Source organism: Curtobacterium sp. MCBD17_021 (genome assembly GCF_003234525.1).
In the GTDB taxonomy this organism is placed as follows: domain Bacteria; phylum Actinomycetota; class Actinomycetes; order Actinomycetales; family Microbacteriaceae; genus Curtobacterium.
This window is the reverse complement of record NZ_QKTS01000007.1, coordinates 112,651-170,321: the sequence shown is the minus strand read 5'-3', so window position 1 is coordinate 170,321 and position 57,671 is coordinate 112,651. Positions and strand designations below refer to the sequence as shown.

Below are 57,671 nucleotides of genomic sequence, written 5' to 3'. Positions count from 1 at the left end.
GACCGGATCGCGGAGGTCGAAGCCGTGTACCCCCGCGGCATGCTGCACATCGAGGCGGCGCACCTCGGTCCGATCGGCATGCTCACCGCGCCCTACACCGGCGCCGAGGACGTCTACGCCGGGTACCCGCTGCTCCGCGACCTCGGCGTCCGCGTGCACAGCCCGCACCAGTACTACGTCGACCACGGGGTGGAGGAGCTGCTCGCCCTCAAGCAGCGCACCGACCCGGACGGGCTGCTCAACCCCGGGCACGTCATCGACCCGTCGCTCGTGCACTCCGGTGGGTCGACAGCGTCCGCGCAGCCCGCCGTCCCCGGGTTCGGCAAGTGAGCGGCACGGTCGGCACGTCCACCGGCACCCGCAAGCTCGCCGAACTCTCCGGACCGGCCGTCGCCGCCGGTTTCACCGCCGACACGATCGTCGTCCAGCCGACCGGGGCCGTCGAGCACCACGGCCCACACCTGCCGCTGCTCACCGACTTCCTGCTCGCCGACCACATCGGCGGTGCCGCGGTCGAACGAGCGGCAGCGGAGGGACTCGACGTCTGGCAGCTCCCGACGCTCGCGTTCACGAAGTCCGACGAGCACAGCTGGGCACCGGGCACCGTCTGGCTCGACGCCGACACGATGTTCGACACCGTCGTGCAGATCGGTCGCGCAGTCGCCCTCACCGGGGCCGGCACGCTCGTGTTCGCGAACGGGCACGGCGGGAACGTGGCCCTGCTGCAGGTCGCCCTCCGCGAGATCCGGAAGCGCTCCGGGTTGAAGACGTTCCTCATGCCGACCCTGGCCCGCGTGCCGGGGCCGGACGGCGAGGACGCCGACGAACGCGGCCTCGGCATCCACGGCGGAGCGGCCGAGACGTCGATGATCCTGCACCTGCGCCCGGACCTGGTCGACATGCCGCTCGCCGACCGGTGGGTGCCGGACCACCTGGCGGACTTCGAGAAGATCGCGTTCAACGGCGGCCCGGTGTCGTTCGGCTGGTTGTCGGACGACTTCGGGCCGGCCGGGGTCGTCGGGGACGCGACCCGCGCCTCCCGGTCCTACGGCGCCGCGCTGTGGGAGCACTCCCTCGCCGAGGCGGTGGCCTCGCTGCACGAGATCGCCCGCTTCGACCCCGCCGGGCCGCGGTGACCACCCTGCCGGGACAGGCCGCGGCGACCGTCGACGGACCGCCGCCCGCGGATCCGCTCGTCCTCGCCGCGGCCTGGCTGCCGGCCGACGGATCGGCACCGGGGCCGACGATGACCCTGTCGACGATCGGGCTGGACGGCTACCCGTCCGCCCGCACCGTCCTGCTGTCCCGGTTCGACGGACAGCGCCTGCACTTCCACACCGACACCCGGAGCCGGAAGGCGGCTGAACTGGCGGCCGCTCCCCGGGCCTGCGTGACGATCGCCTGGCCGGACGCGGCGCGCCAGCTCGTCGTCACCGGCGACGTCGCGCCGGTCACCGACCGGGAGGCCCGGCTCGCCTACTCCGCGCGCTCCCGGTACCTGCAGGTGCTCGCCTGGGTGAACGACACCGACCTCGCGGCCGAGACCGCCGCGGCTCGCCGGCAGCGATGGGCGGCGTTCGACGCCGAGCGCGGCGAGCGCCCGCTCGAGCCGCCGACGACGTGGGGCGGGTACGCGGTGACCCCGCGGCGGATGCTGTTCTGGCGGGGCGCGACGGACGGGCCGAGCAACCGCCTCGCCTACGAGCGGCGGTCGGACGGGTCGTGGCGGCTCGAGGCGTGGCCGGGGTGAAGACCAGGCCGGGTGCGGTGCCGGGGGATCCCCCGGGCCTCCCGGCCGCTACCGGACGTCGCGCATCACGCGGATCGTGCCGAGGCTGCCGTCGGTCGGGTCCGGCAGGACCATGCCGGCCTCGAGCCCGCTCCGCAGGTAGTCGACCACCTCGGCGGTCAGCCGCTCCCCCGGCACGTACGCGGGGATGCCGGGCGGGTAGGGCGTCGCCTGTTCCGCCGCGATGCGTCCCACCGCCTCCGCTGCCGGGACGGACTCGGCGGGGGCGAAGAACGCCTCGCGCGGCGTGACCACCGACTCGAGCAGGATGCCCGAGCGGTCCGGCAGCCGTACCGGAGGGTCCTGGTCGAGTCCGGGTGCCGCGGCGGCGAGGGCCTCGAGCGCGTCGACGAGCCGGTCGGTGGTGAAGTCGTCGTCGGCGACCGAGATGTCGATCCCGAGGTGCCGGTGGTCGGACAGCCCCAGATCGATCTGGTGGTGCTGCCGGATCCAGTCGAGGGCGTGGTACCCGGTGATCCCGAGCGGCTGGATGTCGAGCAGCATGCGCATCGGGTCGAGCTCGTGTGACGCCTCGGCGTGCAGCAGCTCGTCGTGCAGCACGCTGATCCCGTCGATGCCGTCGATGCGGTCCCGGGTGCGGTCCGCGAGTTCGATCGCACGCGCGATCCGCTCGGCACCGTCCTGCACCATGTGTCGCCGCCACCCGTCCATCGCGGCGTAGACGAGCACGTCCGGGCTGGTCGTCATGAGCATGTCCGCGCAGGCCCACAGGTGGTCGTGGTCGACCAGGTCACCACGCACGTGCAACACCGAGCCCTGCTCGAACCCGAGCCCCATCTTGTGCACACTCGTGACGCAGACGTCCGCGCCCGCGCTCATCGCCCAGGTGGGCAGCTGGTCGGAGAACGGCAGGTGCGCACCCCACGCCTCGTCGACGATGAGGGGCTTGCCGCGCTCGTGGCAGACCGCGGCGATGCCCTCGATGTCGGCGCACGTCCCGTACGGCGTCGGGCTGACGACGACCGCGGCAGCCGCGTCGGGGTGGGCGTCCCACACCGCGGCGTAGTCCTCGGCCGACGGCGGGTGCGAGATGCCCTGGTCGGCGTCGACCCGCGGTTCCACCCAGTACGGCTGGAGCCCGGAGAACACCAGTCCCGCCGTGACCGACTTGTGGGCGTCGCGACCCATCAGGATGCCCCCCTCGATGCCCGCGACCGAGAGCATCGCCGCCTTCACGGACAGGGAGCTCCCGCACGTCGAGAAGAAGACGCGGTCCGCTCTCACGGCGTCGGCCATCAGGGCCTCGGCGCGCGCGAGGTACCCGTTCGACGACGTCCGGTCGTCGAGGCCGCCGCTCGCGAGCACATCGTTCCGGAACGGGTCCGCGCCGAGCACCGACAGGGTCTCGGTGTCCACGCCACGACCCTGGCGGTGCCCGGGCGGCGAGAAGCTGTACCGGTTCACCGCGTGGTGGTCCCGCAGGGCGTCGAGGAACGGGGCGACGGTCTGGTCGAGGTCTTCGGGCATGCTCCCCGTCTAGCCCGGTCGCCGTGGGGGTCGATCCAGTGTCACTCGGGGAGGACGACGAAGGCCCCGGAGATGATCTCCGGGGCCTTCGTCGTGGTGCAGTACTGTGCGCTCGAAGGGACTCGAACCCCCAACCTTCTGATCCGTAGTCAGATGCTCTATCCATTGAGCTACGAGCGCGTGGCCCTTGCGAGCCGTGGAAGACTCTACAACAGCTCCGGTCGCAGCGCCAATCGAGCAGCCCCCACCCTCGTGCTCGGCGTGTCGTCGCGATCAGGAGACCGTGAGCTCCTCGTCGAACACCTCGGCCAGGAACACCTGCAGCGCCCGCCACGACCGGCGGTCCGCACGCTCCTGGTACTGCGCGCCGTGGTCGGGGGCATCGGTGCCGGGCACCGCGAAGGCGTGCATCGCGTCGGCGTAGGTGACGACCTGCCAGTCGACCTCGGGCGCACCGCGCATCTCGTCCTGCCAGGCGTGCACGGCCTCGTCCGGGACGACGGGGTCGGACCCGCCGGTGAGCACGAGGAGCTTCGCGCGGACCTCGTGCGCGTCCGAGGGGTCGTGCGTGATGAGCCCGCCGTGGAACGACACCGCCCCGGCCAGCGCGGCACCGGTGCGGGCGAGTTCCAGGGCGCCGGTACCGCCGAAGCAGTAGCCCATCACGACGACCCGCGAGGCGTCGACGTCGGGGTCCTCGAGCAGTCGGTCCAGGCCCGCGAGCAGGCGCGCACGGAAGAGCGCGTTGTCGCCGTAGAACCGGCCGGCCACCTCGGCCGCGGTGTCGTCGGCGGGGCGGACGCCAGCGCCGTAGACGTCCGCGCCGAAGGCGACGTAGCCGAGTCGGGCGAGCATCGTCACCCGCGCCTCGACGTGTTCGTTCACCCCGTGCCAGTCATGCACGACGAGCACGGCGGGGCGCGGTCCGGCGACGGCGGCGTCCTTCGCGAGCACGCCCTGCAGGGGCGCGTCCTCGTGGACGTAGTCGACGCGCTCGACGCGGATGTCGGCGCCGGCGGGTTCGGGGACGGTGGAGAGGACGTCATCGATGGTGGTCACGTCTCCCGACGCTACGCCGAGCCCGGCACCGGACCTCAGCTGTCGACGTTGTCCCAGTCGTCCGGTCCGCCCGAGCCCGCGGCGTACTCGTCGAGCGGCACGTCCCCGGCCCGCCAGGCGGCGAGGAACGGCTCCACGACCTTCCACCCCTGCACGGCGCTGTCCCCGCGGACCGACAGCGTCGCGTCCCCTTCCAGGACACCGGCGAGCACCTCGCCGTAGGCACTGAGGCGGCCGGGGTTGAACGTCGTCGTCAGCGCGGTGTGGTCCACCGTGTACGGGTCGCCCGGGCCGTTCACGTTGAGCTCGAGCTGCATCTCGTCGGGAGCGATCCAGATGCAGAGCCGGTCCGGCAGCACCGCTCCGGTCAGCCCGTTCGGCACGTGCGGCGAGTCCTTGAACGTGATGAGGATCTCGCGGCGCTGCTTGCCGAGCGCCTTCCCCGACCGCAGGGTGAACGGCACCCCGGCCCAGCGCCAGTTTGCGATCTCGAGCGTCAGCTGTGCCAGGGTCTCGGTGCCGAGCGACGGGTCCACGCCCTCCTCGTCGGCGTAGGACGGCATCGACCGGTCCCCCACCGCCCCGGCCGTGTACCGCGCGCGCCTGCCCGCGGTGAGCGGGTCACCGCCCCACGGACGGACGGCACGGAGCACGAGTTCCTTCTGCGTGCGCAGGTCCTCGGCGTCGATGGACGCGGGGGCCTCCATCGCGACGACCGCCATGACCTGGAGCAGGTGGCTCTGGATCATGTCGACCAGGGCGCCGGCCTTGTCGTAGTAGCGGGCACGGCCCTCCAGTCCGAGGGTCTCGTCGTAGACGATGTCGACGCGCGCGACGTGCTGGGACGACAGCAGCGGCTCGATGATCCGGTTGGCGAACCGCAGGCCGAGCAGGTTGAGCACCGTGGACCGGCCGAGGAAGTGGTCGACCCGGTGGATCCGTGACTCCGGCAGGAACGAGTGCAGCAGGTCGTTGAGGTGTTCGGCGCTCTCGGCGTCGGTGCCGAACGGCTTCTCGAGGGCGAGACGGGTGTGCGCCGGCAGCTCGAGGTGCGCCAGCTGCTCGCAGCTCTTCTCGGTGACGGCGGGCGGCAGCGCGAAGTAGATCGCGGGGTCGTGCCGGCAGTCGCGGAGCAGCGTCCGCAGGTCGTCGGCGTCCGTCACGTCGGCCTTGCGGTAGGACGACGCGTCGACGACGGCCTGGAGGCGCGGGGACAGCCTGCTCTCACCGGTCGCGCCCTCGTCCTCCTCGTTCTTCGACGCCTGCGCGTCCTCGAAGGCCTCGTGCACGAGGTGCTTCCAGTCCGCGTCGGACAGGTCCTCGACCCCGGCGCCGACGAGCTGGATCTCCCAGTCCTCCTTCACCTCGAGGAGGGTCGCGAGGCCGGGCAGCAGCAGGCGCTTGGACAGGTCGCCGCTGGCTCCGAGGATGAGCAGTGTGGTCTGGAGGCTCGCCATGCCCCAGACCGTACTCACCGGTTCCCGAGCACGGCCGGGTCCCGCCGGTACGGTGGTGACGGTGCCGACGCGCGGGAGCGTCGGGACGGCGCGAGGGAGCACCATGTCGACAGAGGGCAACGTCCACGCACCCGGGACGGACCAGCAGTTCGCCGGTCCACCGCGGGTCGAGCCGCGGAGCGCACGACTGCGGGTCGCCGTGATCGGGACCGGGATGATCGCCGCCGTGCACGTGCGGGCGGCGCGGGCGGCCGGTGCCGACGTCGTAGGAGTGCTCGGCCGCACACACCGCCGGTCGGTCCAGGTCGCCGAGCAGCTCGGGGTCGAACGCGGGTACGAGGACCTCGACGCCGTGATCGCCGACCGGCCGGACGTCGTGCACGTCTGCACGCCCAACGACCAGCACCACCCCCAGGCCCTCGCCGTCATCCGCGCCGGGATCAACGTCGTGTGCGAGAAGCCCCTCGCGGTCTCCGCCGAGCAGGCCGACGAACTCGAGCGTGCGGCGATCGAGGCCGGGGTCGTCGCGACCGTGCCGTTCGTCTACCGCTACCACCCGATCGTCCGCGAGATCCGCTCGCGCATCGCCGACGGCGCCCTCGGCCGGGTCCTCGCCGTGCACGGGCACTACCTGCAGGACTGGATGCTCGACTCGGACGCGTCCTCGTGGCGGGTCGACTCCGGTGCGGGCGGTTCCTCGCGTGCCTTCGCGGACATCGGGTCGCACTGGTGCGACCTGGTCGAGTTCGTGACGGGTGAGCCGTTCGCCTCGGTCAGCGCGGTGACGGACATCGTCTACCCGACGCGGCCCGCAGCCTCCGGTCCGTCGTTCTCGGGCACGCCGGACCCCGACCCGATCGCCGACGCCGCCGAACGCGCCGAGGTCACGACCGAGGACACCGCGGTCGCGACCTTCCGGACCGGCAGCGGACGCATCGGCAACGTCGTCATCTCGCAGGTCTCGGCCGGCCGGAAGAACCGGCTGTGGTTCGAGGTGGACGGCACCCTCGGGTCGGCCGCGTTCGACCAGGAGCAGCCCGAGTCCGCCTGGTTCGGCAACGAGACCGGGGCGCAGATCGTCGTCCGCGACCCGTCGCAGGGGTCCCCCGACCAGCGCCGCCTGGCGGTCGTGCCGTCCGGACACCCGCAGGGTTACGTCGACGCCTTCGCCGCGTTCGTCGCGGACACGTACACCGCCGTCACTTCGGGGACCGCTCCGGAGGGTCTGCCGACCTTCGCGGACGGTGCCCGGTCGGCGCGCGTCATCGACACCGTGGTCGCCAGCGCCGGCGACCACGCCTGGAGGGAGATCCGATGAAGCTGGGGATGCTGACGGCCTGCCTGCCGGGGTGGGAGCTCGGCCGGATCGCGGAGTTCGCGAGCGCGGAGGGCTACGAGCGGCTCGAGGTCGCCGTCTGGCCCGGCACCGGCGGCCGCGACTTCGAGGCCGCGCACCTGCCCGTCGCGACCTTCACGGACGACGACGCCGCGGCCACCCGGGAGCTGCTCGACCGCACCGGCCTCGAGATCAGCGCCCTGGCCTACTACGAGAACAACCTGCACCAGGACCCGGACCGCCGTGCCGCCGTCAGGGAACACCTGTTCCATGCGGTCGACGCCGCCCAGCTGCTCGGCGTGCCGTACGTCGGCACGTTCATCGGCCGCGACACGACGAAGTCGGTGCGCGAGAACATGCGCCTCGGTGACCAGGTGCTGCCGGAACTGGTCGACTACGCCGGCGAACGCGGCGTCCGGCTCATCATCGAGAACTGCGTGATGGAGGGCTGGCACCCGGACGGCTACCCCGGCAACATCGCGTACTCCCCCGAGCTCTGGGACTGGGTCACCGGACTCGGCTTCGGGCTGAACTGGGACCCCTCGCACCTGACCTGGATCGGCATCGACCCGGTCGAGACGATCCTGCCGTTCGCCGAGCACATCGTGCACGCGCAGGCGAAGGACGTCGAGCTCTTCCCCGAGCAGCGCAACCGGTACGGCTTCTTCGGCAAGGTCGACAAGGGCGAGGACCCGTGGGAGATGGGCTGGTGGCGCTTCCGGGTACCCGGCCGCGGGATCGTCGACTGGCCGCACGTGGTCGACCGGCTGTACGAGGCCGGCTTCACGGGCACGCTGTCCGTCGAGCACGAGGACCCGCTGTGGGGTGGCACGGACGTGAAGGTCCTCGAAGGCCTCCGGATCGCCCACCGGACACTCCGGCCGCTCATCGCCGCCGAGTAGCGGCCGACGCCGCCGGTCGGGAGGCCCGGCGCTGAGAACGCGTGGACCCGCCGCGAGCACCCTGGGGGCATGAGCCAGAACGTCAGTGAATTCGTCCTCGACCGCATCCAGGCGTGGGGCGTCACACGTGTGTACGGGTACCCCGGGGACGGCATCGGCGAGTTCGACGGCGCACTCGGCAAGGCCGACGGCAAGGGCGAGGGCGTCGAGTACATCCGCCCCACGCACGAGGAGATCGCCGCGCTCATGGCGACCGCACACGCCAAGTTCACCGGCGAGGTCGGCGTCTGCATCGCGACCTCGAGCCCCGGGGCGTTCCACATGCTCAACGGGCTGTACGACGCCCAGATGGACAACCAGCCGGTCGTCGCGATCGTCGGGCAGCAGGGCCTCGCCGCGGTCGGCACCTTCACCCAGCAGGAGTCGAACCTCGAGCGGTGTTCGCGGACGTCGCCTGCTACGTGGAGACCATCGCCACCCCGGACTCGGCGGGCGTCATCGTGGACACCGCCTTCCGCACCGCGATGCTCCGGAAGCAGCCCGCCGTCATCGTGCTCCCGCACGACGTGCAGGCGATGAAGTGGTCGGAGCCCGGCGCCGAGCACTGGGTCTCCCGGTCGAGCGACGTCCCCGCGTCGACCCGCATCACCCCACCGGCCGAGGACGTCCGGAAGATGGCGGAGATCATCAACGCCGGGAAGAAGGTGACCTTCCTGGTCGGCGCCGGAGCCCGGGGCGCGACGGACCAGGTGCTCGCCGCCGCCGAGAAGGCGGGAGCCGGCATCATCACCGCGCTGCGCGGCAAGGACGTCGTCCCCTCCGACGTGCCGTTCCACACGCAGCAGGTCGGGCTGCTCGGCTCCCGTCCGAGCCTGACCCAGATCAAGGAGTGCGACACGATCGTGCTCCTGGGCACGAACTACCCCTACGGCGAGTACCTGCCGGAGGTCGGGCAGGCGCGCGGCATCCAGGTCGACATCAAGCCGGAGCAGCTCGGCCTGCGCTACCCGAACGAACTCAACATGTGGGGTGACGTCGGGGCCACGCTCGACGCCGTGCTCCCGCTGCTCGAGCAGAAGACGGACCTGGGCTGGCAGGAGCAGCTCGCCGGCGAGATGCGCGAGTGGGAAGCCGAGATGGGCCGCCAGGCCGAGGTGTCCTACAGCGACGGGGTCAACCCGCGCCGGGTCATCCACGCGGTGAACGAGCGGCTGCCCGAGGGCGTCACGGTGACCTGCGACGCGGGCACCACCGCCGACTGGTACGGCCACCACATCCGCCTGCGGCGCGGGATGCGCGGGGACATGTCCGGACGCCTCGCCACGATGCTCGCCGCCATGCCCTACGCCGTCGCGGCGAAGTTCGCGTTCCCGGACCGCGCCGCGGTGTGCACGATCGGCGACGGCGCGTTCCAGATGCTCGGCATGAACGAGCTCATCACCGTGAAGAAGTACCTGCACCGCTGGCAGGACAAGCAGCTGGTCATCGTGGTCATGCACAACGACGACCTCGGGCAGGTCTCGTGGGAGATGCGGACCGAGGACGGCAACCCGATGTGGCGCGGCTCGCAGGACGTCGAGACGATGGACTACGCCGGGTACGCCGAGCTCCTGGGCTTCCAGGGGATCGCCGTGCACAGCGACGACGAGGTCGACGCGGCCGTCGAGCGGGCCTTCGCGCACCAGGGCGTGACCCTCATCGACGCCTACGTCAGCCGGAGTGTGCCACCGCTGCCGCCGCACATCACGGCCGAGTACGCCATGAACACGGCGAAGAGCCTGCTCAAGGGCGACCCGGTCGAGCTCGACGTCGTGAAGGACTCCGCGAAGGCGATGGCCGCCGAGGTCGTCGAGCGGGCGAAGGGCGCGCTCGGACGGGACTGACGGCTCGCCACGGGGGCGAGCGTTTCACGGAGTTGAACACCGTGTGACGCGCTCGCCCCGGGTCTGGCGTGTCGCCTGTGCGTGCTCGTAGGTTCTGGAGGTCGTGTCCCCCGCCCGGGGGCAGAACCACCACACCAGGAGTCCTCACACCGATGAGCCCGTCCCACACCCCCGCGCCCACCACCAGGCGGAGGCACGGCATCGTCGCCGGCACCGCCCTCGCCACAGCCGGCGTCCTCGTCGCGCTCGGCGCCCCGGCCACCGCGGCCGGAGCACCCGTCACCGGCACCGCCGTCGGCGACACGACGATCGACATCCTCGACGTCAACGACTTCCACGGCCGCATCGAGTCGGAGGGCACGACGGCCGACAAGGCCGCCGGCGCCGCGAAGCTCGCCGCGGTCGTGCAGGCGCAGCGCGAAGCCAACCCGAACACGATCTTCGCGAGCGTCGGCGACAACGTCGGCGCCTCGACGTTCACCTCCTTCGTGCAGCAGGACGACCCGACCATCGACGTGCTCGACCAGATGCGTCTCGACGTCAGCGCGATCGGGAACCACGAGCTCGACAAGGGCCAGGACGACCTGACCGGACGGATCGAGGACCGTGCGGACTGGCCGTACATCTCCGCGAACATCGTGAAGCAGGGCACCACCGAGCCCGCCTTCACCCCGTGGTCCATCGTCGAGAAGGGCGGTGTCAAGGTCGGCTTCATCGGCGCGACCACCGAGGCGCTCATCCCCGGCCTCGTCAGCCCTGGCGGTGTCGAGGGTCTCGCGATGGCACCGATCGTCAGCTCGGTCAACCGGTACGCCGACGCACTCACCGACGGCGACGAGGCGAACGGCGAGGCCGACGTCCTCGTCCTGCTCGTGCACGAGGGTGCCACGACCGGAGCCCTCACCGACGCGACCGGCAGCGGTGCGTTCGGGCAGATCACCGGTGGAGTGTCCTCGAAGGTCTCCGCGATCGTCTCCGCACACACCCACGCGACGTACAACCACTCGATCCCGGGCCCCGACGGCACCCCTCGTCCGGTGATCCAGGCGGGCTCCTACGGCGTCTCCTACGGCCACCTCCGCATGACGGTCGCCGCCGACGGCACGCTCACCGGCATCACCTCCTCGGTCAAGCCGGTCAACACCGACCCGGCCGCGCCGGCGGACACGACCTCGGTCACCGCGGTCGCGAAGACCGTCGCGGACGCCAAGGCGATCGCCGACGTCAAGGGCAAGGAGCAGCTCGGCACCATCACCGGCGACCTGCGGCGCGCGCTGCAGTCCGACGGCAAGACCGAGAACCGCGGCGGCGAGTCCACGCTCGGCAACAACATCGCAGAGGTCCAGCGCTGGGCGACCGAGCGCCAGGGCTCCCAGGTCGCGTTCATGAACCCGGGCGGCCTCCGCACCGACCTCGTGTACGCGTCGAGCGGTGCCGGGGACCCCGACGGCAGCGTCTCTTACAAGGAAGCCGCCCTCGTGCAGCCGTTCGCGAACACCCTCGTCACCGAGGACATGACCGGGCAGCAGATCAAGGACGCGCTCGAACAGCAGTGGCAACCGGACGGTCTCGAGCGTCCGTTCCTCAAGCTCGGTGTCTCGGCGGGCTTCGCCTACACGTACGACCCCGCGAAGGGCCGCGGGGAGCGCATCACCGGCATGACCCTCGACGGCGAGCCGATCGCCCTCGACGACACCCTCAAGGTCACGGTCAACTCGTTCCTGTCGACGGGCGGCGACAACTTCGCCGCCTTCGCAGCCGGCACGGACAAGGCCGACTCCGGCCAGGTCGACCTGCAGGCCCAGGCGGACTACTTCGCGGCGCACGACGCCGTCGAGCCGCCGATGGACCAGCGTGCGGTCGGTGTCACCACGACGCCGGAGCCCGAGGGCGGCTTCCAGCCCGGCGACGAGGTGACCGTCGACCTGTCGTCGCTGGTCTTCAGCAACGCCGGGGACCAGAGCGGCACGGTCTCCGTGTCGGCCGGCGGGACGGAGCTCGCGTCCGCCCCGATCGACACCACGGTGGTCGACAAGACCGACGAGCAGGGCCGCGCCTCGCTCACCTTCACCGTCCCGGAGCCCGGCGCGGCGACCCCGGGTGAGCCCGCCGAGCGGGCCGCGGATGCCCGCCTGGCGGCCGCCGCGGTCGAGACCTCGGACGAGCCGCTCGTGGTCGAGCTGCCGAACGGGCAGCAGATCACGCTCGCCGTCACCGTTCCGGTGCTCGTCGCGCCGGCGCCCGGCGAGGAGCCGGTGCCGGCTCCGGGCACCGACCCGACGGACCCGGCCGACCCGGCCGACCCGACGGACCCGACCGTGCCCGGTGCGACCGACCCGGACGGCGGGCTCGTCGCGGTCCCGATCGCCGGTGGCGGCTTCGACGACGCCGATGGTGGGCCCCTGGCCTACACGGGTGCCGAGATCGCCGGACCGGCCCTCGCCGCGGCACTCCTGCTCCTCGCAGGGGTCACCGCGCTGGTGCTGGTCCGTCGGAAGCGGGCCGCGCGCGAGGCGACGGTCCGCGCGGACGGCTGACGGGCCTCCCGGCCACGCCGCTCGACACGGACGGGCCCTCCCACCGCACCGGTGGGAGGGCCCGTCCGTGTCCGCGGCCGGGAGGCGCGCCCCACGGCCGTCCCCGGACCGGACGGGTCGACCGGGGTCGGTTTCCGCAGCGCGCCGCGGTACGCTGCTCCCGTCGCGACTCGCGATGCATCGCGCCGGGTCACCGGACGGTGGTTCCGCCCGTCGAGACCCCGCGGTGCGGGTGTCCTCCGCCTCCAGGGAAACGGCGGAGGACACCCCCTCCCACATCCGGTGCCCTCGAGGTGCGGTTGGATGGTCCCCATGAACCTGCTGACCGTCGACGGGCTGGCGGCCGTGACGAACGTGCTCGACCTCGCCGGGGTCTTCGCGTCCGCCCTGCTCGGCGGGTCGATCGCGCGGACCATGGACTTCGACCTGTTCGGGTTCCTCGTCGTCGGGTTCGTGTCGGGACTCGGGGGCGGTCTGCTCCGCGACGTGCTGCTGCAGAACGGACCGCCCGTCGCCCTGACCGACCCGCTGTACCTGCCGGTCGCCGTCGCCGGCGCGCTCGTGGCGTTCTTCGTGTCGTTCTCCGAACGCACCTGGGACCGCCTGTTCACCGTGCTCGACGCCGCCGTCATCGGGTTCTGGGCGGTCGTCGGCGTGCAGCGCACCTTCGACGCCGGGCTCGAGTGGCCCGCCGCGATCATCATGGGCACCGTGACCGCGGTCGGCGGCGGGGCCATGCGCGACATGCTGCTCCGCCGGGTGCCGGCCGTGTTCGGCGGGAACGCGCTCTACGCCACCGTCGCGGTCGCCGCCTCGGCCGTGATGGTGATCGCGTCGTACCTCGGCTCGCCCTCGATCGGGATCCTCGTCGCGATCCTGCTCTCGCTCGTGCTGCGCTGGGGAGCGGTCCGACGCGGCTGGGGTCTGCCGAACGGCCGCAACTGGCAGCCGCAGTCACAGCTCGCGTCCCTGCTGCGCCGCGGGCGCGGTCGGGGCCGCAGACTCGTCCGCCCCGAGGCCGTCCGGCTGCTCCGCCGCCCGGGTCGCCGTGCCGGAGCGGGCAGCGTGCACACCGACCCGGAGACGCCACATCCCGCGGACCCCGACCAGGGCTGACACCGCGACTGGGATCGGCGACCGACCCGTCGTACACTCGAGACCGCCGGGTATCGACCCGGCCGCACCCTCACGGACGTCGGACCGACGTGACCCGAAGACGGCGGTCTCGCCCGTGACGTGCGGGCACGAGGGGCCACCGCACCGCGCGAGGTCAGGCGCACGGCGCGGCTCCCCCGGCCCGCAGGCGCACCGCCACCACCACCGGCAGCGCCGACCGCCCCGCACCAGCAGAGTCCCGGAACAGGATCCGATGGCCGACGCAACCGCTCCGGGAACACCCGGACCACGCTCCGACCGAGCGACCTCGGTCCCGCGCACACCCCGCTCCGAGGTCCGCGAGCGCCTGCTCACCGCCGGCGCCCGCGTGTTCGCCGAGCAGGGCGTGCACGAGGCCCGGCTCGACGACGTCGCCGCCGCCGCCGGCTTCAGCAAGGGCGCCGTCTACTCCAACTTCTCATCGAAGGAGGACCTCGTCGCCCACGTCATGCAGCGGGCCACGAACCTCGTGCTCCGGTCGCTGCAGGAACTCGTCCGGGTCGACATCGAGGCCGTGGACGTCGGCGACGCCGTCCGTGCGGCGTTCGGTCGGCACGACCAGAGCGCCCAGTTCGCCCTGCTGTCCGAGCTGCGGGGCTACGCGATCCGGCACCCCGAGTTCATGCCCGAGTTCGTCCGGCAGCGCCGGCACCTGCACGACGGCGTCCGCGAGCTCGTGCGTCGGTGGTTCGCCGCGCACCCGGACGTCGAGCCCGGCATGCCGCTCGACACCTTCGCGGCGCTGCTCGTCGCGGCGAACTCCGGGATCGTGTTCGACGCGCCCGCGCTCGACGGCGTGGACCCGGGCGACGCCGTCGCCGCCATGGTCGAGGCGGTCATCCGGCCGAGGTGACCGGCCGTCCGTGCGACCACGCCGACGACGGCAGCAGGCTCGGCGGGAGCAGTCGTGCACGCACCAGCCGCCGGCGGGAGACCGACGCGTCGGACGCGGAACGGGCCTCCCGGAGCGCCGTCAGGAGCGTCTGCGGGTCGACCGCGCCGCCCGCCGCGTAGCGCTCGCGGTCGACCGCGTCGACGACGGTCTGCAGGTGCGGCAGCACCGACGGCGGCACCGTCGTGCGGAGCCGTCCGAGCACCGCGCGCGCCGTCCGGGCGGCGGCCGCGGCGTCACCGGGTGGTGCCGCGGCCGGGGCGAACCCGTGGTCGGCGAGGTCGTCCAGGAGTTCCCGCCAGGCCGTCACCGCCGGGTCGCGACCGGCCGCCACCGCGGCGGTGCGTCGGTGCCGACGGAACGCCCGCAGCACGCCGGGGGTGACGAGGAGCACCAGCGCGAGGAGCACCCCGACGAGCCCGCCCCAGGCCGTGGAGGCGCCCCCACCGCCCGTCCCGCCGGCCGCGTCCGCACCCGCGGACGCGCTCGGCTCGGCGCTCGGCGACGCCGTGGGAGCGGTCGTCTCACCCGGAGCGGGCAGGGGCGTCTCGGAGGGCACCGCCGAGGGGGTCGAGGTCGGGGTCGAGTCCGCCTGTGCTGCGCCGTCGGACTCCGGTGTCGGCTCGAACGACACCCAACCCGCGCCGCGGATGTACAGCTCCGGCCACGAGTGCAGCTGCCGGTTCGACACCGTGTACTGGCCGTCCTCCCGTGCCGCACCGGCGCGGTAACCCACGGCGACGCGGGACGGGATGCCGAGGGTACGGGCCATCACGGCCATGGCCGAGGCGAAGTGCACGCAGTAGCCCGAGCGCTCGCGCAGGAAGGTCGCGACGACGTCCATGCTGTCACCGTCGTAGCCCCGCTCGACGGGTGCCGTCTCGGAGTAGGTGAACAGGCCGCTGCGGAACCAGGACTCGAGGGCGCGCGCCCGCTCGTAGTCGGACGCCGTGCCGCCCTCGACGCGGGCGGCGGTGTCGCCGATGACGGCGGGCAGGTCGTCCGGCAACGCGGTGTCGATCCGGAGCTGCTCCGCCGACGGGGTCCGGAAACCGCGCCCGTCCGCCTGGGCGAGCCGGCCGGAGGCGGCCACCGCGTCGAGGTAGGCGTTCGCCGAGACCGAGGCGCCGTACGCCTCGTACGTCGCACCCCGAGCGGTCGCCGGGCCCGTGGACCGCACGGTGTTCGTGTCCCCGGACCAGCGCCACTGCCCGAGGTCGAGGTTCGTCGACTTCGACTCGATCGACATCGCGCCGGCCGGCAGCGGCAGGTAGTTGCTCGACAGACCGGTGATCTGCACCGTCACGTCGGCGCGACCCGCCAGGCGCGGGTTCACGCCGACCACCCACCGCGACTGGTCGGCGGTGTCGGCGGTGCTCGCGTCGGTCACCGTCGGGACCCAGTCCCCCGAGCCGAACTCGTCCAGGTCCGCGAGCTTGAGGTACTGCGGCCGCCCGTCGGCCGAGCGGTACCGGAACACCTCGAGCTCGCTCGGCCGGCGGAGGTCCTGCCCGAGTTCGAGCAGCGTGCCCGGACGGCCCGGCTGGATCGGGGACCGCACCGACCCCGTGACGCCGGAGAGCCACCCGGAGTCGAGGGGGACGAGTGCCGGCAACCCGACCGCGACGACGAGTCCCATCACGCCCACCACGGCGGCAGGCAGCACCCGCTGCACCGGGCGGACCGAGGTCCAGAGCAGCGCGAGGAAGGCCACCGCGGTGAGGACCACGAGCCACGCCGCCGGTGCCTCACCGGTGATGACGCCCGGCACGAGCAGGATCACGAGCGCGGGCACGGCCGCGAGCGCCGCCGTCGGGGCGATCGCAGCGAGGAACAGCGACGCCCCCGCGACCCAGGCGATCGCCACGGTCACGACCAGGCGGATCGCGTCGGTCTGCGGCAACGGCGCGGGGTTGAGCCGGATCGCCGCCAGCGTCTGCCCGAGCGCACCGTCCCGGTCGAGCCACCCGAGCGGTGCCGAGTCGTTGAGGAGCGCGACCGCGCACGAGCCGAGGACGAGCGCGCCGACGAGGGCGGCGAACCGGACACCGCGGGGGCGGGAGCGGACGGCGAGCACGACGGCGACGAGCACCGCCACGACGACGACGCCGGACACCCACCACGAGATGCCCTGCAGCAGCGGTCGCATCGCGAGGGCCGCGATGAGCACGGGCACGGGGGCCAGGGCGACGACCCGGGCGTCCGGGCCGTCGTGCCGGCGGTCGTCCCGGTCGAGGACCTGTCGGACGTCGACCCGCGGTCGTGGTCGACTCGGGGTGGTGGCGGTCATCGGCGGCGTCCGTCCGCGGTCGTGACGGCGGTCACCGGGCGTGCCCCACCGTCGAGCTGCCCGGCACGGGGACGACGAGGACGCGCCACCCGGCTCGGTCGAGGATGCCGCGCACGGCCGGGTCCGGCGGGACGACCGTGACGAGCACGCCTCGGCTGGACCCGTTCGTGGCGGAGACGAGTTCCGCGGCCTGCTCGGGGGTGCAGCGACCGGTGACGACGGCCGTCATGCCGTGCACGTCCCGCCCGCGCACGCCGTGCAGCACGTCGGTCACGGCGCGGGCTCCGCTGCGCACGTGCACGTCCGCGAGCCCGACGAGGACCTCGGACAGGCCGCCGGCGTCGCCGCTGTGACGCACGTCGCCGCCCGGCTCGTCCGTCACGAGGGCGACACGTGAGGTCCGCGCGGACAGCGCCCTGGCGACGCTGGCGGCCACCACGACGGCGTGCTCGAAGGCCTGGTCGCCGCCGAGGTCGGACAGCTCCGCCAGGTCGTCGCGGCCGAGCTGCTGGTACGCCTCGCGCCGGACGTCGAGCGCGACGACGGCCTCCGGCGGCTGCGCCTGGGTGGTCTGGCGGACGTGCAGACCGCCACGCTTCGCGCTCTGCCCCCAGTGCACGCGGCGGATCGGGTCGCCGGGTCGGTACGGACGCAGTTCGCTGTCGTCGGCGGAGCCGCCCTGCCCGACCCGGCCCTCGTCGGCGGACACGGCCCCGGCGAGCGCACCGGTGTCGAGCGCGGCGAGCGGGACGGACCCGGGGACGACGACGACCTCCTCGGCGGACACGACCGGCCGGTCGACGCGGAGCAGCCCGAACGGGTCCTCGACCCGGACCGTCACGGGGCCGACGAGGCCGCGCCCGCGGGAGATCGCGAGCGCCTCGACGTCGAGCACGGCCGGCGGCGACGCCGGTCCGACCGCCAGCAGCGACGTCGGCTCGGCGGTGCTGACGAACAGGTCGTCGAGCTGCTCCCGGACGAGCAGCGTCGACCGCGGCGCGAACCGCATGGCGGAGCCGCGCAGGGTCACCCGTTCGCGGTAGACCTCGCCGACCTGCACGACGGCGCGCGGCGCGGACCGGGAGGCCCGGAGCGGCGCCGCCACGGCCAGTGCGGTGACGACGCCGAGCACGACGAGGACGACGAGCAGCAGACCGGCGGTCACGGCGACGCTCATCGACGTGACGAGGCCGGCAGCGACGAGGCCGATCCCGGCCACGAGGACCGTCCAGCCGCGGGGCGTCGGGCGTGGGAAGGGCGTCCGTCGCAGCATCCCGAGACCCCGCCGGCCGTAGCGGGACACCACGGACCGTGCGGCGCCGGTGCGTCGCGCGAGCCGCCCGGCGTCGGGCCGCTGGTCCGCCATCAGGACCGGACGGGCGTGGCGGTGAAGGGCACCGCGGTGTCGGCGACGATCCGGACCACGATCTCACGGGCGGTGTCCTCCGCCGAGCCGCCGAGGCCGCGGGCGACCGGGACGAGCCGGTGCGCGAGGACGATCGGCGCGAGGGCGGCGACGTCGTCGGGCGTGACGAACGGGCGACCGGCGAGGGCCGCGTACGCGCGTGCGGCCTGCGCCAGGTGCAGGGTGGCACGGGGGCTGGCGCCGAGGAGCAGGTCGGGGTGCGTCCGGGTGACGCGGACGATCTCGACGATGTACGCCTCGACGTCGGCGGCGATGTGCACCGTGCGGACGGCGGCGATCATCGAGCGCAGGGTGTCCACGTCGACGACCGGGCGGAGGTCGCTCAGCGGGTCGTGTCGACCGCGGGCGGACAGCATCCGCCGTTCCGCCTCGGGGCTCGGGTAGCCCATCGCGATGCGCGCCATGAACCGGTCGCGCTGGGCCTCCGGCAGCGGGTACGTGCCCTCCATGTCCACCGGGTTCTGCGTCGCGACGATCATGAACGGGGACTCGAGCGGTCGGGTGACGCCGTCGACGGTGACCTGCGACTCGGCCATCGCCTCGAGGAGCGCCGACTGGGTCTTCGGGCTGGTGCGGTTGATCTCGTCGCCGATCACGACGTTCGCGAAGACCGGACCGGGTGAGAACCGGAAGGTGCCGGACGACTGGTCGTAGATGTTCACCCCGGTCACGTCCGACGGGAGCATGTCGGAGGTGAACTGGATGCGGTTCACCGAGCCCCCGACCGAGGCGCCGAGCGCCTTCGCGAGGACCGTCTTGCCGACGCCGGGGACGTCCTCGACGAGCAGGTGGCCCTCGGCGAGCATGACGGTCAGCGCCGTGCGGATCGCCTCGGGCTTGCCGTCCACCACGGTCGCGACCGACGAGACGATGGCCGCCCCGGCGTCCTGGATCCGGTCGATCGGGACGGTCTGGTGGGTCAGCTCCGGCACGCAGGTCTCCTCGCCGCTGGGTCGATGTCCGGCGATGCTACATCGACGCGGTGACAGCGACCGGAGGATGCGTCACCGAACGCGCGGTGCGGACGGGAGACCCGATCGGTCGGGCGACGCGGTACCGGTGCGCATCCACGCTCCGCGGCCGGGGTCAGTCAGCGGGCAGGGGCGACAGGTTGAGCGACCAGAGGGCGACGCCGTGGACGCCGAGTTCCCGTGCGAGGTCCCGCCGGACCTCGTAGGAGCGGGCGTCGGACCAGTGCAGTGCGCGGCCGTCGTCGAGCGTCGCCGACCACTCCCCCGTCCGGTCCGACCACTCCGCGCCGTCACCGGCCAGACGTGCAGCCGCCGCCGCGGGGATCGGTGCGGCGTCCGAACCGGCACCCCATGCGTACCCGTACCCCGCGACGCCGACGTCGATCCGCTCGGCCGGGACCCCGCCGCCGACCGCGGTCCGCACCGCTTCCTGCGCCCAGGACAGCGCGCCGATCGTGCCGGGGCCTCCCCACGGCCCGTGCTGGTCGTAGGTCATGAGCACGACGCGGTCGAGGTGCTCGGCGAGCCGGTCGAGGTCGTAGCCCCGGTCCCGGTACTCCGCCGGGTCCGTCGACGACGTCATCGCGATCGACACCTCGGCGCGGTCGCCGAGCCGGTCGTGCACGGCCGCGCGCAGTTCCCGCGCGAAGGCGACGAGGCCGTCGCGGTCCTGGTCGCGCATCGACTCGAGGTCGATCTGCACGCCGTCCGTCCCGAGTTCCGCGGCGAGGTCGACGAGCTGCCCGACGACGCGCTCGCGGTTCGCCACCGACGACAGCAGTGCCGTGGCCCCCTCGGGCGAGAAGTCCCCGACCGCCGACGAGTAGTTGCTGAAGAGCACCTCGGTCGTGGCCCCGGCGTCCGCAGCGACGCCCACGAGGTCGCCGAGTCCGTCGGGCGTCTCGAGCAGGTGCGTCCCGTCGTCCGACAGCGCCGCGCCGTCGACGCCGATCACCGTGGCGCCGCGGTCGACGGCGGTCCGCACCCGCTCGGCCGCTCCGCGACCGGGCTCGACGTACCCCTCGACGGCGCTGCCGTCCCCACCGCCGACGGCGCTGCGGTCCGCAGGGCCGCCGGCGCTGCAGCCGGACAGCAGGAGGGCGGCGACCGCCACGGTCGTCGCTGCCGTCGTCACCCGTCGCATCACCCGCTCACCGTAACGGACCGGTCGGGCAGGACGGGCCTCCCGGTCGTCGCCGTCCGTCGACCGACGTCGCCGTGGCGGTGCCGCTCGACTACCCGAAGCGGCCGTTGACGTAGTCGGCGGTCCGCGGGTCGCGCGGGGTGCCGAACATCGCCTCGGTCGGGCCGTGCTCCACGATCGCGCCGGGGGTGCCGGCCTCGGCGAGGAAGAAGGCGCACCGGTCGGAGACGCGCTGTGCCTGCTGCATGTTGTGGGTGACGATCACGACGGTGACGTCCTGTGCGAGCTCGGTGATGGTCTGCTCGATGCGACGCGTCGACGTGGGGTCGAGCGCGGAGCACGGCTCGTCCATGAGGAGCACGCGCGGCCGGACCGCCAGCGACCGGGCGATGCAGAGGCGCTGCTGCTGGCCGCCGGAGAGCCCGCCACCGGCCTGTCGGAGGCGGTCCTTGACCTCGTTCCAGAGCCCGGCCTTCGTGAGGGTCTCCTCGACCAGGTCGGCCTTCCCGCTCTTGTCGAGCTTGACCCCCGTGAGCGCGAGGCCGGCGAGGACGTTGTCCGCGATGCTCATGGCGGGGAAGGGGTTCGGCTTCTGGAACACCATGCCGATCTGGCGGCGGGCCTCGGTGATCCGACGCGAGGCGTCGTAGATGTCGACGTCGTCGAGCAGGACCTCGCCGGCCAGCGACGCGCTCGGGACGAGTTCGTGCATCCGGTTCAGGGTGCGGAGGAAGGTGCTCTTGCCGCAGCCCGAGGGGCCGATGAGCGCGGTGACCTGGCCGGCGGGCATCGTCAGCGAGACGCGGTCGAGCACCTTGTGGTCACCGAACCAGGCGGACACCTCGCAGGCGTCGAGGGTCGCCGGGGTGGCGGTCGGGATCAGCTCGGTGGGGGCGGCTGCGGCGTCGGGTGTGAACCAGCTGTCGAACTCGTCGACCATGGTGGCGGTGTCGGTCATGGGGGCCTTTCCGGTCATCGGTGGGCGTGCGGTCGCGGGAGGTCGGCCGGTCACATCAGGTTGGGGAGCAGGAGCGTGAGCTGGGACGCCGCGAACAACCCGACGGCGAGCACCACCGGGACGGCCACGACGACCGTCTGCCGGCGGCCCCACAGACGCATGCCGACGGTGAAGAGCGCGACCATCGCGGCCAGCACGCCGAGCCCGAGCACCACGAACGGCCAGACCGTCCCGTCGCCGGCCATCGTGAGCTCGCGCGGCTCGAGGCTGGAGTAGCCGAAGGCCGGGGTGGGCGTCGGCACCGGGTCGGAGACCAGTTCCGCGTCGACACGGACCACGGTGTCCGGCAGGAACGGCAGGCCTGCACCGGAGACGAGGGTGAGCCGGCCGTCGCCGACCGCCATCGGTGCGGGTACCGGGTCACCGGTCCGTCGGACGTCGGTCACGCGGTACCGTGCGGTGCCCTGGCCGGTGGTGGCGGTGAGGGTGTCGCCCCGGCGGAGCTCGGCGATCTTCCCGAAGGGGCCGCCGTAGGCCGTCTGTCGTCCGTACACCACGCTCGCCCCGGCCTGCCCGGGGAGCGGGGTGTCCCGTCGGTGACCGGGTCCGGAGCGGGTGACGTCCGACGTGGTGCCCTGCAGGACCACGGACCGCAGGCCGATCGCGGGCACGCGGAGGATCGCGACCGGGGTGCCGTCGGCGACGAGGCGGCCGTCCGGTCCGGTCTGTCCCACGGGTGCGGTCGCGTTGGCGAGCTGGAACCGGTACGCATCGAGCGCGAGCTGCTGGTCACGCACGTACGAGACCTGCGAGACCGCGATGAACTGGAGCGCGAACCCCACCAGGAGCAGGCCGACCACGACCACGGCGGAGCCGCCGAAGCGCCACCGCTCGGGCTGACCGAGCACCGGGAGGGCGCGTGCCGCAGGCCCGACGGGCTCGTGCGACCAGCCGCTGGTCGGGCGGCGGACCACCGGGCGGCGCACCGTGGAGCGTCGGGACGTCAGTCGGCGCAGGACGGGCCGTCGTCGGTCCGGCCGGTCCTGCCGGGAGGGGGTGCTGGTCATCGTGTCGTCCATCGCAGGTGGTGGGAGGGGCCCGGCCGGCCGTCGTGCGGCCGGCCGGGCAGGGGGTGTTACTTGGTGACCTTGAGCGTCGCGGCCTTGTCCGCGCCGTTCCAGGTGGTGCTGCCGCTGTAGGAGACGGTCAGCTTGTGGGTGCCTGCCTTGAGCTTCGGCAGGGTGACCGTCACGCGGCCGTCCTTGCTCGAGACGGTGCCGGAGGCGAGCTTCTTGCTGCCCTCCTTGACGGTGACCGTGCCGGTCGGGACCGAGCCGGTGCCGGTGACCCGGACGGCGACCTTCGCCTTGGCCGACGCCTTGACCGACTTGATCGCGCTCACCGTGACGGTGGGCGCACCCTTGGCGGCCTTCACGGTGCCGGTGGTGTTCGTCGCGACCGCGCCGGACCCGCTCGCCGTGTAGGTCGTGGTGAACTTGTAGGAGACGGCCTTCGGCACGAACGAGATCGTCGCGGTGCCGGCAGCGGGGACCTTGGCGGTGCCGAGGGTCTCCTTGCCGTTCTTGAGGGTGACGGTGCCACCGGACGGGCCGGCACCGGTGACCTTGACCGTGACCTTGGCGGTCTTGCCGACGGTCAGCTTCGGCACCGAGACGGACACGGCGGTGGCGGGGGCGACCGCCACGGTCGCCGGGGCCGAGGTGCTGGAGGCGACACCGGCCAGCGACGGGACGAACTGCGCGGTGAGCGACGCCGAGCCGACGGGCAGGGTGATCGGCGCGGTGCCGCTGGTGGCGCCGCGCGCGATCGTGCCCGTGCCGACGACCGCGTTCCCCTTGAAGACCTTGACCGTGCCGCCACCGGCGCCGAACGAGTCGACCGAGACCGATGCGGTGACGGCCTTGCCCGCCGTCGCCGTCGCCGGGACGGAGAGCTTCGTGGTGCTCGGCGACGCGGTGATCGAGCGCAGCTGGTCGTAGCCGCACGTGGTCGCCGGCGTGGTGGCGGGCTCGGGCAGGAAGCCGTAGGCCGCGATGGTCGCGGTCTGCTTGCAGACGAGCGAGTCCTTGCCGACGAAGGTCTTCGCGATGGCGCTCGTCGGGTCGTCCGCCAGGCGCGAGGGCACGATGTTGTAGACGTCGCGGACGAAGCCGGCGTACGCGGGGTTGGTCGCGTAGGACGTGCCGCTGCCCGTGGTGGCCGGGGCCTGCTTGCCGTCGACGACGCTCAGCGGCGCGAGCACCACGCCGTGGCGACGGTCCTTCACGGTGCCGACGCCGTTCGCCTGCGCGACCCACTGGCTGACCGAGAACGGCGCGACCGCGAGCGTGGAGCCGGAGGTGCTGTCGACGATCGCCTGGCCGTTGTGCTCCTCGATCGGCTGGCCGTCGACCGTGTCGGACACGAACGGGCTCGTCGAGGTGAAGCCGGACGCGTCGGTGAGGCCGAGCTTGCCGAGGAAGTAGCTGCGGGTGCCCGAGCCGAACTTCGGCAGGAGCGGCTTGATCTTCGCGGCCGTGGTGCCGTCGGGGCCGGTCGCGGCCGAGCCGACCGAGTTGTACGACCCGTCGGCGTTGAAGTACGCGTGGGTGACGTCGCCGCGGTACACGTTCCACAGCGTCGGGGCGGTCTTGGCCTGGGTGCCGTCGCCGACGAAGAAGGGGACCTTCGCGAGCTGGCTGCCCGGGGCGTAGGCCACGTCGACGGCGTCGCGAGCGAACGGGACGTAGGCGACGACGCCGTCGGACGCGGTGCTGGACGGGCCGCTCGAGGAACGGGCGAAGTCGAGCTGGCCGACGACCGAGGAGTCGACCGTCGTGCTCGTGCCGTCGGCGAGCGCGACGCCGGACTTGCTGGCGATCGCACCGATCGCGACGAGGAGCGCGTCGCGACCGGCACCGGAGCCGGACACGCGCGGGATCGCCTTGCCCCCGGGACGGGTGACCACCGACGGACCGGCGTTGGCCGCGTCGTACGACGCGAGCTGCCCGCCACCGACGGCCGTCGCGACGCCGTTCATGACGTCCTGCGTGGTGTCCGAACCGAGTCCGACGAGGGTGCCGAACGAGTTGCCGACCGGGTCCGCCTGGGCGGCCGGCACGGCGAGGGCACCGACGATCAGGGCGGTCGCCCCGAACGTGACGCCGATCTTGCAGAAGGTGTTCGCCTTCATGGCTGGTGGTTCCTTTCGTGGGTTCCGACGCCGCCCAGGTGGCAGCAGTCGATGGGGGTGGAACTCGGTCACACGTGGGCGGCGGCCAGCATCGCCAGCCTCCGGCCACGGCGGATCAGGAACGGACCGATGCCGAGGGCCGGCACGCCGGCCCCGAGTGCAGCGGCGAGACCCATGCGGGTCGCGGCCAGGGGCTGGTCCGTGGTGCGGTGGTCGGCTCCGTCGGCGGCGGCCTGGTCGACGTCGTTGGACGACGGCTTTTGGACGGCGGGGACCTCCGGGGTGGCCACCGTGTCGGTCGACGTCGTGCCGGTGCCGACCGGGTCGAGCGGTGCCGGCTGGTCGTCCGGGGCGGAGGCCGCGGGGACGTCCGCCTCGGGCGCGGTCGGCTCCGGCGCGGAGGCCGCCGGGCAGGCGGCGGCGACGGCCCGGGCGTCGAGGAGGTCGGTCGCGACCGTCTTCGACTGGGTCGTCATGGCGGCGGGCAGCGGGACGTACCCGGCGGGCAGCTCGCCCTGGCGCTCGCCCTGGACCTGCCCCTTGCCGGCCGCGTAGGCGATGAAGCCCGAGTAGGCCCGGCGCTCCTCGGGCGTCGCGGCACAGACGTTCACCGCGGCGTAGCTGAGCATCGACAGCGGGTAGGCGCCGGGGGTCCGGTCGGCCGGGTCCGCGACCACGACCCCGGGGACGGTCGACGCACGCATCGTCCCGACGCCCGCCGCGACCGTCTCCGCCGTCGGCGCGACCGCTTCGCCGGCACCGTTGACGAGCTTGGCGGTGGGCAGGCCGTAGCGGGCCGCCGACGCCGCGTCCGTGATCGTCAGGACGAACCGGCTGCCGGGCACCTGGGCTCCGAGCGAGGTGTAGCCCTTCGGCTGGCCGAACGGGTTCCAGGAGTCCTTCTCGTTCGGGTCGGCCTTGAGCGCGCGGTACGCCCCTTCGTGCATGTCGTTCATGTACGGGCGCATGTCGAGCGTGCCGTACCCGGTCTCGTCCGGGTCACCGCCCTTCGCGATGGTCAGGTCGGCCTTCGGGAAGCTGTCCACGCTCGGGTCGGTGGCGAGCGCCAGGGAGCGGTACGCCGGGTTGATCCGCATCCCCCACTCGTCGGGGCGGCCGTCGAGGAAGGCGGCCGCCACCGGGTCGGACCGCAGCCAGGACCAGACGCGGGCGTTCGCGTCGGCGTTGCCGAGCGCCACCATGAGGCCGGCCGGCGCGGTGTCGCTCTTCGAGCCGACGAACGTCGGGTTGAGGGCGAGGAACTCCGGGTCGGTGACGAGGCTCGCGGCGTTGGCCTGCAGGACCGTGTTCCCGCTGCCGCGTCCGGGCACGTCGGCCTGGTACGACTGCGTCAGCAGCTTGGCGACGAGGCGGGCGTCGAGGGTCAGGTCGAGGGCCTGGAGGCCGTCGCGCACCTTCGCGGGTGCGTCCGGGTACAGACGGTAGTCGATCGTGAACGCGATGACGACGGCCGACTGCGCGACCGGCGCGTACCGGATGGTCTTGCCGGCCGCGGCCGTCTCGGCGAGCGGGCTGGTCACCAGGGCGAGGCGGGAGGACCCGGCGACGTCGGAGACGATCTGGTTCGCGGCCTCGCCGTCGCCGATCTGCGAGAAGCCGTACGTCGTGCCGAGGCCGCACAGCGCCGGCTGCCAGGCGGTGACGGCCTCGGTGGCGGTCTCCGACCCGACGAGTCGTTCCTCGGCGTTGCCGATCGGGCAGGACTGCGCGACGGACTGGAACCCGAGCGGGAACACCACGCGGTTGCGCCAGGCCGACGCCGACAGCGGGGAACCGGTGACGCGGCCGGCGGCGGTCGAGTCGGCCGCACTGCCGTCGAGGTTGTGCGAGCCGCGCGGCACCACCACGAGCCAGCAGGACCGGGGTGTGGACGTCCCGGCGACGACGACCTCCTGGCCGCAGCCGAGCTGGGGTGCCTCGAGTGCGGACTGGGTCTCGAAGGTGACCTGGCCGGTGCCGTCACTCGCCGTGCGGCCCGCGGTGACCTCGTTCGAGGTGTTCGCGTCGAACTGCTTGGACAGCTCGGTGGACGTCTTGGCGAGAGTGCCGTCGACCGCGCGGAACGGCATCCGGTACGCCTTGAGGAACGGGTTCTCGACGGGCGGCTCCAGCATGAGGTCCGCGTCCGCACGCTCACCGACGAGGGTCATGTCCTGCACCGGGTCGTCGCCACGGACGAGGTCGCGCTTGGCGGCACCGACCCCTGTCCGGGCGCTGACGGCGGCCGACGGCGCACCCCACACGCACTGCTGCGGGGACGGCCCGGCCGGGTCGTCACCCCAGCACTGCATGATCTGCACGTAGTCCGTCGCGTACTCGCTCGGCGAGGTCGCCTCCGCACCGGTCCAGCTGACGGTGATCCCCTGGTCGGTGAGGTCCTTCGTCTGGCTCACCGTGAAGGTCATCTTCGAGAACGCGTCGGCGTCCGGGTCCGGTGCGGCGTCCGGGTCCGGCGTGGCGTCCGGGTCCGGGGTACCGGCGTCGGGGCCCTGGCCGCCCCCGAGCGCCGCCTGGGCGTCCTTCCACGTCAGGGTCATCGCGGAGCTGTCGGTCGGTGCCGTCGCCGAGGCCGGTGCGGTCACCATGAGCAGGGACCCGGCGACGGTCGTCGTGACGATCCCGAAGGCCAGTGCGGCGGAGCCGAGGCGGACGAGGTGCTGGTTCTTCACTTGCGGACCCTCCGACGGGAGACGAGCACGCCGATGAACGGCGGCAGCAGCACGAGGGCGAGCAGGGCCGCGACGGCGACGAGCATGAGCGTCTGGCGCGGGCTCCACCCGTTCAGGGGATCGACCGAGACCGGCAGCGCGGCCACGTTCTGGCAGACCCCGCTGTCGGCGTCGCACTGCACGGGGGAACCGTTGCCGACCGTGTTCGCGGCCACACCGGACCCTCCGGAGCCACCGGCACCGGACAGCGCCTCGCCGCCGGAGCCCGACGCGCCCTGGTCGGCGGACGAGCCGCCGGACGTCGCCGTCGTCCCCTTGCCGGAGTCGGCGGAACCGGACGCGGCGGCCGCTCCTCCGTCCTCGGACGAGCCGGGTCGCGTCTGCGTCGGCGTCTCGGTGGCCTTCGCGCCACCGGTCCCGACGGTGCACTGGGCGGCGCCGAGCTTGTCGCAGGCGGGCGGCTGCGGGGCCTTCGCCGCCAGTGTGTTCGTGCCGTCCGCCGAGAACGTCGGGTTGTTGCACTTGCGGATGTCGATGTTCTTCGCGACCGCGCCCGGGATCCGGCGGACCTGGTCGAGACCGGCCTGCACGAGGTTGATCGGCAGCGGCGAGTACCCGAGGACCTCGGCCTGCTGCTGTCCTTCGCAGAGGAAGTAGTAGTCGAACGCGGCGAGGGTCTTGCCCTTCGCCGGCGTGAGGCTCGCGTCGGTGGTCGTCGGGATGACCATGTACGAGTACGACGACAGCGGGTAGGTGCGGGCGTCGGCGTTGTCGTACACGCCGTCGAGCACCTGGGTGAGGTACGACGACGACCGCTTGTCCTGGTTGATCTTCGCGCCGAGGAGCCCGACGGCGACGTTCGACGCGGTGGGCTCGACGTAGTAGCCCGCCTTGTTGAGCACCTTCGCGACCGGGTACCCGGTCTTCAACGCGTAGGAGTACTCGACGTACGTGATGGTGCCGACGTTCGCCTTCTGCGCGACGTAGCCCGACACGCCCTGCGAGTTCGGCTGCGCGATGAACCCCTTGCCCGGGACCGTCGGGTAGTTCGAGGTGACACCGCAGGGCAGCGGCCGCCCCGCCTGCTTGCAGTACGCGTTCCACTCAGACGGGTACTTCTTGCTCAGCCAGGTGGTGAACTGCGCGGTGGAACCGGACCCGTCCGACCGCACGACGGGGACGACCGGTCGCTTCGGGAGCTCGAGACCGGGGTTGTCCGCCTTGATCGCCGGGTCGTCCCAGCTCGTGATCTTCCCGGTGAACACGCCCGCGAGCACCGGGCCCGACAGCCGGAGGTTGGTGATCTGCTTGCCGCCAGAGCTGAGGTTGTACATGAACGAGGTGCCGCCGGCGACGACGGGCATGTAGGCGTACCCGACCGTGGGCGGGTCGTCGGTGACCCCGCCGTCCTTGATGCCGTAGGGGATCTCCGACACCGCGAAGTCGACCGTGCCGGCCTTGAACTGGTTGCGGCCGTCCGACGACCCGGTGCTGGCGTACCGGACCTTCATGCCGTACTGCTGGACGTTCACCGCCCACTGCTGGATGGCGACGGAGCTCCACGACGAGCCGGCGCCCGAGATGGGCACGTAGTTCTCCGCCGCGGTCGCGGTGGTGGCGGGCAGCGTCGTGAGGGCCAGCACGGCGGCGGCCAGGAGCGCACCGATCGTGCGTCTTCTGCGGGTGATCACGAGGGGTCCTTCGGGGAGGAGTCGGTCAGGCGGGAGTTGAGACGGTCGACGTGGTGGTCGACGAAGCGACGGGCCGACCGTGCGGCGGGCACGGCGGCCTCGACCCCGCGGCGGAGCAGTCGGCCGGCGGCGCGGAAGCGCTCGTTGCGGCGTTCGCGCGTCGCGACGGTCTGCGCACCGATCACCCGGGCGATGACGAACAGCACGAGCACGAGCGTCATCAGGACCGCTGCGGCACCGAAGCCGCGGGCGATCATGTTCGGTTCCGGGGACTTGACGAACTCGAAGATCGCCAGGGGCAGCGAGATCATCGGGCCGTTCGTCGGGTCGATGTTGAGGTCGGGTGCGTACCCGGCGGTGAGCAGCACGGGGCTGGTCTCACCGATGCCACGAGCGGTCGCCAGGATGATCGCGGTGACGAGACCGGACCGTGACGTCGGGAGCACGACGCGCCAGACGGTCTGCCACTGCCCTGCACCGAGGCCGATCGAGGCCTCCTTGAGCGTCGCGGGCACCAGGCGGAGCACGACGTCGGCGGACCGGATCATGATCGGCAGCATCATCACGCTGATCGCGAGTGACGCCGCGAAGCCGGACTTGTCCACGCCCAGGCCGACGATGACGCTGGCGTAGACGAACAGCCCGGCGACGATCGACGGGAGCGCCGTCATGGCCTCGACGATCGTGCGGACGAACCGGGCGAACGGTCCCGGTACCTCGGTCAGGAAGAGCGCGGTGGTGATGCCGAGCGGGACCGTGATGAGGAGTGCGATCGAGATCTGGATGAGGGACCCGGCGATGGCGTGCAACACCCCGCCCGAGGTCATCGGGTCGAGCGGTCCGGTGAGCGCCATGTCCTGCGTGATGAAGTTCGCGTGCGGCAGGGCCTTCGTGGCGCGGACGACGCTGAACCCGACGACGAAGACGAGCGTCGCGACGACGACGAACGCCAGCGTGTGGATCGCCGCCGACACCACGCGGTCGCGGACGACCGCGGCGTTCTCGGTCGTCGCCACCAGGAGCGCGTAGAACACGAGGAAGAGCACGTACGCGACGGCCGCGAACGCGATCGGGCCGGACACGGGTGCCAGTTCGGTGAACACGACGACCGTGACGGCGAGCGACGCGAGAGCCGCGCCGACGTGGCAGAGCAGGTCGCTGATGCGCATGCCGTTGACGCGACGCTCCTCGGGTCCGCGGTCCGGCCCGGAGGCCCGGTCGGCCAGCGGCAGGACGGTGCCGGCTCCGGAGCCGGCCGGGCCGGAGACGGTCGGCGGGCTGGTCGGCACGGCCGTCCGACGGGTGACGGTGGGCAGGGGCGTCGTGGCGCCCGACGGCGCCTGGATGATCTCGGTCATGACTAGCTGCTCGCTCCGGACCGTGAGCGGGCGACGACCGCGGACGCCGCGAAGTTGATGCACAGCGTCATGAGGAACAGGGTCAGGCCGGCGGCCATCAGGGCGGACATGCCGAACGGGGTGGCGTCGCCGTACCGCAGGGCGATGAGCGAGGACACCGAACTCGCGCCGGCCTGCAGGATGTGCGGCTGGATGACGAACACCGGCGAGATGATCATGTAGACCGCGATGGTCTCCCCCAGCGCGCGGCCGAGGCCGAGCATCGTGCCGCCGATGATGCCGCCGCGGCCGAACGGCAGGACGACCGACCGGATCATGCCCCATTTGGTGGAGCCGAGCGCGAGGGCGCCCTCCCGCTCGCCGAGCGGCGCCTGCGAGAAGACCTCGCGCATGATCGAGGTGACGATCGGGGTGATCATCAGTCCGACGACGATCCCCGCGATGAACGTCGACGAGGTGTAGACGGTCGAGGTCGCCAGCGGGTCGTCCAGGTCGATGCCGTCGACCCGGAACAGCGGGATCCACCCGAACCACTGCGAGATCCAGCGCGACACGGGCGTGATCTGGCCCTGCAGGAAGAAGAAGCCCCACAGGCCGTAGACGACGCTCGGGATCGCCGCCATCAGGTCGACCAGTCCGATCGCGAACTTCCGCACCCGGACCGGCGCGTACTCCGTGATGTAGAGCGCGGTACCGAGCGACAGCGGGACGGCGAGCGCGATCGCGACGCAGGCGATGAGGATCGTGCCGACGAGGACGGCCGCGATGCCGAACCGGTGCGCGTCCGGGTCCCAGGCCTGGGTGGTCAGGAAGCTGAAGCCGGCGACGCGGAGGGCTTCGGAGGCGCGGAACGCCAGGAACAGGCCGACCAACGACATGATCGTGAGGACCGCGACGCCGCCCGCGCGGGCGACGATCCGGAACCTGACGTCCGACGGGTCCCGCACGACCGTGAGGAGGCGGGGCGAATCTGTGGACAACGTGATCCTTCGGGATTTCCAGGGCAGCGACTCGGGCGGACCGTCGGAGCGCTGCTCTCCGGCTCGGCGGCATCACAGTGGCAGTCGGACGGCGAACCAGAGCCCTCCCGAGATCAACCGATTCATGACCCGGAAATGAACAACAGGGGATTCCTAGCGGATTCTGGGGAATTTCAGATGCACCAGTCCCCGGATCGGGGGGCAGGAATTGTACCCCGGGGTACGCGCCGGTCGGCGGGCTCCCAGCGCCGCGAGAAAGCCCTGATGAGGACTGCGTTTCGTACCGGGTACTAACTGTCGGCACTGCGTGGAGGCGGAGGACGACGCGCACGGCGGAACGACGAAGCCCCGGTCCGCTGCTGCGGAACCGGGGCTTCGTGGAGTGCGGAGACGGAGGGATTTGAACCCTCGGTCCCCGAGAGGGGACTCCACCTTAGCAGGGTGGTGCACTCGGCCTGACTATGCGACGTCTCCAGGTGCCTGACGGCACTCCGATCACCATACAGGAGGACCAGCGCCCGCACGAAACGGAGCTGCTACGTGCGGCTCACCGGGACCGCCGGCACCGGTCCCCCGAATTGGGGACGATCGGGGCTTGCCGATGTGTACCCCGGTGCATAGTCTCGTCGGGACGTGGCGATCACATTCCGGGGCATCCGTGCCCTGTCGCTGCGACACAGCACCCAGACGTCGCTCCCCGTGGCCTGGGCCCGGCGTCCCCGATCGCCCGGAGCCCGCCCGGGGAGCGACTTCGTTCCGCCCGGTGCGCAGCGGGACTAGGCGGTCCCCGCGCTCCGGAACCGCTCCGGCAGGGCGATGAGCAGCTCGGCGAGCGCGGCCAGGCGGGCCGCGCAGCGTGGCACGTCGTCGGCGAGTGCGGCTGCACGGGCCGCCTTGACCAGGTGCATCCGGCTGGTCCAGTCCGCGGCCACGTCGATGCCGTTCGCCCGGGCGATGTCATCGGTGTGGAACACGTCGAGCACGGGCTGCTGCGACCGCAGCCAGTCCGCACTCACCGGCGCCCCGGAGCGGCGCAGCACCCACACGGCGAGCTCGACGAACGCGCCCGCCTCGGACAGGCAGTCGCGGAGGGTGACCGCGTCGAAGGGCTCGTCGGTCGGGGCGCAGCTGGACGGCGGGTCGATGAGCATGGCCCTGGCGATCCGGGTGCGTTCGACCATCTGTCCGACCGTCCACGGGGCGATGACGACGCCGACGTACCGCTGCACGACCACCAGCCGCATGGCCTCGAGCGGGACGAGGGCTTCGCGCACGGGGGTCCGCGACACCTGCATGTCGTCCGCCAGCGCGTCCAGTCGGAGCCGTTGGCCGCGCCGGTAGTCCCCACGCAGGATGCTCCGGAGCATCCGGGCGAAGACGGCGTCGCGGAGCAGGTTGCGCGGCACGGCGATCGGGCCACCGGGATGGGCGACGTCTCGTTCGGGGCGGAGCAGGCCGGTCATCACGTCACCGTCATCCACGGCGGCTCCGATGGAGCGCGTCCCCGACGGCACGGTGGGCAACTCCGCGACGCCGTCGGTTGTGGAGGACAGACTCCTGCCCACTCGTCGTTCTGGTGTTCCGCATCGGACCCTCCGTGACCACGGCCCTGTCGGACGGGCCGTGGTCACGAGGGTCACAGGACGTGGCGTCGACCGCTAAACATGTTGCATCAGGAGTTTCGCGAGGACGCAGACCCGGAGCCCGGCCCCGAGCCGGCCCCGTCCTTCGCGGTCAGCACGGAGAGCGGCTGCGTGATGTCCTCGAGCCCCTTCCGTGCCGCGTCCACGCCGAAGACGAGCGCGACCACCCCGCCGATGATCATCACCGTCGACCCGAGCAGGTAGCCCCAGAAGAGCGGCTCCCGCGACGACCCGTCCCCGATGAACGCGCCGTAGACCACCGGTGCGATCGCGCCGAAGACCTGTGCGAGGGCGAAGAAGTACGAGATCGCCTGCGACCGGAGTTCGAGTGGGAAGATCTCGCTGACCGTCAGGTAGGCGCTCGAGGCGCCCGCCGACGCGAAGAAGAACGACACGCACCAGAACGCGACCTGCACGGTGGCGCTGATGGCGTCGGCGCGGAACAGGAACGCCGAGGTCGCGAGCACGAGACCGGACACCAGGTACGTCAGGAAGATCATCTGCCGGCGGCCCCACGTGTCGAAGAACCGGCCGAGGATCAGCGGCCCGAGCAGGTTGCCGATGGCGAACGGGAAGAAGTACAGGCTGGTCTGCGCGGTCTCCATCTCGAAGAAGTTCGTCAACACCAGTGCGTATGTGAAGAAGATCGCGTTGTAGAGGAACGCCTGGGTGATCATCATCGTCGCGCCGACGAGGGTGCGGGTCGGGTACTGCTTGAGCAGCACCCGGGCGATGGTGAGGAACCCGACGCGGTCCATCGGAGTGACCGTCATCGCCTTCGACTGCGGCACCGGTTCGAGCGTCCGGCCCGACTCCCGCTCGACCTCGGCCTCGATGCGCGTGACGGTCTCGTCCGCCTCCTGCTCCTTGCCGTGCGTCATCAGCCAGCGAGGACTCTCGGGGATGTGCCGCCGCAGGAAGATGATCGCGATGCCGAGCACCGGGCCGAGGAAGAACCCGATCCGCCAGCCGACGTCCTCGGCGAAGTGCGCGGTGTCGAGCAGGTAGATGTTCGCGGCCGCGCCGAGTGCCGCGCCGCCCCAGTAGGTGCCGTTGATGGCGATGTCGACGTGCCCGCGGTACTTCGACGGGATGAGTTCGTCGATCGCGGAGTTGATCGCGGCGTACTCGCCACCGATGCCGAGTCCCGCGACGAACCGGAACACCGCGAGGAACCAGAAGTCCTGCGCGAGGCCCGCGACGCCCGACCCGATGAGGTAGATCGCCAGCGTCAGGATGAAGAGCTTGCGTCGTCCGAGCCGGTCGGACATCCGGCCGAAGACCAGTGCGCCGACGACCTGCCCCACCAGGTAGATGCTGCCGAGCGACGCCACGTCCTGGTTCGACAGCCCGAGGTCCGCCTTGAACCCGGCGTTCGAGACGATCTGGATCTCGAGTCCGTCCAGGATCCAGGACACCCCGAGTCCCACCACCACGCTCCAGTGGAACCTCGTCCACGGCAGCCGGTCCATCCTCGCCGGGACGAGGCTCGTGACCGAGCCGCCCCTCGTTCCGCTGGCGCTCGTCATGCGCGTGCTCCTCCCGCGGCGAGCGCCCTCCGCCAGCCGCAAGGGAGGAACGTACGCCCGGCCCACCGGTCCCGTTCTCGGTCGGAAGGGCCACGGGGCGGACGCCGGAACCGGAGCACGAGCGGGCCGGAGCCGGATCCCCCTATGTCGATCCGGCTCCGCCGCTCTGCACTCATCCTCTCGGATGCTAGGGATCCTCACAACATGTGTGACTCCGCCGCGTACCGGACGGGAGGCCCGACAGCAGCCCGCCACGGGCCTCCCGGCCGGTACCGTGGGCGCGTGCCGCTGCAGAACTCGACCGACCGCATCCTCACGACCCACACCGGGTCGCTCCCCCGGACGCCGGAGCTGACCGCACTCCTGGTCGCCCGTGACCAGGGGAAACCCTTCGACGAGCAGGCGCTCCGCGAGGAGACGGCGGCGGTGCTGGCCGCCACCGTGGACGCGCAGCTCGACGCCGGACTCGACGTCGTCAACGACGGCGAGGTGCCCCGCGTCGGCTTCTCCACCTACATCCGGGAGCGACTGTCCGGCTTCGGCGGGTCCGGGCACCGCAAGCCGACGCTCGACTCGGTGAAGTTCCCCGAGTACGCCGCGTTCCAGGCGCGGCAGATCGACGAGGGTGCCGAGTTCGCCCGCGTCTGGGACACCCCGGTCGCCCAGGGGCTGCTGCAGTACGACGAGGAACGCGCTGGGATCCGCGAGGACCTGGACGGCTTCGACCGCGAACTGGCGCGGAACGCCGCGGCCGGTCGTGTTCCTGAGGGGACCTTCATCTCCGCGGCGACGCCCGGCATCGTGGCGACGACCCTGCTGCTCGACGACGCCAACCCGCACTACGCCGATCACCGCGAGTACGTCTTCGCCCTCGCCGAGCAGCTCCGCGTCGAGTACGAGGAGATCGTCGCCCGCGGACACGTCCTGCAGCTCGACGCACCGGACCTGGCGATGGAACGTGTGATCCACTTCGGCGACGCCTCCCTCGACGAGTTCCTCGCCGCGGTCGACCTGCACGTCGACGCCCTCAACCACGCCCTGCGGAACATCCCGAAGGAGCAGACCCGGCTGCACGTCTGCTACGGCAACTGGCAGGGCCCGCACCAGGACGACGTGCCCGTCGACGTGCTGCTCCCCCACCTCTACCGCGCCGAGGTCGGCTCGTTCAGCATCCCGTTCGGCAACCCGCGGCACGCGCACGAGTTCCCGGCGTTCCGCGACCTGCCGCTGCCCGAGGACGCCGTGCTCGTGCCGGGGGTCATCGACGTGACGACCAACTACCTCGAGCACCCGCAGCTCGTCGCGAACCGCATCGTCGAGGCAGCCGAGGCCGTCGGCGACCCGACCCGCATCGTCGCCGGCACGGACTGCGGCCTGGCGACCTTCGCGAGCTACGAGTTCGTCGCCTCCGACGTGGCGTGGGCGAAGCTCCGCGCGCTGACGGAGGGCGCGGAGATCGCCTCCCGCCGCCTGTTCGGCTGACGTAGGCCGTCCGCGCGGGACGCCCGGCACGGGGTCGCCAGCGTCGGCGGGCAGGCGTACCGTGGCGCCCGTGAACCGACCTGACATCACCACGGTCGGCGAGCTCCGCGCTGCTGGGTACGTCCAGAAGTCGGTCCGCGCCGAGATCCGCGACAACCTGCTCGCCGCCCTCCGCGAGGGCCGCGACCCCTGGCCCGGCCTGCACGGGTTCGAGACCACCGTCATCCCGCAGCTCGAACGAGCGCTCATCGCCGGACACGACGTCGTCCTGCTCGGCGAGCGCGGGCAGGGCAAGACCCGACTGCTCCGCACCCTGAACGGGCTGATGGACGAGTGGACGCCGGTCATCACCGACTCGGAGCTCGGCGAGCACCCGTACGAGCCGATCACCACGGCGAGCATCCGCCGTGCCGAGGACCTCGGCGACGCGCTCCCGATCTCGTGGGTGCACCGCGACGAGCGGTACGTCGAGAAGCTCGCGACGCCGGACACCTCCGTCGCGGACCTGATCGGCGACGTCGACCCGATGAAGGTGGCCGAGGGTCGCAGCCTCGGCGACCCGGAGACCATCCACTTCGGACTCATCCCCCGCGGTCACCGCGGCATCGTCGCGATCAACGAGCTGCCCGACCTGGCCGAACGCATCCAGGTCGCGATGCTCAACGTGATGGAGGAGCGCGACGTGCAGATCCGCGGGTACGTGCTGCGCCTGCCGCTCGACGTGCTCATCGTGGCGAGCGCGAACCCCGAGGACTACACGAACCGTGGACGGATCATCACGCCGCTGAAGGACCGCTTCGGCGCCGAGATCCGGACCCACTACCCGATCGAGCTGGCGGACGAGATCGCGGTCATCCGACAAGAGGCGCAGTTGACCGCCGAGGTGCCGGACCCGCTCGTCGAGATCCTCGCCCGCTTCACCCGGGCCCTGCGCGAGTCCGCGGCGGTCGACCAGCGCAGCGGTGTGAGCGCTCGCTTCTCGATCGCCGGCGCCGAGACCGTCTCGGCGGCCGCCGTCCACCGCGCGGCCCGGCAGGGTGAACCCGAGGCCGTCGCCCGCCCGATCGACCTCGAGACCGCGGTCGACGTCCTCGGCGGCAAGATCGAGTTCGAGTCGGGGGAAGAGGACCGCGCCGACGAGGTGCTCGAGCACCTCCTCCGGACCGCGACCGCCGAGACCGTCCGCTCACGCTTCCGCGGGCTCGACTTCGGCGTCCTCGTCGACGCGCTCGAGGCGGGCACCATGGTGACCACGGGCGAGCAGGTCAGTGCGCGGGACTTCCTGGCCGGCCTGCCGTCGCTCGGCGAGTCCGACCTCTACGACCAGGTGTGTGCGCGCGTGGGAGCGACGAGCGACGGCGAACGGGCCGGCGCGATCGAGCTCGCGCTCGAGGGCCTGTTCCTCGCCCGACGCATCAGCAAGGAGTCCGGCGGGGGCGAAGCAGCGTATGGGATGTGACGCGGTCCGCACCGACGCCGATGCCCGCGGGGTGACCCGTGGCTAGTCGGCCGAACCGGCGGCTGAGCCGCGACAGCCGGTACGGCAGGTACGAGGGCGGCCCGGACCCGCTCGCCCCGCCCGTCGACCTGGCCGAGGCGCTCGACGCCATCGGCCAGGACGTGATGGCCGGCACCTCGCCCGAGCGGGCCATGCGGGAGTTCCTCCGCCGCGGCGGGCGCTCGCAGCGCGGACTCGACGACCTCGCCCGGCTCGTCGCCGAGAAGCGCCGCGAGCTGACGAGCAGGAACAACCTCGACGGCACCCTGCAGGAGATCAAGCAGCTCCTCGACGAGGCCGTGCTGGCCGAACGCGGGCAGCTCGCGCGCGACACGGCGATGGACGACGGCGACCGGGCACTGGCCGAACTGCAGCTCGACAGCCTGCCCGCATCGCCCGCCGCCGCGGTCAGCGAGCTGAACGGCTACGACTGGACGAGTCCGACGGCCCGCCAGAAGTACGAGCAGATCAAGGACCTGCTCGGCCGCGAGATGCTCGACCAGCGCTTCGCGGGCATGAAGCAGGCGCTCGAGAACGCAACCGACGAGGACCGGGCCGCGGTCGCGCAGATGATGCAGGACCTCAACGAGCTCCTCGACGCCCACCGCCGGGGCGAGGACACACAGGAGCAGTTCGACGAGTTCATGCGGCAGCACGGTGACCAGTTCCCGAGCAACCCGCAGAACGTCGACGAGCTCCTCGACGACCTCGCCGCCCGGGCCGCCGCGGCCCAGCGGATGCGGAACTCGATGACGCAGGACCAGCGCGACGAACTCGACGCCCTGGCCGAGCAGGCGTTCGGCTCCCCCGCGCTGATGGGCGCGCTGTCCCAGCTGGACGAGGCCCTCCGCGCGCTCCGCCCCGGCCAGGACTGGGGCGGCTCCGAGGGCATGGACGGCGAGCAGGGGCTCGGCCTCGGCGACGGCACCGGGGTCTTCCAGGACATCGCCGACCTCGACGCCCTGGCCGACCAGCTCGCCCAGGTCGGCCCCGGCTCCGAGCTCGACGACCTGGACCTCGATGCCCTGGCGCAGCAGCTCGGTGACCAGGCCGCCGTCGACGCCCGGACCCTGCAGCAGCTCGAGAAGGCGCTGCGGAACTCGGGCGCGATGCAGCGCGGCACCGACGGGCAGCTCCGGCTGACCCCGAAGGCGATGCGGCAGCTCGGCAAGAGCCTGCTCAAGGACGTCGCCGAGCGGATGTCCGGTCGGCAGGGTGCGCGTGACCTCCGCCGTGCCGGTGCCGCGGGCGACCGCTCGGGCTCGACCCGTCCGTGGGAGTTCGGCGACACCGAGCCGTGGGACGTCACCCGCTCGATCACGAACGCGCTCACGAGGACGGCGGGCGACGCCACGCGGACCGGTGCCGCTGTCCGCCTGCAGATCGAGGACGTCGAGGTGCAGGAGACCGAGGCCCGGACGCAGGCCGCGGTCGCATTGCTCGTCGACACCTCCTTCTCGATGGCGATGGAGGGCCGGTGGGTCCCGATGAAGCGGACCGCCCTGGCCCTGCACACGCTCATCTCGACGAGGTTCCGCGGCGACGACCTGCAGCTGATCGCGTTCGGTCGTGAGGCCGAGGTGATGGACGTCGAGCAGCTCGTCGGCCTGGACGCCATGTGGGACAAGGGCACGAACCTGCACCACGCCCTGCTGCTGGCGAACCGGCACTTCCGCAAGCACCCGAACGCACAGCCGGTGCTGCTCATCGTCACCGACGGCGAGCCGACGTCGCACCTCGAACCCGACGGGCAGGTGTTCTTCAGCTACCCGCCCGACCCCGTCACGATCGCGCTGAGCGTGCGGGAGCTCGAGAACGCCCACCGGCTCGGCGCGAAGACGACGTTCTTCCGACTGGGCGACGACCCGGGGCTCGCGCGCTTCGTGGCCGGCATGGCCCGGCGGGTCGAGGGGACGGTCACCGCACCGGAGAACGAGGACCTCGGCGTCGCGGTGGTCGGGTCGTACCTCGGCGCCCGACGCGGGTCGGGGTCGGCCTTCGGCGACGACGGCCCGTGGGGCAGCGCCTTCGGCCGCTTCGACTGAGCCCGGACCGGACGGGAGGCGCGGGGCGGGCCCGGCCCGTGCCTCCCGTCGGTCACGACGTCGGCGTCAGCAGACGGGCGGGCTCAGAAGACGGGCGGGCTCAGAAGACGGGCCAGGGCACGGCGGGGCCGTGGCCGTCCGGCGGCGGGAACGACCGGACCGCGGCGAGCGCGGCGCAGCGCCCGCGGAGGGCCGACAGCTCGTCGTCGCTGAGGTGCTCGCGGAGCGACTCGCCGAGCGGACCGCGGAGTGCCTCGGACAGACGCTGCAGCCCGTCGACCTCGTCGTCGGTGAGGGGCTCGCCGATCCAGCCCCACAGCACGGTGCGCAGCTTGTGCTCGACGTGGAAGGTCAGGCCGTGGTCCACGCCGAACCGGTGCCCGTCGGGCATCGCCAGCACGTGACCGCCCTTCCGGTCCGCGTTGTTCGTGACGACGTCGAAGACCGCCATCCGACGGAGCGCGGCGGAGTCCTCGTGCACCAGGGTGACCGCCTGGTCGTTCTCGTCCACGGCGTCGAGCACCTCGCGCACGGTCCCCGCCGCGACGGCCGCTGCGGCCTCCTCGCTCGGGAGCAGGTCGACGGCGTCCTGGGCGGGGTCGATGTCCTGCCAGCGCTGGATCATGCCGGGGCCGAACGGGCCGTCACCGAGCCAGGTCTGCGGCACGACGTCCCAGCCGAGCGTCTCGGAGACGAGGTAGGCGGCGACCTCACGGCCGGCGAGTGTGCCGTCCGGGAAGTCCCACAGCGGCTTCTCGCCCTCGATCGGCTTGTAGACCACGTTCTCACCGTCGAGGCGGGCGACGAAGGTGGCGTTCGAGGCCTCGCGGATGCGTCCCGTGATGCGGAGCTCGCCCGGCGCGCTCGGCACCGAGGCGCTGGCGGCGTCGAGTCCGGTGGAACCGTCGCCCTCGCCGCTGTCGCGCTGGACGGTCATCCGAGTTCGGGCGGGTTCGGTCGGCCCGCGGCGACGATCTCCCGCGTCCGCTCGACGAAGGCCCGTGCGGTCCCGACCGGGATCTTGACCTGCAGGAGTTCGCTGGGCTCGGGCAGTTCCACGACCGCTTCGACCTCGTCGCCGTCGCCCGTCGACTCGGCGAAGACCTCGACGTCCTCGTCGATCGGGTACGCCTCGATGACCACCTGCGCGGTGGCCGGGTCGAAGCCGAGGCTCAGGGCGCCGGCACGGAACTCGGGCTCGACCGGCTGGTCGAGCGGGTCACCGTCGCGCAGTTCGGACGGCGCGGCGTCAGGGACGCTGAACCGGTTGTCCTCCACAGTGGCGACCTCGTCGAGGAGTTCGTCGATCTTGTCGGCGAGGACGGCCGACTGCTCCTTCTCGATCGCGACGCTGACCACGCGGCGGCCGTCACGGGCCTGGATGTAGAACGACCGCTCGCCCGGGCGTCCGATCGTGCCGACGACGAGTCTGTCCGGCCAGTCGAAGCCGTGGACGATGGGGGGCATACCCGCATTGTAGGAGCGACCGCCTCCGTCCGTTCAGGGAGAGGCGGTCCCCGGCCGGGTCGGCTCGTCGGGGGCGTCGTGACCGGCACCGCCGCCGACGGTCGCGTCGCCAGTCGGGGCCGCTGCCCGCGCCAACCAGGACAGGTCGCCGGACTCGGTGTTCGTCGCGACGACCTCCGGCCTGTGCTCGCCGTAGCGGACGATCGACACCGAGGCCGGACCGACGGCGATCCGCTGGAACAGGTCCAGGTGCATGCCGAGCGCGTCCGCGAGAACGGACTTGATGATGTCGCCGTGGCTCACCGCGACCCACACCGCATCGGCACCGTGCTCGGCCTCGATCTGCGCGTCGAGGCGCCGGACCGCGGCCACCGCCCGGGACTGCATGGTCTGCATGGACTCGCCGCCGGGGAACACCACGGCGCTCGGGTTCGCCTGCACCACACGCCAGAGCGGCTCCGTCGCGAGGTCGCTGATCTTCCGGTTCTGCCACTGGCCGTAGTCGGCCTCGATGATCCCCCGCTCGACGAGCTGCTGCGGTTCGCCCGGCTGGAACGCCGTGATCGCGCGGGCGGTCTGCCGGCACCGTTCCAACGGGCTGGACACGACCGCGGCGAGGGGCACCGCGGCGATCCGCTCCGCCGTGGCGGCAGCCTGTCGCTTGCCGACGGAGTCGAGCGCCACGCCGGCCGTCCGACCCGCGAGGAGTCCGGTCGCGTTCGCGGTGGTGCGCCCGTGCCGGACGAGGAGGACGGTCGCCATGCCGACGATCCTAGGCGCGGGCGTCGGTGCGAACAGCGGACACGTTCCGTGCACGCCGCCTGCGGACCAGCGAGAATCGATCCGTGCTGGTTTCCATCGTCTACATGAGCGTCGCGACGCACGAGTTCGGTGATGACGAGCTCACCGAGATGCTCGCCGCCGCTCGGCTGCGCAACGAGGCGCTCGGCGTCTCGGGACTGCTCGTCGTCAAGGGCGGCCGGTTCATGCAGTTGCTCGAGGGCCCGGCCTGGAGCGTCGACGACCGGTTCGCCGCGATCGAGCGGGATCCGCGGCACCACAGCATCCGCTCGCTCATCCGAGAGGACATCGAGCACCGCCGGTTCGACGGCTGGTCGATGGCGTACCGGGGCCTGGACGACGCTGACATCGCGGCGGAGGAGGGCTTCAGTCCGTTCCTGTCCGGCACGCTCGAGTTCGCCCCGTCCTTCGACCGGACGAGCGCCGCGTGGCTGCTGAAGTGGTTCCGCGACCGGGACCTCGTCGAGGACTGACCGACTGCCCCGTCGGGGTGTCCGCCACGGGCCGGCCCGGTCGCCGCGTCGTCCACCGCAGCGCACTCCACCGCGGCGCGCTCACCGATCTGTCTGTACGGTCGGCGACATGCCGTTCTTCCGCTCCACCCCAGCCCCGCCCGCGACTCCGCCGACGGAGCCGTCGCCCGGCGTGCGGGCCGTGTGGTCCGACTCGTTCGGCAGGCTCGCGACCCGGTGCCTGCAGGTCATCATCATCCTGGTCATCGTCGCGGGCATCGTCTACGCCAGCCAGGTCCTCAGCGTCGTCACGATCCCCGTGCTCCTGGCGCTCATCATCGCCTCGGCCATGCACCCGGTGGTGTCCTGGCTCCGCCGGCACGGTTTCCCGTCGGTCTTCGCGACGCTGACGGTCCTCCTCGGGGTGCTCGTCGTCCTCGGGCTCCTCGGGTACCTGATCGTCGTCGCCGTCGAGAACCAGTGGTCGAGCCTGCAGAAATCCGCCGTGCAGGGGTTCCAGCAGCTGCAGGACTTCAGCACGACGCTGCCGTTCGCCGTCTCCGACAGCCAGGTCGACGACGCGGTGAAGACGGCCACCGACTTCGTCACGAGCGCGCAGTTCGGCTCGGGCGCCCTCGCCGGCGCCTCGGCCACCGCGAACTTCCTCACCGGCCTGGTGCTGATGATCGTGGTGCTGTTCTTCTTCCTCAAGGACGGCCCCCGCATCTGGGAGTTCCTGCTCCGTCCCTTCACCGGCGCCTCCTACACCCGCGCCCGCCGCGTCGGTGACCGCGTCGTGTCGACCCTGGGCGGCTACGTCCGCGGCACCGCCACCGTCGCCGCGGTGGACGCGATCGGCATCGGCGTCGGCATCGCCATCGTTGGCGTCCCCCTCGCCCTCCCGCTCGCGGTCATCGTCTTCATCACGGCCTTCATCCCGATCGTCGGCGCCACCGCGGCGGGCATCCTGGCCGCACTGGTCGCACTCGTCGCGCTCGGCCCGGTCCAGGCGCTGTTCGTGGTCGGCATCGTCGTGGTCGTCAACCAGCTCGAGGGCAACTTCCTCCAGCCGGTGCTCATGGGCAAGACGCTCCGCCTGCACGGCCTGGTCATCCTGATCGGCCTGACCGCCGGCACCGTCCTCGCCGGCATCACCGGCGCGATCATCTCGGTGCCGCTCCTGGCCGCAGCCTGGGGCGCGGTGAAGGTCTGGGACGGCCCGGACCTGGCCGCCGAGCCGTGGCGCCAGAAGCGCTCCGAGGACGTCGAGGACCACGAGCGTGCGAACAAGCGCGCCAAGCGGCGCGAGAAGGCACAGAAGGCGCGCGCCGAGCGCCGCGAGAAGGCCGAGAAGGCCCGCGCGAAGCAAGCCGCCAAGGCCGCCAAGGCCGGCTGACGCCGCCACCGGACCCGGACAGGAGGCCCGGACCGGCCCACCGGGGCCGGTCCGGGCCTCCCGTGGTTCCGGCCGGCGGCGCGACCGCGCCGAGTGCGTCAGGCGGGCGGGCAGGCGAACGCGCGGTCGACGACCGCCAGCAGCCGGGCGCGGTGTGCCGGGGCCACGCACGCGTGCGTGAGCACGCGCCACATCGTCCCGACCGCCGGGAGCAGGTCCGCCCGTGCAGCACGCACGTCCGAGACAAGCTGCACGCCGGTGAACCACGGCACGACGGTGGCTCCGAGCGCTTCCGCGCTGACGGTCGAGTCGACCTCGCCCGCGGCCACGGCGAGCCGGAAGACGTCCACCACGCTCGCGATCCACTGGTCGTAGAAGGCCGAGGTCGCCCCGGAGAAGACGCGGTTCTCGAGGGAGAGGCGGATGCCCGCGCGCACGACGGGGTCCTCGAGCAGGAGCCCGGCGATCGTCCGCGACGCGACGACCAGTCCACCGAGCGGTGACGGGTCGGCGAACGTGACGGCGGCGAAGGTCCGGGCGTTCTGCTCGTCGATCACCCCGAGCGCGATCGCCTGCTTCGTGCGGAAGTGGAAGTGGATCGCACCCTGGCTGACCCCGGCCGCCTTGGCGATCCCGGCGATGCTCGCTGCTCCGAACCCCTGCCGGTCGAACTCGACGGCCGCCGCGTCGAGGATCGCGGTGCGTCGGTCGGGCCCACGTCCGGACACGGGTGTCGGCATCGTCATCGTCTTCGTTCCCCCGTGGTCCCTGGTGCTGGGCGTGGACAGAACGACCGGTGCACGCCGACGACAACGGTACCGCGGAAGCGAAGACTCCTCACGCCCCCGAGCGGGTGCCGCCCACGAGCGACGCGAGCAGCCCGAGCCGCTCGGCGCTCTCGCTCCCCGCGTCGGCGTAGTAGAGCACGAGCACCAGTCCGTCGACGGGCAGCTTGTCGCGGTGCAGGTGCAGCTCCCCGACGACCGGGTGGTCGACCGTGATCGAACCGCCCTCGAGTGCCCGGACGTCCTGCCGCGCCCACAGCTGTCGGAACCTCCCACTGGCGAGCGACAGCTCCCCCACGAGTTCGACGACCCGCTGGTCCTGCACGTCGTCCGCGACCGACCGCCGGAACGCCCCGATGAACTGGGCGACCGCACGGTCCCAGTCGCGGTGGAACGCCCGCTCCTCCGGGTCGAGCAGCAGTGATCGCAGGCGGTTCTCACCGACCCGCAGCCGGGGCGAGAACGCGGTCGCCAGGTCGTTCGTCGCCAGGACGTCGAACGCACGACCCTCGATGAACGCGGGGACGTCGAGCGCCGCGAGGAGCGCGTGCAGCCGGGCCGGGACGCGCTCAGCGCTCCGGCGGGGTCGACTTCGCCGGGCGGGCTCGGCGAGGTCCCGGAGATGCGCCTGTTCGACGTCGTCGAGCCCCAGCACGCGGGCGAGTGCGTCGAGGACCTGCGGTGACGGGTGGGTGTCCCGACCCCGCTCGAGTCGGAGGTAGTAGTCGGTGCTGACACCGGCGAGCATCGCGACCTCCTCACGACGGAGGCCCGGCACGCGTCGGACACCACCGGCCGGGATGCCGACCTGCTCCGGCGTCACGAGTCCCCGTCGTGCCTGCAGGTACGCGCCGAGCAGGTTGGTCGGGACGTCGGTCGGGCCTCCGCCTGCGGTCACGCCACCGTCCCGGTCCGTCCGGGCAGCATCGCCAGCGCGCGCGAGCGCTGCGCCACGAGGTCGTCGTAGGTGCCGTCGCGTTCTGCCCACCGGTGCATGAGGACACCCTGCACCAGGACCTCGTGCGGTGTCGGTTCCTGTGCGAGGAGCGTCATCACCTCGGCGCCGAACACCCCGAGGTCGAGCGCGTTCGGGTTGCTGGTCCCCATGCTCGTGGCGACCGCCGGCGGCACCAGCTCGGCGACGTCCACGCCCGTCCCGGCTAGCTGTGCTCGGAGCGCCTCACTGTAGGCGTGGACGGCCGCCTTCGAGGCACCGTACGAGGCCATGAGCGGGAAGGGCAGGAAGCCGATGCCCGAGCTCACCGTGACGATCGTGCCGCTCCCCCGCGCGAGCAGGTGCGGGGTGAATGCGTCGACGACCCGGATCGTGCCGAGCACGTTGACGTCGATCGTCCGTTCGGCGTCGGCGAAGTGCGCCGGGTCGCGGAGGTCCTCGGGGAGCCCGATGCCCGACATCGTCACGACGGTGTCCAACTCGGGCAGGAGGTCGAGCACGGCGTCGCGGGCCGCGGCGACCGAAGCCGCGTCGGTGACGTCGATCGTGACCGTGCCGAAGCCCTCGGCGCGGAGCCGGTCGAGCAGCTCGGCCCGGCGGCCGCCGATGACGACGGTGCTGCCGGCGTCGCGGAAGCGCCGGGCGAGTTCGAGGCCGATGCCGGAGGTGGCACCGACGATGACGACTGAGCGTGTGGTGATGTCCATGCCGTCGACGTTAGGTCGGTGCGGCACGCACACCCGGGGCCCTGCCAGGACCTGTCATCGACCGGCAGCGCGGGACGGAGCGGAGCGGAGGGTGTGGGATTCGAACCCACGAGACATCTCTGCCCACCTGTTTTCAAGACAGGCTCCATCGGCCACTCGGACAACCCTCCGTGACGCGACCACGTGGCGAGACGTGACCGCGTCCTGTGCAGTCTACCGGGCCTCCGGTCCGCCTGCGGAGCGCCCGGAAGCGCCTCAGCGCGGCAGGGTGTCGAGCGCCGCCGCCAGGCCGTCGTCCGTGACGCCGCCCGTCATCTCGTTCCCGGCGTCGACGACGTCGTCCGGCGCCTGCCCCATCACGACGCCGCGACCCGAGGTGGAGGCCCACCGCAGCATGTCGATGTCGTTGCGGCCGTCACCGGCGGCGAAGACGCGGGAGCGCGGGATGTCCAGCCACTCGCGGACGCGCTCCATGGCGGTCGCCTTCGTGACACCCTCGGGCGCGATGTCGAGCCACGCGGTCCAGCCGACGGTGTACGAGACCTTGTGCAGGCCCATCCGGTCGACGATCTGCAGGAACTCCTCGAGCCCGTGCTCCGGGGAGATGACGACGACGCGGGTGGCGCGGACGTTCAGGAGCTGTGCGAAGTCGACGTGGTCGCCGGAGGCGGTCATGGTGTCGTCGGGGAAGTCGCCGGACAGCAGGTAGTGGCCGGTCTCGTCCTCGACGCCGTACGCCCCGTTCTGCAGGGCACCGCGGATGGTCTGCAGCACCTCCGTCGGGTCGAAGGTCTCGACGTGGACGCGCTCGTAGGCACCGTCCGCCGTGCGCTTGAGCGTGAGCGCACCGTTCGCGCAGACGAGGTACTGCGGCCGGATGCCGAGCTGTTCGAGCAGCGGGACGGTCATGCCCTCGCTGCGGCCGGTGGAGAGCATGACCTCGTGCCCGGCGGCCTCGGCGTCGCGGACGGCCTGCATGACGGTGTCGGTGATGACGCCGTCCTCGCGCATGGTCGTCCCGTCGATGTCGAGCGCGACGAGCCAGCGCTTCACGCGCGCGGGTGCGGCGGCGTCCCGACCCGATGCCGCGTCGGACCCGTCCACGAAGCCGCGTGAGGAGCTCATCGGGGCTCGATCACCTCGACGCCGCCCAGGTACGGACGGAGCACCTCGGGGACGACGACGGAGCCGTCCTCCTGCTGGTGCGTCTCGAGGATCGCGACGAGCCAGCGCGTGGTCGCGAGCGTGCCGTTCAGGGTCGCGACGGGGGCGGTTCTCCCGCTCTCCGTGCGGTACCGGATGTCCAGACGGCGGGCCTGGAACGTGGTGCAGTTCGACGTCGAGGTCAGCTCGCGGAAGGTGCCCTGCGTCGGGACCCACGCCTCGAGGTCGTACTTGCGCGCAGCACTCGTGCCGAGGTCCCCGGCCGCGGTCTCGATCACGCGGTAGTGCAGCCCGAGGTCCTGCAGCATCGACTCCTGGTACGACACGAGCCGCTGGTGCTCGGCGTCGGCCCGGTCGGGGTGGACGTAGGCGAACATCTCGAGCTTGTTGAACTGGTGCACGCGGAGGATGCCGCGGTTGTCCTTGCCCGCCGACCCGGCCTCGCGCCGGTAGCAGGTCGACCAGCCGGCGTAGCGGAGGGCCTGGTCGTCCTCGGACGGGAACTGCAGGATCTCGTCGGCGTGGTAGCCGGCCAGGGCGACCTCGCTCGTGCCGGTCAGGTACAGGTCGTCGGCCTCGAGCCGGTAGACCTCGGCAGCGTGCTCGCCGAGGAAGCCGGTGCCGGCCATCGTCTCGGGGCGCACGAGCGTCGGGGTGATCAGGGGCTCGAACCCGTGCGCGACGGCGCGGTCGAGGCCGAGTGACATGAGCGCGATCTCGAGCCGGGCCCCCATCCCCTTGAGGAAGTAGAACCGCGATCCGGACACCTTGACGCCGCGGGCGATGTCGATGATGCCGAGGGACTCGCCGAGGTCCGCGTGGTCCTTCGGCTCGAAGGTGAACTCCGGCTTCGCGCCGACGGTGCGGAGGGTGACGAAGTCGTCCTCGCCACCGGCGGGCACGTCCGGCAGCACGACGTTGGGGATGGCACGGACGACGGAGTTGAAGGTGTCCTCGGCGGCGGTGACCGAGGCCTGCGCCTCCTTCACCTTCGCGGCGAGCGCCTGCGCCTGCTGCACGAGCGCGGCCTTCTCGTCCTTCGGGGCCTTCGCCACGGTCTTGCCGAACGCGTTCTGCTCGGCGCGGAGCGCTTCGAACGAGGTGATGGCACTGCGTCGGGCGGAGTCGGCGGCGACGGCCTGGTCGACGACGTCGACGGAGGCGCCGCGCGCCGCCTGCGAGGCCTTGATGAGGTCCGGGTCGTCGCGCAACAGCTGGGGGTCGATCACCGGCCCAGCTTAGCGAGCCGGGCATGGCCGACCGGTGAACGGCCCGACGGGAGGCCCGTGGTGCGTCCGGTCGCGCCGGTCGCCGTCGACGCGGCCGGCCCGCCGCTGCCGCGTCGGTCCGGACCCTGCGGTGTGGAGTCACACCGCATCACGGTTGTTCCGGACCGCGCAGCCGGTGCCCGGTAGCGTTGTGGCCATGTCGACGCCCTCGGATGCCACCCCTGTGCCGGAGGACGCCCTCGCCACCGAGCAGCGCACCGCCGCAGTCATCTACAACCCCGTCAAGGTCCACCTGCCGACCCTGAAGCGCACCGTGAACCGGTACCAGCGCGAGGCCGGCTGGGCGGAGACGAAGTGGTACGCCACGAGCGAGGAGGACCCGGGCGGCGGCATGGCGCGCGAGGCCCTGGAAGCCGGTGCCGACGTCATCGCCGCGGCCGGTGGTGACGGCACCGTCCGCGCGGTCGCCGAGGTCGTGCACGGCTCGGACGCCGCGCTCGCCCTGCTGCCGAGCGGCACGGGCAACCTGCTCGCGCGCAACATCCCCGCGCCGATCGACGACCTCGGGGCGAGCGCGCACACGATCTTCCACGGCGAGGACCGCAAAATCGACATCGGCACGGTGCACGTCGAGCGTCCGGACGGCTCCCGTGAGCAGTTCGGCTTCCTCGTGATGGCCGGTCTCGGGCTCGACGCCCGCATGCTCGTGAACACGAACGACGACCTGAAGAAGAAGGTGGGTTGGCTCGCCTACGTCGACTCGCTGGTCCGGTCGCTGCGGGACGCCGACGCCTTCGAGTTCCGCTACCGCCTGGACGGCCAGAGCACGCGGTCCGTCCGCGCCCACTCCCTCATCGTCGGCAACTGCGGCATGCTCCAGGCCGGCGCGACCCTGCTGCCGGACGCCGAGATCGACGACGGGTACTTCGACGTCGTCGTGATGCGTCCGCACGGGTTCTTCGGCTGGGTCCGGATCGGGGCCCGCGTGTTCTGGGAGAACGCGATCCTCCGTCGTTTCCGACGCTCCGCGCTCGGCAAGACCGAGATCGGCAAGACCATCGTCACGAAGACCCGCGACGAACGTCCCCTGCGCTACCTGCGCGGCGAGGAGTTCACCGCGCGTCTCGAGCGCCCGGACGAGTTCGAGATCGACGGCGACCCGGTGGGCGAGGTCCGGGCCTTCCGGGCGAAGATCGACGCGGGCGGCCTGACGGTCCGCGTGGCCGGTCCGGAGGACCAGACGCGGGCGACCCGCCGCCGCTGACCACGGGCGGGGGTGCCGGACGGGAGGCTCAGCCCGCGTCCGGCTCCCCGCTCACGATCGCGCGCAGCCAGTCGCGCGCCTCGACGAACGCCTGGTCGGAGTAGCGGGGTGACACCTCGGAGCGCAGGCCGTCCGCCCGCGGGTACGAGCCGAGGAACGTCACGCGCGGGCTGAACCGGCGGAGACCGAGCAGGGCGTCCGCGACGCGTTCGTCACGCACGTGGCCGTCCAGGTCGATGACGAACCGGTAGCGACCGAGCTCGTCCCCGATCGGCCGCGAGGACAGCAGCCCCATGTTGATGCCCCGGGTGGCGAACTGCTCGAGCATGTCGACGAGGGCGCCGGGGTGGTCCGCGGGCAGTTCGACGATGACGCTCGTCTTGTCGGACCCGGTCCGCGGCGGGATCGCCAGCGTCTTCGAGACGAGCACGAACCGCGTGACGGCGCTCGCGTTGTCGCCGATCGAGTCCGCGAGCACGGCGAGGTCGTAGTGGTCCGTGATGCCGGGCGGGGCGACGGCGGCGTCCGCGGTCGGGTGGTCGTCGAGGAGCACGGCCGCCGCGGCGACGTTCGACGAGGCCGGGATGTGCCCGTGTCCCGGCAGGTTCGCCTCGAGCCAGTGGTGCGTCTGGGCGTAGGCGACGGGGTGCGCGTTCACGGTGCGGACGTCCGCCAGCGACGTGCCGGGTCGGGCGACGAGCACGAAGTCGACGGGGACGAGGTACTCCCCCACGATCCGCACGCCGGGGATCCGGGCGAGGGCGTCCTGCGTGGCGCTGACCCCGCCGTCGACGCTGTTCTCGATCGCGATCACGGCGCCGACCGAGCGGCCGGTCACGACGTCGTCGAGCGCCTCACCGACGTTGTTGACGCTGCGCCAGGGCTTGCCGGCGGCGGCCTCGACGAGCTTGAGCGCCGCCTCGGTGAAGGTCCCGGCCGGTCCGAGGTAGCTGTAGGTCTCGGACGGGGAGTCGGCGGCCTGGCTCATACCGGCGAGCCTATCGGCGCGCGGTGCCCGGTCCGCCGCTCAGAGGACGAGCTGCATCGTGTCCGAGTCGCCGTTCCGTCCGACGGTCCGGAACCCCGCTCGTTCGTAGAGGATGCGCGCGCCGGTGTTGCCGTCCTCGACGCTCAGGCTCATCCCGGGCCACCCGGCGTCCCGCGCCGCGGCGACGAGCCGGGTGAGCAGCGCCGAGCCGATCCCGCGGCCGCGTGCCCGGGCATCGAGGGCGAGGGTGAGTTCGGGCACGTCCTCGCCGACGAACCCGTACCCGGGGTCCTCGGCGGGCAGGTGCACCGCCCACGCGACGCCGATCGGTCCCTGGTCGTCGGTCGCCACGACTCCGAGGTCGGGGCCGTCGGGCCGGTCGGGGTCGAACACGTCGAAGTAGTGGGCGAACTCGGGCCGGTCGAGGTCGGCGTCGGCGAACCGCTCCCCCGACCAGTTCATCGCGTCGAGGGTCGCCCGCCGGAGCAGGGGCACGTCGTCGGCGGTGGCCGCGCGGTACCCGATGCCGTCGACGGTGCCGGGGAAGGAGTCGTCGGCGGTGCCGGTCAACCGTGCCTCGCACATCGCCGTGTCGGAGACCACGTCGTCGCAGGACGGCCCGGTCTCGTCGTCACGGTCACGTCCGGGCATGTTGCTGACGGCAGCGAAACGCCCGTCGGGATCGACGCGGGTCAGGAGCACCCGGGAGATCGTGTCGAGTTCGGCCACCTGCTCGTCGGTGAGCGCGTCGATCACCAGCCGACGGGCGGTCCGGACGTGGTCCGGCGCGGCGGCGACGATGTGGTCGAACCCGGCGTCGGTGAGCCGGACGTCGGTGGCACGGCGGTCCTCGGAGGACGGGCACCGGGCGACGAGTCCGCGCTTCTCGAGGCGGGACACGACGTGCGACAGCCTCGGGAGGGACGCGTTCGTGGCCGAGGCGAGGACCGACATCCGCAGGGTCCGCGACTCCCGCTCGGACAGCATCGCGATGACCATGTAGTCGAAGAGCGTCAGGTCGGCATCCCGCTGGAGCTGCTGGTCGAGTGCCGCGGGCAGCAGCTCCATCACGGCGACGAAGCCCATCCAGGCACGAAGCTGCTCGCGGGAGAGCCAGGGCGTGTCGTCGGTCACGGGTCCATCCTACGGAGAGGTTGTCGCTGCAACCACAGGTCGGTCCGCCCGACGCCGAGCCGTCACCGCCCCGACCACCAGCGCGGCCACCACGACGGCGACGAGCACGCCCTCGACGACGAGCAACCGCGCCGTGTAGTCGAACGGCAGGACCGTCGGGTTCTTCGTCCCCTCGGACTTCGCGACGATCTCCGGCACGACGACCAGGGCGAGGACGCTCCCGAGCACGACCGCGGCCTGGACGACGACGAGCACCCAGACGCGCAGCGCCCGTCCCGCCCGCCGGAGTCCGGCGCCGACGGCCAGCACGAACGGGGACAGGACGGCGTCGTGCAGCACCACCGCGGCGAGCAGCCAGACGACGAGCCCGCCGATGCGGTTCGGCCGCACCGAGGTCAGCAGCACCCACGCGCCGAACGCCATGACGAGCACGCCGAGCACGACGAGCACGACCTGGGTGGTCCGGACGCGATGGCCGGTGTCGGTGGCGCTCACTGGATGACCTCGATCCGCTCGATCCACTTCGTCTGCAGGACGCCGGGACGTCCGGGGGCGATGATGCGCGCCGGGAACCCGTGCTCCAGGTCGAGCTTCTCGCCGTTGAGTTCGAGGGCCACCAGTGTGGTCGGGTCGGCCGTGTACTCGGGGCCCATCTCCATCACCCGGTAGCTGCCGTTCCGCTCCAGACTCGTCACCCGCACGTGCACGTCCGGTCCGGACTGCACCGCCGCGAGCAGGTCACGCATCCGTACGCCCTTCCACGACGCCATCTGGCTCCATCCCTCCACGCACGAGATCGGCAGGCGGGCCTCGGCCTGGCCGAGGGCGACCAGTTCGGCGCGCGAGAACGTCCGGCTGACGGCCGGGCCGGCGACCGTCAGCGCCCAGTCGGCGGCCGTCGCGGTGGCGAGGACCCCGGCGGCGCGGGCCGTCCGGTTCACCGGCAGCCCGTTCTGGCCGATGTGCCGCTTCCGGGGAGCGAAGACGTTGAACGGCTCGGCGAGCACCGACGACTGGCCGGCCGTGAGGACGACGACCCCGGCGGTCGCGGCCGTGACGCCCGCGATGAACCCCCGTCGGGCGACGCGCTGCCGCGCTCCGTCGGCTGCGGCCGCACGGTCGTCGGGTCGCGTCGACCCCGATCCCGACCCCGACCCCGACCCCGGACGGGAGGCCCGGTCCGCGTCCGCCCCGTCGGTCCGGACCGGGACGGCCTCGGTCCCACGGTCCGGCGCAGCCCGGTCGGGCCCGGTGCCGGCGGCCGACGGGGCGCCGTCGATCCAGCGGTGGAGGCGACCGACGAACCCGCGCGGGGCCGAGACGGATTCGGGACGGGCCTCCCGGCCGGGGTCCGGCAGTTCGCTGCCCACCGCCCGGTCCACGACGAAGCGGCCGTGTCCGTCGACCGAGTCCCGTTGCCGCCAGTACCGCGTGATGATGCGGAGCTTCGTGCCGATGTGCACCGCGAGCGACCCGATGATGACGTAGGCGAGGGCGTTGTGGACCTGCCGGAACGGGAACGGCCACGGGTACCACTGGAACGTGTTGAGCAGGCCCGTGACGACCTGGATGAGCGCCGCGGCCACGAACACCGCGATCGAGAGCCGTTCGAGCAGGTGCAGCGCGTTCCGGACCGGCGGGGTCTGGACCAGCGCAGGCATGACGACGTTGAGCTTGGCGAGCAGCAGTGGGATCGCGGCGATGCCCGCGGTGACGTGCAGCCCCTGCGTCACCTGGTAGAGCTGCACGGGCCGGGTCGGGAACCGCATCCACCCGAGCGGTTCCTGCAGCAGGTGGCTGTACACGCCGGTGACGAAGCACACCAGGAACGCGATCCCGAGCAGCCGCCCGGTGACGACGGCCGACCGCGCGGTGCGGTTCGGCGACGCCATCGCGGCGCGGGCGTCCAGCAGCACGCGCTGCACGCCCGCTAGCCTCGACGGACCATGAGCGAACGACTGCGCCCCGGCCGCCGGCTGCCCCGTACCGCGCTGGTCAGCACCGCGCTCGCCGTCGTCGGCGTGCTGGCGCTCGCGGTCGTCATCGCGGTGGGTGTCACGCATCTCGGCTTCCTCCGGGAGGGTCATCGCTCTCCATTCGTCGCGTGGACGCTCATCGCTTGGACCGTCTTCGCGGGCTCGGTGCTCGCACTCAGGTTCGTGCCGCCGCACCTCGTGACGCGGGTCGTCCTCGGTGGCGCGGTCGTGGTCGGGATCGCGGCCCTCGTCGGACCGCCGAACACGAGCACCGACTCCGCACGCTACGCCTGGGACGGCATCGTGCAGCACGCGGGGGTGTCCCCGTACGCCCACACGCCGCAGTCCGAGGCCTTGGCAGGTCTGCGCCCGGACTGGCTCTTCCCGGACAAGGTCGACGGCACGTGCAAGCCCCTCGAGCCGCGGTACCGCGGCCTCGGCGACGGCGCACTCGGCCACTGCACGGCGCTCAACCGTCCGGACGTGCCGACGATCTACCCGCCGATGGCCGAGCTGTGGTTCGCGCTGGTGCGGGTCTTCGTCCCCGTCACGGCGCAGTACATGCCGTTCCAGGTCGCCGGACTGCTCGTCTCGCTCGGTGTGACCGTCGGTCTGCTCGTCGTCCTGCGCCGCATCGGCCGTCCGACCTGGTGGGCGGCGCTGTGGGCCTGGTCGCCACTCGTCGCCGCCGAGGCCGTGACGAACTCGCACGTCGACGTCGTCGGGGCGGCCCTCGCCACCGCGGGTGCCGTGCTCGTCGCGTTCGGCCGGCCGATCTGGGGTGGCATCGCGCTCGGTGCCGCGACCGCGACGAAACTCATCCCGGCGATCGTCTACCCGGCGCTGCTCGGCCGGTGGCGGAGCTGGTGGGCGATCCCGGTCGGCATCGCCGTGTTCGGGCTGCTCTACGTGCCGTACGTGCTCTCGACCGGGCCGAAGGTGCTCGGGTACCTGCCGGGCTACCTGTCGGAGGAGGGCTACGAGGACGGATCGCGCTTCGCGCTGGTGGCGGAGGTCCTGCCCGGCGACGCGGCGACGATCGCGGTGGGGCTGATCGTCCTCGTCACCGCGGTCATCGCCTGGCGACTGTCCGACCCCGCGAACCCGTGGTCCGGCCAGGTGTTCATGATCGGCGTGACCTTCCTCGCGGTGACCCCGCGCTACCCCTGGTACGCGCTGCTGCTCATCCCGTTCGTGGTGCTCTCCGGCCGGTGGGAGTGGCTGTCCCTGACGCTCGCGATCGCGCTGCGCGGGGTGTGGCCGTCGGTGGTCGCCTACCGGTGGTGGCTGCTCGCGGCGATCGCCGTCGTGCTCGTCGTGACCCTGGTGCGCACCCGCCGCGAGGACTGGCTGCGGTGGCGGGACCGGCTGCTCGGCCGGAGCCCGGCGACCCGGACCGCCGCCGCCCTGGACCAGCGGCACGGTCCTCGCGACGTATCCTGACGACATGCCGGCTCAGATGCTCCCCTCGACGGGTCTGCTGAGCCGCGTGCGCGCCGGGTCGGTGGACGCGCCGCAGCACCCTCTGGACACCGGACGTCCGGGCATCCCGCCACGGCCCGAGGGTGACCCGGGCCTCGTCGACCGGTTCGGTCGGCACGCCGTCGACCTGCGGGTGTCCCTGACCGAGCGCTGCAACCTCCGCTGCACGTACTGCATGCCGGCCGAGGGGCTCCCCTTCGCGCCCGACGCCGCCCTCATGTCGGCGGACGAGATCGCCCGGCTCGTCGGCCTCGGTGCGCGGGAGCTCGGCATCCGCAAGGTCCGCTTCACCGGCGGTGAACCGCTGCTCCGCAAGGACCTGGTCGACGTGGTCGCCCGGTGCGCGGCCGCCCACCCCGACCTCGAGCTGTCGCTCACCACGAACGCGATCGGACTCGCCGGGCGCGCCGCCGCCCTGCGCGCCGCCGGTCTGCACCGGCTGAACGTCTCACTCGACACCGTCGACCCGGACGTCTTCGCCGAGGTGACCCGCCGTCCGTTCCTCGACCGCGTCCTCGAGGGCATCGCCGCCGCCGCGGACGCCGGCCTCGGCGTGAAGATCAACGCGGTCCTGCTGCGCGGGGTGAACGACCACCTGGCGACGGACCTGCTCGCGTGGTGCCTGGAACGCGGCCACGAGCTGCGGTTCATCGAGCAGATGCCGCTCGACCCCGGCCACGCCTGGGACGCCACGACGATGATCACTGCCGTGCAGATCCGCGAGCTGCTCGGCGCCGAGTACGTCCTGACGCCCGACGAGGCCCCGCGGAACGGCGCCCCGGCCGAGCGGTACCGGGTGCGGTCGCGGGCGACGGGCGCGGACCTCGGCACGGTCGGCGTCATCGCGAGCGTCACCGAGTCGTTCTGCGGTGACTGCACCCGCACCCGGCTCACCGCGGACGGCCACGTCCGGAGCTGCCTGTTCTCGGACGACGAGACCGACCTGCTCGGCCCCCTGCGCGCCGGAGCCGACGACGCCGACGTCCTCGACCGGTGGCGCCGCGCGATGTGGGCGAAACCCCGTGACCACGGCGACGACACCGACGGCCTCGTGCACCCGACGCGGGGCATGAGCGCGATCGGAGGATGAGGACATGACGACGCTGCGCTTCTTCGCCGCCGCCCGGGCCGCCGTCGGCCTCGACGAGACGACCGTCACGGCGGACTCGCTCGACGACGCCCTGCGACAGGTGACCCCCGCCGACCCGGCGCGTTGGGCGGCGCTGCAGGAGCGGTGCTCGTACCTCGTCGACGGGGTCACCACCCGCGACCGTGCGACGTCGCTCGCCGGGGTCGGCCTCGTCGACGTGATGCCGCCGTTCGCCGGCGGCTGACCGGCACCGGGCTCAGCGCTCCCAGACGGTGAGCTCGGCGGGCGGGACCTGCACGCGCACGGTCGCACCGGCGGTCACCTCGAGTGCCGCGACCGCGGCGAGCGTCAGGTCCGCCGAGACGTCCCCGGCGCGCAGCCGGACCAGACCGTTCCCGGGCTCGAGGGCGCGCACGGTCCGGTGCAAGCCGCGACCCTGGTCGACGGCCCGGTCGCGGTCGGCCCCGTCGCGGTCGGCCCCGTCGCAGCCGGCGCCGTCGTCGATCCGCGTGACGACGGCGGCCGTCGGGTGGTAGGCGACCGAGACCGGACGGCCGGGAGGCACACCGTGCGTCGCCGACACCAACGCGCCCCCGCCGTCGCCCGCGTCGAGCACGAGCCCGTCCGCCGTCGCGACGCCGTGCAGCACGACGAGGCCCGAGAACGTCGCCGCGAACGCGCTCCGCGGACGTGCCAGCACGTCGGTGGGGGTGCCGGACTCCACCACCCGGCCGTGCTCGAGCACGACGACCCGGTCGGCGAGGGCCATCACCTCGACCGGGTCGTGCGTCACGAGGACGCTCGGCCGACCGGACACGGCGGTCCGGAGGGCGGCGCGGACGTCCTCGCGTGCCCCGACGTCGAGCGCCGAGGTCGGTTCGTCGAGGAGCACGACGGCCGGGTCGGCGGCCAGTGCCCTGGCGATCGCGACGCGCTGCGCCTGCCCGCCCGAGAGCGTCCCGGGCGCGCGGTCGGCCAGGTCGGCCACCCCGACGGCGGCCAGCGCGCGGTGGGCCGTCAGGCGGGCCTGGCGTCCGGAGCGTCCCGTCGCTCGCGGACCGAAGCCGACGTTCGCGAGGACGGAGAGGTGCGGGAACAGGTCGGGGCGCTGGGCCACGAGACCGACGCGGCGGTGATGTGCCGGGACGCTGCGGCCGCGGCTGGCGAGGAGGCGGTCACCGGAACGGACCTCGCCGCCGTCGAGCGGCAGGAGGCCCGCGATCGCGTCGAGGACCGTCGACTTGCCCGCGCCGTTCGCGCCGATGAGGGCGACGCACTCGGCAGGGCCGACGGTGAGGGCGACGTCGACGTCGCGGTCGTGGCGGACGACGTGGGCGACGACGCCGGCGACGGCAGTGCTCACGGGGTCACCGCGCGCGTCCGGA

At 72.5% G+C, this 57,671-nt stretch carries 49 protein-coding genes and 3 tRNA genes (2 of these 52 only partly in view); 19 read left to right on the top strand and 33 right to left on the bottom strand.

What is annotated here, in order from left to right:
- The 3 genes from DEI83_RS08760 to DEI83_RS08750 form a co-directional block, all read left to right on the top strand.
- On the top strand, positions 1–330 hold part of the coding region annotated (locus tag DEI83_RS08760; protein WP_309146586.1) for an FAD-binding oxidoreductase (this coding region is incomplete at its 5' end). 1,036 nt of the annotated region lie to the left of the window's left edge; 330 of 1,366 annotated nt are visible.
- Positions 327–1,136 (top strand): creatininase family protein, encoded by an 810-nt coding sequence (locus tag DEI83_RS08755; protein ID WP_111081563.1) that lies wholly within the window; start codon positions 327–329, stop codon positions 1,134–1,136. The genes DEI83_RS08760 and DEI83_RS08755, both read left to right, overlap by 4 nt.
- Positions 1,133–1,750: a pyridoxamine 5'-phosphate oxidase family protein gene (locus tag DEI83_RS08750; protein ID WP_220036768.1), complete on the top strand. Its 618-nt coding sequence runs from the start codon at positions 1,133–1,135 to the stop codon at positions 1,748–1,750. Before DEI83_RS08755 ends, DEI83_RS08750 begins: the two co-directional genes overlap by 4 nt.
- 48 nt (positions 1,751–1,798) lie before the next feature.
- On the opposite strand, the gene DEI83_RS08745 is transcribed toward DEI83_RS08750, so the two are convergent.
- The 4 genes from DEI83_RS08745 to DEI83_RS08730 all read right to left on the bottom strand — a co-directional run bounded on the left by DEI83_RS08745 (position 1,799) and on the right by DEI83_RS08730 (position 5,793).
- Positions 1,799–3,277 (bottom strand): aminotransferase class I/II-fold pyridoxal phosphate-dependent enzyme, encoded by a 1,479-nt coding sequence (locus tag DEI83_RS08745; protein WP_111081562.1) that lies wholly within the window; start codon positions 3,275–3,277, stop codon positions 1,799–1,801.
- A gap of 107 nt (positions 3,278–3,384) precedes the next feature.
- A tRNA-Arg gene (locus DEI83_RS08740) sits at positions 3,385–3,457 on the bottom strand.
- Between the two features lie 93 nt (positions 3,458–3,550).
- The gene (locus DEI83_RS08735) at positions 3,551–4,336 is read right to left on the bottom strand and encodes a dienelactone hydrolase family protein (protein ID WP_111081561.1); all 786 of its coding nucleotides are present in this window, start codon (positions 4,334–4,336) and stop codon (positions 3,551–3,553) included.
- Between the two features lie 35 nt (positions 4,337–4,371).
- The gene (locus DEI83_RS08730) at positions 4,372–5,793 is read right to left on the bottom strand and encodes a glucose-6-phosphate dehydrogenase (RefSeq protein ID WP_111081588.1); all 1,422 of its coding nucleotides are present in this window, start codon (positions 5,791–5,793) and stop codon (positions 4,372–4,374) included.
- Between the two features lie 103 nt (positions 5,794–5,896).
- Here DEI83_RS08730 and DEI83_RS08725 point away from each other — a divergent pair, with 103 nt between their 5' ends.
- The 7 genes from DEI83_RS08725 (at position 5,897) to DEI83_RS16125 (ending at position 14,459) form a co-directional block, all read left to right on the top strand.
- Complete coding sequence (locus DEI83_RS08725) at positions 5,897–7,111, top strand: Gfo/Idh/MocA family protein (RefSeq protein ID WP_111081560.1); 1,215 nt, start codon at positions 5,897–5,899, stop codon at positions 7,109–7,111.
- Positions 7,108–8,031 (top strand): sugar phosphate isomerase/epimerase, encoded by a 924-nt coding sequence (locus tag DEI83_RS08720; protein WP_111081559.1) that lies wholly within the window; start codon positions 7,108–7,110, stop codon positions 8,029–8,031. Before DEI83_RS08725 ends, DEI83_RS08720 begins: the two co-directional genes overlap by 4 nt.
- 69 nt (positions 8,032–8,100) lie before the next feature.
- Positions 8,101–8,610, top strand: coding sequence for a thiamine pyrophosphate-binding protein (locus DEI83_RS16225; protein ID WP_258371131.1), 510 nt, complete (start codon positions 8,101–8,103; stop codon positions 8,608–8,610).
- Positions 8,556–9,914, top strand: a complete 1,359-nt coding sequence (locus tag DEI83_RS08715; protein WP_375334657.1) for a thiamine pyrophosphate-dependent enzyme — start codon at positions 8,556–8,558, stop codon at positions 9,912–9,914. The genes DEI83_RS16225 and DEI83_RS08715 overlap by 55 nt, the downstream gene beginning before the upstream one ends.
- Positions 9,915–10,066: 152 nt before the next feature.
- A complete protein-coding gene (locus DEI83_RS08710) occupies positions 10,067–12,451 on the top strand; it encodes a bifunctional UDP-sugar hydrolase/5'-nucleotidase (protein ID WP_111081558.1) in 2,385 nt (794 codons plus the stop codon).
- Between the two features lie 312 nt (positions 12,452–12,763).
- Positions 12,764–13,567: a trimeric intracellular cation channel family protein gene (locus DEI83_RS08705; protein ID WP_111081587.1), complete on the top strand. Its 804-nt coding sequence runs from the start codon at positions 12,764–12,766 to the stop codon at positions 13,565–13,567.
- Between the two features lie 253 nt (positions 13,568–13,820).
- Positions 13,821–14,459, top strand: a complete 639-nt coding sequence (locus DEI83_RS16125) for a TetR/AcrR family transcriptional regulator (RefSeq protein WP_111081557.1) — start codon at positions 13,821–13,823, stop codon at positions 14,457–14,459.
- On the opposite strand, the gene DEI83_RS08695 is transcribed toward DEI83_RS16125, so the two are convergent.
- From DEI83_RS08695 to DEI83_RS08630, 14 genes are all read right to left on the bottom strand, one after another.
- Positions 14,443–16,788, bottom strand: a complete 2,346-nt coding sequence (locus tag DEI83_RS08695) for a DUF3488 and transglutaminase-like domain-containing protein (protein WP_111081556.1) — start codon at positions 16,786–16,788, stop codon at positions 14,443–14,445. The genes DEI83_RS16125 and DEI83_RS08695 overlap by 17 nt on opposite strands.
- 31 nt (positions 16,789–16,819) lie before the next feature.
- Positions 16,820–18,154, bottom strand: coding sequence for a DUF58 domain-containing protein (locus tag DEI83_RS08690; RefSeq protein WP_111081555.1), 1,335 nt, complete (start codon positions 18,152–18,154; stop codon positions 16,820–16,822).
- Positions 18,154–19,146, bottom strand: coding sequence for a MoxR family ATPase (locus DEI83_RS08685; RefSeq protein ID WP_258371130.1), 993 nt, complete (start codon positions 19,144–19,146; stop codon positions 18,154–18,156). The genes DEI83_RS08690 and DEI83_RS08685 overlap by 1 nt, the downstream gene beginning before the upstream one ends.
- Before the next feature lie 154 nt (positions 19,147–19,300).
- The gene (locus DEI83_RS08680) at positions 19,301–20,329 is read right to left on the bottom strand and encodes a glycosyl hydrolase family 18 protein (protein ID WP_111081554.1); all 1,029 of its coding nucleotides are present in this window, start codon (positions 20,327–20,329) and stop codon (positions 19,301–19,303) included.
- A gap of 91 nt (positions 20,330–20,420) precedes the next feature.
- Entirely contained in the window at positions 20,421–21,287 is an 867-nt protein-coding gene (locus DEI83_RS08675; protein ID WP_258371129.1) for a phosphate ABC transporter ATP-binding protein, read from the bottom strand.
- Positions 21,288–21,337: 50 nt separating this feature from the next.
- The gene (locus DEI83_RS08670) at positions 21,338–22,354 is read right to left on the bottom strand and encodes a sortase (RefSeq protein ID WP_181431135.1); all 1,017 of its coding nucleotides are present in this window, start codon (positions 22,352–22,354) and stop codon (positions 21,338–21,340) included.
- A 68-nt stretch (positions 22,355–22,422) separates the two neighbouring features.
- Positions 22,423–24,480, bottom strand: a complete 2,058-nt coding sequence (locus tag DEI83_RS08665) for an Ig-like domain repeat protein (RefSeq protein ID WP_111081552.1) — start codon at positions 24,478–24,480, stop codon at positions 22,423–22,425.
- A 68-nt stretch (positions 24,481–24,548) separates the two neighbouring features.
- Positions 24,549–27,170, bottom strand: coding sequence for a hypothetical protein (locus DEI83_RS08660; RefSeq protein ID WP_111081551.1), 2,622 nt, complete (start codon positions 27,168–27,170; stop codon positions 24,549–24,551).
- Complete coding sequence (pstS, locus tag DEI83_RS08655) at positions 27,167–28,861, bottom strand: phosphate ABC transporter substrate-binding protein PstS (RefSeq protein ID WP_258371128.1); 1,695 nt, start codon at positions 28,859–28,861, stop codon at positions 27,167–27,169. The genes DEI83_RS08660 and pstS overlap by 4 nt, the downstream gene beginning before the upstream one ends.
- Entirely contained in the window at positions 28,858–30,219 is a 1,362-nt protein-coding gene (gene pstA, locus DEI83_RS08650; protein WP_220034323.1) for a phosphate ABC transporter permease PstA, read from the bottom strand. Before pstA ends, pstS begins: the two co-directional genes overlap by 4 nt.
- A gap of 2 nt (positions 30,220–30,221) precedes the next feature.
- On the bottom strand, positions 30,222–31,199 hold the full coding sequence (gene pstC, locus DEI83_RS08645; protein ID WP_220036767.1) for a phosphate ABC transporter permease subunit PstC: 978 nt from the start codon (positions 31,197–31,199) through the stop codon (positions 30,222–30,224).
- 385 nt (positions 31,200–31,584) lie between these two features.
- Positions 31,585–31,673, bottom strand: a tRNA-Ser gene (locus tag DEI83_RS08640).
- A gap of 302 nt (positions 31,674–31,975) precedes the next feature.
- Positions 31,976–32,680 carry a GntR family transcriptional regulator gene (locus DEI83_RS08635; protein ID WP_220036766.1) on the bottom strand — a complete coding sequence of 235 codons (705 nt, stop codon included), beginning with the start codon at positions 32,678–32,680 and terminating at the stop codon, positions 31,976–31,978.
- Positions 32,681–32,871: 191 nt separating this feature from the next.
- Positions 32,872–34,371 carry an MFS transporter gene (locus tag DEI83_RS08630; RefSeq protein WP_111081548.1) on the bottom strand — a complete coding sequence of 500 codons (1,500 nt, stop codon included), beginning with the start codon at positions 34,369–34,371 and terminating at the stop codon, positions 32,872–32,874.
- Between the two features lie 282 nt (positions 34,372–34,653).
- On the opposite strand from DEI83_RS08630, the gene DEI83_RS08625 reads away from it, so the two are divergent.
- From DEI83_RS08625 to DEI83_RS08615, 3 genes are all read left to right on the top strand, one after another.
- Entirely contained in the window at positions 34,654–35,853 is a 1,200-nt protein-coding gene (locus DEI83_RS08625; protein ID WP_258371127.1) for a cobalamin-independent methionine synthase II family protein, read from the top strand.
- Between the two features lie 70 nt (positions 35,854–35,923).
- Positions 35,924–37,312 (top strand): magnesium chelatase, encoded by a 1,389-nt coding sequence (locus DEI83_RS08620; protein WP_111081547.1) that lies wholly within the window; start codon positions 35,924–35,926, stop codon positions 37,310–37,312.
- A gap of 38 nt (positions 37,313–37,350) precedes the next feature.
- Entirely contained in the window at positions 37,351–39,396 is a 2,046-nt protein-coding gene (locus DEI83_RS08615; RefSeq protein WP_258371126.1) for a VWA domain-containing protein, read from the top strand.
- Between the two features lie 100 nt (positions 39,397–39,496).
- Here the strand turns inward: DEI83_RS08615 and DEI83_RS08610 are convergent, their stop codons facing one another.
- The 3 genes from DEI83_RS08610 to DEI83_RS08600 are packed head-to-tail and all read right to left on the bottom strand — an operon-like array spanning position 39,497 to position 41,625.
- Positions 39,497–40,333: an SCO1664 family protein gene (locus DEI83_RS08610; RefSeq protein WP_111081546.1), complete on the bottom strand. Its 837-nt coding sequence runs from the start codon at positions 40,331–40,333 to the stop codon at positions 39,497–39,499.
- Positions 40,330–40,863, bottom strand: coding sequence for a DUF3090 domain-containing protein (locus tag DEI83_RS08605; protein WP_111081545.1), 534 nt, complete (start codon positions 40,861–40,863; stop codon positions 40,330–40,332). Before DEI83_RS08605 ends, DEI83_RS08610 begins: the two co-directional genes overlap by 4 nt.
- Positions 40,864–40,896: 33 nt before the next feature.
- Complete coding sequence (locus DEI83_RS08600; protein ID WP_111081544.1) at positions 40,897–41,625, bottom strand: MSMEG_4193 family putative phosphomutase; 729 nt, start codon at positions 41,623–41,625, stop codon at positions 40,897–40,899.
- An 83-nt stretch (positions 41,626–41,708) separates the two neighbouring features.
- Here DEI83_RS08600 and DEI83_RS08595 point away from each other — a divergent pair, with 83 nt between their 5' ends.
- Both DEI83_RS08595 and DEI83_RS08590 read left to right on the top strand, forming a co-directional pair.
- Entirely contained in the window at positions 41,709–42,137 is a 429-nt protein-coding gene (locus DEI83_RS08595) for a BLUF domain-containing protein (RefSeq protein WP_111081543.1), read from the top strand.
- A 109-nt stretch (positions 42,138–42,246) separates the two neighbouring features.
- Entirely contained in the window at positions 42,247–43,512 is a 1,266-nt protein-coding gene (locus DEI83_RS08590; RefSeq protein WP_111081542.1) for an AI-2E family transporter, read from the top strand.
- Positions 43,513–43,610: 98 nt separating this feature from the next.
- Here the strand turns inward: DEI83_RS08590 and DEI83_RS08585 are convergent, their stop codons facing one another.
- The 6 genes from DEI83_RS08585 to serS form a co-directional block, all read right to left on the bottom strand.
- Positions 43,611–44,252, bottom strand: a complete 642-nt coding sequence (locus tag DEI83_RS08585) for a ScbR family autoregulator-binding transcription factor (RefSeq protein WP_181431134.1) — start codon at positions 44,250–44,252, stop codon at positions 43,611–43,613.
- Positions 44,253–44,349: 97 nt separating this feature from the next.
- Complete coding sequence (locus tag DEI83_RS08580; RefSeq protein WP_111081540.1) at positions 44,350–45,195, bottom strand: helix-turn-helix transcriptional regulator; 846 nt, start codon at positions 45,193–45,195, stop codon at positions 44,350–44,352.
- On the bottom strand, positions 45,192–45,959 hold the full coding sequence (locus DEI83_RS08575) for an SDR family oxidoreductase (RefSeq protein ID WP_111081539.1): 768 nt from the start codon (positions 45,957–45,959) through the stop codon (positions 45,192–45,194). The genes DEI83_RS08580 and DEI83_RS08575 overlap by 4 nt, the downstream gene beginning before the upstream one ends.
- A gap of 85 nt (positions 45,960–46,044) precedes the next feature.
- A tRNA-Ser gene (locus DEI83_RS08570) sits at positions 46,045–46,129 on the bottom strand.
- An 85-nt stretch (positions 46,130–46,214) separates the two neighbouring features.
- Positions 46,215–47,084, bottom strand: coding sequence for an HAD family hydrolase (locus tag DEI83_RS08565; protein WP_111081538.1), 870 nt, complete (start codon positions 47,082–47,084; stop codon positions 46,215–46,217).
- Positions 47,081–48,352, bottom strand: a complete 1,272-nt coding sequence (serS, locus tag DEI83_RS08560) for a serine--tRNA ligase (protein WP_111081537.1) — start codon at positions 48,350–48,352, stop codon at positions 47,081–47,083. The genes DEI83_RS08565 and serS overlap by 4 nt, the downstream gene beginning before the upstream one ends.
- A gap of 196 nt (positions 48,353–48,548) precedes the next feature.
- Here serS and DEI83_RS08555 point away from each other — a divergent pair, with 196 nt between their 5' ends.
- A complete protein-coding gene (locus tag DEI83_RS08555; protein WP_111081536.1) occupies positions 48,549–49,616 on the top strand; it encodes a diacylglycerol kinase family protein in 1,068 nt (355 codons plus the stop codon).
- Positions 49,617–49,644: 28 nt separating this feature from the next.
- Here DEI83_RS08555 and pheA read toward each other — a convergent pair whose 3' ends face one another.
- Genes pheA through DEI83_RS08530 form a run of 4 tightly spaced genes read right to left on the bottom strand, consistent with a single transcriptional unit; the run spans position 49,645 to position 53,663 of the window.
- Positions 49,645–50,604, bottom strand: a complete 960-nt coding sequence (gene pheA, locus DEI83_RS08550; RefSeq protein WP_111081535.1) for a prephenate dehydratase — start codon at positions 50,602–50,604, stop codon at positions 49,645–49,647.
- A 39-nt stretch (positions 50,605–50,643) separates the two neighbouring features.
- Positions 50,644–51,738, bottom strand: a complete 1,095-nt coding sequence (locus DEI83_RS16330) for a bifunctional helix-turn-helix transcriptional regulator/GNAT family N-acetyltransferase (protein WP_309146585.1) — start codon at positions 51,736–51,738, stop codon at positions 50,644–50,646.
- A 9-nt stretch (positions 51,739–51,747) separates the two neighbouring features.
- On the bottom strand, positions 51,748–52,233 hold the full coding sequence (locus DEI83_RS08535) for a hypothetical protein (protein WP_111081534.1): 486 nt from the start codon (positions 52,231–52,233) through the stop codon (positions 51,748–51,750).
- Positions 52,230–53,663 (bottom strand): molybdopterin-dependent oxidoreductase, encoded by a 1,434-nt coding sequence (locus DEI83_RS08530; RefSeq protein WP_181431133.1) that lies wholly within the window; start codon positions 53,661–53,663, stop codon positions 52,230–52,232. Before DEI83_RS08530 ends, DEI83_RS08535 begins: the two co-directional genes overlap by 4 nt.
- 21 nt (positions 53,664–53,684) lie before the next feature.
- On the opposite strand from DEI83_RS08530, the gene DEI83_RS08525 reads away from it, so the two are divergent.
- Genes DEI83_RS08525 through DEI83_RS08515 form a run of 3 tightly spaced genes read left to right on the top strand, consistent with a single transcriptional unit; the run spans position 53,685 to position 56,530 of the window.
- Entirely contained in the window at positions 53,685–55,157 is a 1,473-nt protein-coding gene (locus DEI83_RS08525) for a glycosyltransferase family 87 protein (RefSeq protein WP_111081533.1), read from the top strand.
- Between the two features lie 4 nt (positions 55,158–55,161).
- Positions 55,162–56,286 carry a GTP 3',8-cyclase MoaA gene (gene moaA, locus DEI83_RS08520; protein ID WP_258371125.1) on the top strand — a complete coding sequence of 375 codons (1,125 nt, stop codon included), beginning with the start codon at positions 55,162–55,164 and terminating at the stop codon, positions 56,284–56,286.
- Between the two features lie 4 nt (positions 56,287–56,290).
- The gene (locus DEI83_RS08515) at positions 56,291–56,530 is read left to right on the top strand and encodes a MoaD/ThiS family protein (RefSeq protein WP_111081531.1); all 240 of its coding nucleotides are present in this window, start codon (positions 56,291–56,293) and stop codon (positions 56,528–56,530) included.
- Positions 56,531–56,542: 12 nt separating this feature from the next.
- Here DEI83_RS08515 and DEI83_RS08510 read toward each other — a convergent pair whose 3' ends face one another.
- Complete coding sequence (locus DEI83_RS08510) at positions 56,543–57,649, bottom strand: ABC transporter ATP-binding protein (protein ID WP_111081528.1); 1,107 nt, start codon at positions 57,647–57,649, stop codon at positions 56,543–56,545.
- Positions 57,646–57,671: the 3' end of an ABC transporter permease gene (locus tag DEI83_RS08505; RefSeq protein WP_111081526.1), read on the bottom strand. The gene runs 793 nt beyond the window's last position; 26 of the gene's 819 nt are visible here — the last part of the coding sequence; the start codon falls outside the window, past its right edge; it ends in the stop codon at positions 57,646–57,648. Before DEI83_RS08505 ends, DEI83_RS08510 begins: the two co-directional genes overlap by 4 nt.

Coding starts and splice junctions, on each gene's coding strand:
- DEI83_RS08745 (WP_111081562.1), bottom strand. CDS start 3,277: ATGCCCGAAGACCTCGACCAGACCGTCGCCCCGTTCCTCGACGCCCTG.
- DEI83_RS08730 (WP_111081588.1), bottom strand. CDS start 5,793: ATGGCGAGCCTCCAGACCACACTGCTCATCCTCGGAGCCAGCGGCGAC.
- DEI83_RS08725 (WP_111081560.1), top strand. CDS start 5,897: ATGTCGACAGAGGGCAACGTCCACGCACCCGGGACGGACCAGCAGTTC.
- DEI83_RS08720 (WP_111081559.1), top strand. CDS start 7,108: ATGAAGCTGGGGATGCTGACGGCCTGCCTGCCGGGGTGGGAGCTCGGC.
- DEI83_RS16225 (WP_258371131.1), top strand. CDS start 8,101: ATGAGCCAGAACGTCAGTGAATTCGTCCTCGACCGCATCCAGGCGTGG.
- DEI83_RS08715 (WP_375334657.1), top strand. CDS start 8,556: ATGCTCCGGAAGCAGCCCGCCGTCATCGTGCTCCCGCACGACGTGCAG.
- DEI83_RS08710 (WP_111081558.1), top strand. CDS start 10,067: ATGAGCCCGTCCCACACCCCCGCGCCCACCACCAGGCGGAGGCACGGC.
- DEI83_RS08705 (WP_111081587.1), top strand. CDS start 12,764: ATGAACCTGCTGACCGTCGACGGGCTGGCGGCCGTGACGAACGTGCTC.
- DEI83_RS16125 (WP_111081557.1), top strand. CDS start 13,821: ATGGCCGACGCAACCGCTCCGGGAACACCCGGACCACGCTCCGACCGA.
- DEI83_RS08695 (WP_111081556.1), bottom strand. CDS start 16,788: ATGACCGCCACCACCCCGAGTCGACCACGACCGCGGGTCGACGTCCGA.
- DEI83_RS08690 (WP_111081555.1), bottom strand. CDS start 18,154: ATGGCGGACCAGCGGCCCGACGCCGGGCGGCTCGCGCGACGCACCGGC.
- DEI83_RS08680 (WP_111081554.1), bottom strand. CDS start 20,329: ATGCGACGGGTGACGACGGCAGCGACGACCGTGGCGGTCGCCGCCCTC.
- DEI83_RS08675 (WP_258371129.1), bottom strand. CDS start 21,287: ATGACCGACACCGCCACCATGGTCGACGAGTTCGACAGCTGGTTCACA.
- DEI83_RS08670 (WP_181431135.1), bottom strand. CDS start 22,354: ATGACCAGCACCCCCTCCCGGCAGGACCGGCCGGACCGACGACGGCCC.
- DEI83_RS08665 (WP_111081552.1), bottom strand. CDS start 24,480: ATGAAGGCGAACACCTTCTGCAAGATCGGCGTCACGTTCGGGGCGACC.
- pstA (WP_220034323.1), bottom strand. CDS start 30,219: ATGACCGAGATCATCCAGGCGCCGTCGGGCGCCACGACGCCCCTGCCC.
- DEI83_RS08630 (WP_111081548.1), bottom strand. CDS start 34,371: ATGACGAGCGCCAGCGGAACGAGGGGCGGCTCGGTCACGAGCCTCGTC.
- DEI83_RS08610 (WP_111081546.1), bottom strand. CDS start 40,333: ATGACCGTCCAGCGCGACAGCGGCGAGGGCGACGGTTCCACCGGACTC.
- DEI83_RS08605 (WP_111081545.1), bottom strand. CDS start 40,863: ATGCCCCCCATCGTCCACGGCTTCGACTGGCCGGACAGACTCGTCGTC.
- DEI83_RS08600 (WP_111081544.1), bottom strand. CDS start 41,625: ATGGCGACCGTCCTCCTCGTCCGGCACGGGCGCACCACCGCGAACGCG.
- DEI83_RS08590 (WP_111081542.1), top strand. CDS start 42,247: ATGCCGTTCTTCCGCTCCACCCCAGCCCCGCCCGCGACTCCGCCGACG.
- DEI83_RS08585 (WP_181431134.1), bottom strand. CDS start 44,252: ATGCCGACACCCGTGTCCGGACGTGGGCCCGACCGACGCACCGCGATC.
- DEI83_RS08575 (WP_111081539.1), bottom strand. CDS start 45,959: ATGGACATCACCACACGCTCAGTCGTCATCGTCGGTGCCACCTCCGGC.
- DEI83_RS08565 (WP_111081538.1), bottom strand. CDS start 47,084: ATGAGCTCCTCACGCGGCTTCGTGGACGGGTCCGACGCGGCATCGGGT.
- DEI83_RS08555 (WP_111081536.1), top strand. CDS start 48,549: ATGTCGACGCCCTCGGATGCCACCCCTGTGCCGGAGGACGCCCTCGCC.
- pheA (WP_111081535.1), bottom strand. CDS start 50,604: ATGAGCCAGGCCGCCGACTCCCCGTCCGAGACCTACAGCTACCTCGGA.
- DEI83_RS08525 (WP_111081533.1), top strand. CDS start 53,685: ATGAGCGAACGACTGCGCCCCGGCCGCCGGCTGCCCCGTACCGCGCTG.
- moaA (WP_258371125.1), top strand. CDS start 55,162: ATGCCGGCTCAGATGCTCCCCTCGACGGGTCTGCTGAGCCGCGTGCGC.
- DEI83_RS08515 (WP_111081531.1), top strand. CDS start 56,291: ATGACGACGCTGCGCTTCTTCGCCGCCGCCCGGGCCGCCGTCGGCCTC.